This window comes from Pseudoalteromonas sp. APC 3358 (assembly GCF_030408075.1).
Taxonomy (GTDB): Bacteria; Pseudomonadota; Gammaproteobacteria; order Enterobacterales; family Alteromonadaceae; genus Pseudoalteromonas; species Pseudoalteromonas arctica.
On sequence record NZ_JASDCE010000002.1, the window covers coordinates 346,029 to 403,699 of the forward strand.

Below are 57,671 nucleotides of genomic sequence, written 5' to 3' on the forward strand. Positions count from 1 at the left end.
GAAGTGACATAATAACGCAGTTGTTACGTATGGTACAGACAAGCGCTTATTGGTGCGGGTTTATTCTTTAATGAGAGATTAATAGCTGCTAAATAGGCTTGTGTTTGTTAAACTCGAGTCAATTAAGTATGAGGTTTAAAATGGTTGAAATTCATAGTAAAGCACGTATTCGTTGGGCTTGCCGTCGTGGCATGTTAGAGCTTGATGTTTTGTTTATGCCGTTTGTTGAAGAAGCATACGACTCTTTAAGCGCAGAGCAACAGGCTATTTTTCAGCGTTTGCTAACAGAAGAAGACCCTGACTTATTTGCATGGTTTATGGGTCATCAAGAATGTAAAGATGAGCAGTTAAACGGTATGGTTTCGCTGATCTTAGACCGAGTTCGTGTATAGGTTTACAGTTACTAATAATAACGCTGACCACAAACCTATTGTGGTCTTTTTTTGCATGCTCAGTTTAATATTATGTTTATTTTTAGATTCGCTACTAGCTATGCTTTTTTGTCTGATAATTAATATATTAGCTGGCTTTTTAGTGTGGCAAAAAGTGTTGGCAATTCATCCAAACCATGGCGTTATAATTCTAGAACCCAAGCTATTTAGGTTTGAGGGCGAGGGTTTAAAAATTCAGGGTGAAATTAGTAAAAAAAGCCGTTTTTATGGCAATAATATATGGCTACATATTAAAGGTTTTAGTAACAACCATTGGCTTATAATTTCAGCCAATGGTGTTAATGAACAAAGCTATGCGCGTCTAAAACGTGCTACTTTAAGCGCGATTAATTGCGTTTTGGAGTCAAAATAGTCGGTGTTGGATTTTCATTTTGTTCAGGGTAATCAATAGTATAATGCAGGCCTCTGCTTTCTTTTCGTTCCATTGCACTTCTAATAATGAGTTCTGACACCTGTACTAAGTTACGAAGCTCAAGCAAGTTATTACTTACTCTAAAGTTTGCATAATAATCGTGTATTTCTTGCTGCAGCAACTCAACCCTATGCAGTGCACGTTCTAAGCGTTTAGTAGAGCGTACAATACCTACATAATCCCACATAAATAAACGTAGTTCATGCCAATTATGGGTAATAACAATTTCTTCATCAGAGTTACTAACACGGCTTTCATCCCAATGAGGTAGAGCCATTGGCTCTGGTGCATGTTCAATTTTACTTAAAATATCTTTAGCTGCAGCGTGGGCAAATACAATACATTCCAATAATGAATTACTTGCCATACGGTTTGCACCATGTAGGCCTGTGTAAGCGACTTCGCCAACAGCATACAAGTTATCGAGATCTGTTTTACCGTTAAAGTCGGTCATTACGCCACCACAAGTGTAATGCGCAGCAGGTACAACTGGGATTGCTTCTTTTGTTATATCAAGCCCTACACTTAGGCATTTTGCGTAAATAGTAGGAAAGTGCTCAATAATAAAGTCTTTATCTTTGTGGCTAATATCTAAATAAACACAATTAGCACCTAAACGCTTCATTTCAAAATCGATTGCGCGTGCCACTATATCGCGTGGAGCAAGTTCTTCACGGCTGTCAAAGTCTTTCATAAAACGAGTTCCATCAGGTCGTTTTAAATAAGCCCCTTCACCGCGCATAGCTTCTGTAATTAAAAAGTTTTGTAGCTCTGGATGATAAAGGCTCGTTGGATGAAATTGATTAAATTCCATATTGGCAACTTTACAGCCTGCGCGCCATGCCATTGCAATGCCATCACCACTTGATACATCTGGATTAGATGTATACAAATACACTTTGCTTGCGCCACCAGTGGCAAGAGCAACAAATTTAGCTGAAATGGTTTCTACCTTTTTAGCTTTTTTGTTCCACACATACATACCTTCAATGTGTGAGCCTGTTTTTCCGGCGCTTTTATCTGTAATTAAATCAATAGCATTGTATTGCTCTAAGAGAGTTATATTCTTATGAATTTTAACTTGGCTAATAAGCGTGGTTTGCACAGCTTTGCCAGTAGCATCGGCTGCATGCAAAATACGACGATGGCTGTGACCGCCTTCACGTGTTAAATGAAAACGCTCTTTTCCTTTGCTATCAAACTCCATATCAAAGGGAACACCTTGGTCGATTAACCACTGTAGGCAATCGTGAGCATTGCTGGCAGTATAATGAACAGCGTCTCTATCGCATAAACCGCCGCCCGCATCGAGTGTATCTTCAACATGAGATTCTATGCTGTCGTTTTGTTTATCAAATACAGCTGCTATACCACCTTGAGCATATAAAGTAGAACCTTCTGTAAGCGCTCCTTTACTGATCACGGTAACGTTACAATAATTAGCTAGAGATAATGCAAGTGATAAGCCTGCTGCGCCGCTACCTATAATAGCGACATCTGCAATGTGATGTTTATTTTGGTTCATGTCAGAGGTACTTTGCGGTTACAATGCTCATATAGAGCAATATTTGTTTTTAATATCTGTAGTTGTACCATATTTGTCATACTACTACGTAGTGATTTTAAAGGCTTAGCGCCGTTATTTATCATCTATTTTATAAAAAAATAATATTAAGCAGAACTTTTTATTCATAAAGAGGTCAGAGTATTTGTGAACAATGACGACAATATGAATAACAAGCAAAAATCAGACATAGGAGTACCGGCTCGAATGAGCGAGCAGGAATTAGATTTAGTGCTAGTAAAAAGGGTCCAGCAAGGAGATAAAAACGCCTTCAACCTATTAGTAAAGAAGTATCAAAACAAAATTGCAGGTTTGATCTCACGTTATGTATCAAACCAAGGCGATATTGCTGATGTAGCACAAGAGGCTTTTATTAAAGCTTACCGTGCACTTCCAAACTTTAGAGGTGACAGCGCCTTTTACACGTGGTTATACCGTATTGCCGTTAATTGTGCTAAAAATTACTTAGTAGCCCAGGGGCGTAAGCCGCCAGCAAATGATATAGACGCTGAAGATGCCGAGTTTTATGATTGTGCAGATTCAATGCGATCTAATGCATCTCCTGAAAACCTACTTTTAAGCGAAGAAGTACGCGCTGTTATTTTTAATACGATTGATAGTTTGCCTGAAGATCTTAAAACCGCAATCACCCTTAGAGAAATCGAAGGGATGAGCTATGAAGAAATAGCAGTGGTAATGGATTGCCCGGTCGGGACTGTGCGTTCGCGTATATTTCGTGCCCGTGAAGCAATAGATAACAAATTAAACCCATTAATAGGCGAGTCTTAGTATGACAAAAGCACACCTTAACAAGTTAGATAACGAAGCGTTATCGGCATTACTTGATGGCGAGCAACATCTGACTGATGCAAAAATTGCAGAGCAAGATGTAACTACGTTTGGCCGTTATGCGTTAATTGGTGATGCGATGCGTGCTCAAAAAAATAATAACGACATACATATTGATATTAGCGATCGCGTTGCATTAGCACTTGAAAGCGAGCCTGTTTATGCTAACTTTAGTCAGTCAAAAACACAGCCTCAAGCAATCACTGAGACGGTACAAGATAATAAAGTAGTGGCTTTTAATTGGCGCAAGCCAGTTGCTCAACTAGCAATTGCAGCCAGTGTGGCAATGTTTGCTATTGTGGGAGTTAATACGCTTCCTCAAAGTAACAACGAGCAACAAAGCGAAATTCCATTACTACAAACCACACCGCTGACAGGTATGGCGTCGCCAGTAAGTTACTCATCTGAGCCTGCGCTTGAAAATGCAGAGCAAGGTTTACGTGAATTACAGCAACAACGTATTGGCGCATTAGTTCTTGAGCATCAACGCCAAGCACGAGTTGCGAATTCTTTAGAAACAGCGCAAACTAATACCAAAGCGTCTGAGGAAAAAAACTAATTAAATGAAAGTAATCACTTTTGTTCTGTCGTTGGTAGTAAGCTTTAATGCATTTGCCAACGACACAAATCCTGCCAAAGATTTATTACTAAAAATGGCTAATGCCGTTCACACCCGTAATTTTGACGCTTCGTTTGTGGTTGTCAAAGGTAAAACAATGGAGCCCTACCGATGGGTGCATGCTTTACAAGGTGACACAGAACTTGAGCATTTAAGTTTACTTAACGGTGCTGGGCTTGAAATGGTCCGTATTGACAACCAAGTTACTTATTTTGAACCTCAGTCTGAACCATACTCCCTAAAAACAGATTCAATAGCGGGTCCAATCCCTGAAGTGCTTTTTAAAGATATAGATCGCTTAAGCGCGCACTATGATTTTGTATTAGGCGGGAAAGGTCGTATTGCAGGGCGTGCTGCACAACTAGTTCGCATAGAATCTAAAGACGAGTATAAATATAATTATTGGATTTGGCTGGATATGGAATCGTCGTTGTTACTAAAAGCCGCGTACGTTAACCATGAAGGTGAGGCCTTAGAGCAGTTACAGCTTACTCACATTAGTGTGACAGAGCAGCCAGCAGGTATGTTACTTGAAGTGCTCAATCGAAACTTTCCAACGCCTTTACCAAACGATGCACTTATAAACGAAGACAGTACAGCGACTAACTGGCAAATTAGTTGGTTACCGGATGGCTTTGAATTACTAAAATCAGACAGACATAAGCTCGATTTAAATAACGAATTAACAGACTATTACTTGTTCTCTGATGGTTTTGTTGAAATTTCGGTATTTATTCAGCGTCCATTACCAGGTAAGCGTTTAAGTGGTGCACTAACCTCTGGTGCAACGACAGTATATGTGCATAATGGCGGTAATTTTGATGTATCGGTTGTTGGTAATGTACCGAGTATGACCGCAAAAGCGATTGCTGAGTCAGTTACCCGCGCATTATAAACGATTCGTAAGGATTGTTATGATTGAACAAACCCTCACTGTTGTGGCCCTCGATGGCCACATTGCTCATTTAGAAGCACAACAAAAACAAGCTTGTGAAGGCTGCAATGGTCGTTGCGGCTCACAAGTGTTTGGTAAGCTGTTTGGCACTGCAAAAAAAACCTTCCCTTATAAATTTGAATCCTCTGTTGAAGTAGGACAAAAGGTAACCTTGTCACTTGATGATAGTCACGTCGTTAAGCATGCATTTGCGGTATACATGCTACCACTGCTTTTAAGTCTGGTTTTTGCACTGATTGCAGCGCAATTATTTATGGCTTGTGAAGGTTGGCAAATTTTAGCTGCAGCTTTAGGTGGTGTTGCTGGTTTCTTTATAGCTAAAACTCGCGTGAAATCGCTAAAGCACGATATAAAAGTTATAAAAATTCACCCAATTAGTATCCCTTTAACTCAAATAGATGGTGATTGACGCCAATTAAATGTAAAATTGCCGTTTTATACCAAAGTAACTTGGAAATACAGGGAATAGTGGTTTTTTAAATTATTTTATCTAGCTGAATTATGTAAGTTAAATAAATTTAACTTATTGTTATTCAATAAATAAAATGGTTTTAATCAATATTAAAAAGCATTCGTGATGTTTGTAATTTACAAACTGAGCTTATGGCATCCTACAGCAAGTATTTTCAAGTCACTTAGGTATTCATATTTAGTCCATTAAAATAGAAGTATAGAATCCAGTTTATGAAGCATATCCGTAATTTTTCGATCATCGCCCATATTGACCATGGTAAATCGACCCTTTCAGATCGTTTGATCCAAGTTTGTGGCGGTTTAACCGACCGTGAAATGCAAAAACAAGTTTTGGATTCAATGGATATTGAGCGCGAACGTGGTATTACCATTAAAGCGCAAAGTGTAACGTTGAATTACAAAGCGAACGATGGCGAAACTTATCAACTTAATTTCATTGATACTCCAGGACACGTTGATTTTACATATGAAGTATCGCGTTCTTTAGCTGCATGTGAAGGTGCACTACTCGTTGTCGATGCAGGCCAAGGCGTTGAAGCACAAACATTAGCTAACTGTTACACCGCTATTGAAATGGAATTAGAAGTAATTCCAGTACTTAATAAAATCGATTTACCGCAAGCGGATCCTTTGCGCGTTGCAGAAGAAATTGAAGAAATTATTGGTATTGATGCCCTTGATGCAGTGCAATGTAGCGCTAAAACGGGTGTAGGTATTGCCGAAGTTCTTGAAGTGATTGTTAGAGATGTTCCGCCGCCAGTAGGCGATACAGATGGACCTCTACAAGCACTTATTATCGATTCTTGGTTTGACCCATACCAAGGCGTTGTATCATTAGTGCGTATTAAGCACGGTGAATTACGCACTGGCGACAAAATAAAAATAATGTCGAATGAGCATATACATACAGCCGACCAAGTGGGTGTGTTTACACCTAAGCAAACTAACACCGGTATTTTAAGAACAGGTGAAGTAGGGTTTGTTATTGCTGGCATCAAAGAGATACATGGTGCACCAGTAGGCGATACTATAACTCATCAAAAAAATGCGGCTCCACTTCGTTTACCTGGTTTTCAAAAAATTAAGCCTCAGGTTTATGCAGGTATGTTCCCAATTGCATCTGATGAGTATGAATCATTCCGTGATGCGCTTAATAAATTAAGCTTAAACGATGCGTCGTTATTCTTTGAACCAGAGAATTCAACTGCATTAGGTTTTGGTTTCCGCTGTGGCTTTTTAGGTATGCTACACATGGAAATCATTCAAGAGCGTTTAGAGCGTGAATACGATATTGATTTAATTACAACGGCACCTACGGTAATCTATGAGATAGTTACTAAAGAAGGTACATTCCAGATTGATAACCCGTCTGATTTACCTGCAGTAAACGATATTTTAGAAATTCGTGAGCCGATTGTTGAAGCTAATATTTTGGTACCACAAGAATACTTAGGTAATGTTATTACTTTGTGTATTGAAAAACGCGGTAGCCAAACAAAAATGACCTATCACGGAAAGCAAGTAGCTGTTACGTATGAGCTACCTATGGCTGAAGTGGTAATGGACTTTTTTGATAAATTAAAATCAACAAGCCGTGGTTTTGCATCGCTTGATTATAACTTTAAACACTTTCAAACATCAGATATGGTGCGTGTTGATATTTTAATCAATAGTGAGCGTGTTGACGCACTTGCGATAATTGTTCACAGAGATGGTGCGCAGTCTCGTGGTCGTCAATTAGCTGATGCATTAAAAGAGCTTATTCCTCGTCAAATGTTTGATATTGCGATTCAAGCAGCGATTGGACAACACGTTATTGCACGTACTACGGTAAAACAGTTACGTAAAAACGTAATTGCTAAGTGTTACGGTGGCGATGTGAGTCGTAAGAAAAAGCTACTTAAAAAGCAAAAAGATGGTAAAAAACGTATGAAGCAAGTAGGTAATGTTGAAGTGCCTCAAGAAGCGTTTTTAGCTATTTTAAAAGTTGGTAAATAAAAACAAAGGATTATAAATGGCTGGTTATTTTTCAGTTTTATTGGTGCTATTAACCTTAGGCTCAGGCTTAATATGGTTAATAGATCACTTAATGTATGCACCTAAAAGACAGGAGCGCTTAGCGATAGCGCAAACGTCTGCTGGAGCTCCGTTAGATGAAGAAACTGCGGCATTAATTGCACCAGAACCAGTACTAACAGAAACAGCAAAGTCGATTTTCCCGATGATTGCAGCAATTACTATTTTTAGATCATTTATTTTTGAACCGTTTCAAATTCCATCTGGTTCAATGATGCCTACACTGTTAGTGGGTGACTTTATTTTAGTACAAAAGTATTCATATGGAATAAAAGACCCAGTTTGGCGCACTCAGTTAGTTGATGTCGGTGAGCCTGAACGTGGTGATATTGTTGTTTTTAAATACCCTTTAGATGAAAGTGTTGACTATATTAAACGTACGATTGGTTTACCTGGCGATAAAATTGTTTATCGTGATAAACGTTTATATATTCAGCCAAACTGTAAAGAAGGCGAAACCCAACAGGGTGAGCTTTTATGTAATGAATTCAATAAAATTGATTTTAAACTAATTAATGATAACGAATTTAAACAAGGCCCAATGCCTCTAGCTCGTGTGAATGAAAATTTAACAACAGTTACGCATGATATATTAATCAACCCACAAGCGCCTGAAAGAAAAGGGCGTTACTATCAGCAACCGGGCACGCCTTCTGATGAATGGACTGTTCCTGCTGATCATTATTTTATGATGGGTGATAACCGCGACAACAGCCAAGATGGTCGCTTTTGGGGCTTTGTACCAAAAGAAAACTTGGTGGGTAAAGCTGTCTTTATATGGATGAGTTTTGAATTTGAGAATGGCCCTGATGATATTTTACCAGGATGGGTTCCAACTGGTGTTCGCTTTGAACGCCTAGGTAATATTCAGTAACGATGAAAAAAAATGTAACAGAATTATATAAAAAAATTGGCTATGAATTCGCTGATCAAGGTTTACTTGAACAAGCAATGACGCACCGCAGCCACAAAGGCCAACATAATGAGCGACTAGAATTTTTAGGCGACTCGATTTTAAGCTTTGTGATTGCCAATGCACTTTATGCCAAATTCCCTAAAGCGCGTGAAGGCGATTTAAGTCGCATGCGCTCAACACTTGTGCGTGGTCAAACACTTGCTGAGTTTGGTCTTGAATTTGGTCTAGGCGATTATTTACGCTTAGGGCCGGGCGAGCTTAAAAGTGGCGGCTTTCGTCGCGAGTCAACGCTTGCTGATGCAGTAGAAGCTATTATAGGCGCTGCATTTCTAGATTCAGGTATCGACAGTTGTGGCGATCTTATATTGGCGTGGTACCAATCACGTTTGGATGCTATTTCACCAGGGCTTAACCAGAAAGATCCTAAAACCCTGCTGCAAGAGTATTTACAAGCCCGTAAATTATCGTTACCGGGCTACACAGTGGTTGATACACAAGGCCAAGCACACAATCAAACATTCACGGTTGAATGTATTGTTGATGGAATGGATAGCATAATTTCTGTTGGTAGCTCGCGCCGTAAGGCCGAACAAAAAGCTGCTGAAAAAGCATTGAAGATACTTAAAAATGAACCTTGATACCTTAATACAGCCTCATGAACGTGATGTAGATACATTTTGTGGAATGGTGGCGATTGTCGGTCGACCAAACGTAGGTAAATCGACTTTGCTTAATGAAATCATTGAGCAAAAAGTGAGTATTACCTCACGTAAACCACAAACTACACGTCATCGTATTATGGGTATTCATACCGTAGATAAACACCAAGCGGTATACATAGATACACCGGGTCTACACGTTGAAGAAAAGCGTGCTATTAACCGTTTAATGAATCGAGCAGCGTCTAGTTCTATCGGCGATGTAGAGCTTATTATTTTTGTCGTTGAAGGCACTCATTGGAATGCAGATGACGATATGGTACTTAATAAAGTATCGCAAAGTGGTAAGCCTGTATTATTGGTTATTAATAAAATTGACCAAGTTAAAGACCGTGATCTTGTATTGCCTCATATGAAGTGGTTAAGTGACAAGTTTGATTTTGTTGGAATTATGCCAGTATCAGCAACGCAAGGTAAAAACGTTGATTTAATCAAAGCAGAAGTAACTAAACGCTTACCTCCTTGCGAATTTTACTTTCCTGAAGATTATGTAACTGACCGTTCGATGCGCTTTATGGCAGCTGAAGTTATCCGTGAAAAGCTAATGCGTTTTATGGGTGAAGAACTACCATATTCTGTGACTGTTGAAATTGAGCAGTTTAAATGGCAAGACAACGGTATTTGGCACATCAATGGGTTAATTCTTGTTGAGCGCGAAACACAAAAACGCATGGTTATTGGTAATAAAGGCGAAAAGCTAAAAACCATTGGCCGTGAAGCTCGTAAAGACATAGAAGAAATGCTTGATAACAAAGTCTTTTTAGAGCTTTGGGTTAAAGTTAAGTCGGGTTGGGCTGATGATGAACGTGCACTAAGAAGCTTAGGTTACAGTGAAGACTAAACCAAGCAGTAGCTTAGTGAATGGATAGCGACTTCTACACCGCGTATTTATTACATCGGCGTCCTTATAGTGACTCCCAAGTAATGTTAGATATGCTTGTAGAAGGCGTTGGCCAGTTACGAATGCTGGCTCGAATTAGTGGTCGCCAGGCCACTAAACATAAAGCACAACTTCAGCCGTTCCAGGCACTCCTTGTTAATTACAGTGGCAAGTACGATTTAAAATATATCAATAAGTTTGAACTGCATGGCAACTCGCACTTTTTAAAAGGTGATGAGCTTTATTGTGGTTTTTATTTGAATGAGCTAACTAATCGCATCGTTCCTGTTAATGAGCCAATTGAGCAAGTATTTGAGCTATATAAATCCCACCTAGGAAACCTAAACAGCGGAGCCAATTTACAAGAAGTGCTTCGCTCGTACGAATTTCAATTATTGGAATTACTCGGTTATGGCGTTGATTTTAGTTTTGATGCCAGTGGTGAACCAATAGATGAAAAGCAGACGTATAGTTATTTCCCCGAACTTGGTTTTTTAATACAAGAAGATACGCGTTCTGGATTTAGTGGCAAACAACTCAACGCCATAGCAAATCATGACTTTAGCCAAAGTGATGTGCTATATATGGCAAAGCAATTAAGTCGCTATTTATTAAAACCCTTATTAGGTAGTAAACCATTAAAAAGCCGTGAGCTATTTATGGCCTCTCAATAAACGTAATTTTACAGGTAAGAAAATGAAAGATATTCTTTTGGGTGTAAACGTAGATCATATTGGAACACTTCGTCAAGCGCGTGGAACAAGTTACCCAGATCCAGCCCATGCAGCCAGTGTAGCAGAGCATGCAGGCGCAGACGGTATTACGATTCACTTACGTGAAGACAGACGCCATATTCAAGATCGCGACGTTTATGTGATGGCTAAAACTATCCAAACTCGCATGAATCTTGAAACCGCTGTTACCGATGAAATGATACAAATAGCGCTTGAAGTAAAACCCGAGTACGTGTGTTTAGTACCTGAAAAGCGCGAAGAGTTAACCACCGAGGGCGGCTTAGATGTAGCGGGTAATATAGATAAAATTAAAGCCGCAACAAAAACGCTTACCGACGCGGGTATTAAAGTATCGCTATTTATTGATGCAGATAAAGCACAACTAGATGCAGCCAAAGAATGTGGTGCTCCTTATGTAGAAATACACACAGGCGCGTATGCTGATGCAACAAATGATACTGATTTACACAAAGAGTTAGAGCATATTCGTGAAGGTGTTAAATACGCAGCAAGCTTAGGTTTGATTGTTAACGCTGGCCATGGTCTTCATTACCATAACGTTAAACCCATTGCCGCGATGCCTGAGATTTATGAGCTAAATATTGGCCACGCTATTATTGCTCGTGCAGCGATAGATGGACTCGATAAAGCCGTACGCGATATGAAACGATTAATGATTGAAGCAAGAATGTAATACGAATCTACATAAGTATTTAAAAAGCTTAATTAAAAAAACGCGGTTAATGCCGCGTTTTTTTGTATCTAAAATTCAAAGCTTATCTTTGTAACTCAGTTACGCTTGCATCAGCAAGTAAGTTTTCAAGCTCGTCCTGTAACTCAAATAATTCAGGTTCAATATTCTCTAATAAGCATTTATTTTTAAGTGATGTTTCAATTGTTTCTGCGAGTAATTTAAGTTTAGGTACACCAGTGTAGCAACATGCGCCATGAAACTTGTGGACAATACTTAAGACTTGCTGACAATCATTGCTCTCTATCGCTTTTGCAAGCAATGTAAGAGTTTCAGGGACGCTTAGAAGTAGCATATTAAGCATCTCTAGCGCTAACTCGCTCTTTCCGCCAGCACGCTGCAGGGCTTGTGCCCAATCAATTCGACTACTTTGAAATGGAGCCGGGCTTTGTGGTGTATCTGTTTTAGCTTTATCGCGATTAACCGGGGTCTGTGGACTATGATCGCTAATAATTTGTTTAAGCATATCTTCATCAATAGGCTTAGTTAAATAGCCTTTAAAGCCATCTTTTAGTAGTTGCTCTTTTTCGCTTTGAAGGGCGTGTGCCGTTACAGCTATAATTGGTGTATCTTCATTAAGTGATGATTCTTGTATAAGCTTGCATGCGGTTATACCGTCCATAATTGGCATCTGAATATCCATAAAAATTATGTCGTATTTATGACTTTTACTTAAGCTGTATGCTTGTGAACCATTATGTGCCGTTTCTATTACTTCAATCTGTTCACTTAATAAAGTATGGAGAAGTTTTAAGTTGGCATCGTTATCATCAACAACTAATACTTTTAACGGCAGCAAAGCTTGATCGTTTTGTTCAATATTATGAGTAGGGTGGTCAAGCCTGTAAGGTGCAGCAAGTACTTCACATAACTTACGGTGATTAAGTGGTTTACTTAAACACGCATCAGCACCGCTGCCTATAAAGGCTTCTCGCATATTGTGCGATACAGTATTAAGCATTAAATATAAGTAATCAGTAGATTCACGCACGGCTTTTACATAGCTTTTTAGTTGCTGCATATCATCAACTGATGCCATATGGCCAATTAAGCAAACATCATATTTATGTTCAGTATTTTTTATAGCGTCTAAAAAGCTAGTCTCATTAAAACATGCCGTTACGCTTGATTCCCACTGAGTCAATAACGAAAGTACAGCGTGATGTGTATGCTCGTGTGGCTCTAAATACAAAATACGTTTACCAATGAGCGATTTAGTCGGTAAGTCGTTAGTAAATACATGATTGGGCAAACTAAACACACTATTGAATGTAAAACAGGTACCGTTACCTGGTGCAGAGTTTAATGTTATGCGGCCATTCATCGCTTCAACAATATGCTTAGTAATAATGAGGCCAAGACCTGTACCACCAAACTTACGTGTAATGCTTGAGTCTGCTTGCCCAAATGGAGTAAATAAAGAGTCTTGCTTATCCATAGGTATACCCACGCCAGTATCTGTTACTGACACAAGTAAAGAGGTGCGTTCGTCGTCGAGTAACCGATGGCTTATGTCGACCTTAATGGAGCCTTTTTCAGTAAATTTAATCGCATTACTTAATAGGTTTATCAGCACTTGTTTAAAGCGAGTGGGATCGCCCGTTAAGTCATCTGGTACTTGTTGGTTAATGTAAATGGATAGCTCTAATTGCTTATCGTGTGCGCTAGGAGCGAGTAGTGTCATCACTTCATTTACAGCATCACGAAGTTGAAACTGAATCGACTCAAGTTCCATTGCACCCGCTTCTAGTTTGGAGAAATCTAGAATGTCGCTAATAATAGTCATTAAACTATTTGCTGATAGCATAATAGTGTCGAGATAGTCTTTTTGATGCTTGTTTAGTGGTGTTTTATAAAGCTGGCGTGTAAATCCAATAACACCATTTAACGGAGTACGAAGTTCGTGGCTCATTTTAGCTAAAAAGTCTGATTTTACGCGGTTAGCATCTTGAGCTTCTTTTTTTGCAAATGAGAGCTCTATATTTGACGTTTCGTATTGCTCTAGTGTTTCGCGGTAGTCGCTAGTTGCTTGGTCAATATTTTTTTGCATTTCATCTTTTTGCATCACCATAGTGTGAGCAATGGTATTTAAGCCTTCTCGCAATAGCTCAAATTCACCTATCATGTTGTCGTTAAGGCCAGTACTTCTTTTACCTTCGACTAACTTGTCGGTTGCAAGTACTAACTTATTAAGCGGCGTCATAAACATGCGGCTTAACCTTAAAGCTAAAATTGCTGCAAATACCAATGATAAAATAATTACAATACCGCTAATTAATAAAGCACGTTGCTGCCCTATAACAGCTTGGTCTTTGTTTAGCTGTATAATAACGGTGCCCAAAGATGACTGAAAAGCAGATGGATCCCATTTAGAGTCGTGACTTGTATGGTTAATAATGGGCGTGAAGAATGTAACAAGCTCATCTGACTTTTGCACGTGGGTCGTTTTTAAATTTATGAGCGTCTTTTGATTAATTAACTTTTCAAATGAGCGGTGATAATTACTCGTCATTAATAGCGCATTATTTTTATCAAAAATTGCAATCGACTTAATTGTAGGGGAGTGCTTGTTATGTGTGTAGCTTATAAGGCGATTCAATAGCTGTTTGTTTTTTTCGAGCATGGGTTGCTCAAGCGCAATAGCAAGGGGCTCAGAAATAGTAGTACCTTGCTGATATAAAATTTCATCAAGCTCAATGTAACGATTTATTGTAAAATAGCCACCAAGTAGTAATCCTATGATCACCGTTGGGATCAGGGTCAGTGTTAAAACAGAATCGCGTAAGCCTAATTTGGTCATAATGGGAGCGTTTTATCGTTATTAGTATGATTTGAGTATATACGGTTCAACACGCATTCTAAAGCATCTAAATATAGGTGCTTCATAAATAAACTGAAGGTAATGCCTAATGGCGCAAATTTTTAAAGCGAAAAAAAAACCGCTTAAGCAACAAACATTAGAATTAAATATAACGGGAATGGATCATCAAGGGCGTGGCATTGCTAAGCATAATAATAAAGTATGCTTTGTAAGCGGTGCATTACCAAATGAAACAGTTAAAGCAATGCTCGTCGAAGATAAAGCTAAATACAGCAGTGCAAAAGTAATTAAAGTTATTAAAGCGAGTGAATCAAGAGTAGACGCTTTTTGTGAGCACTATAATCAGTGTGGTGGCTGCCAATTACAGCATTTAGAAGTAAGCCAACAAGTTGTAGAAAAACAAACTGCAGTTACTCAGCTATTTAGTAAGTTTGCTAAATTAAACAGCTTAAACTGGCAAGCTCCATTATTAAGTAAGTCTGTGCATTACAGGCGCAGCGCTCGCATAGCCGTTATGTTTGATAAAGCAGCAAAAAAAATGCGTGTGGGTTACAGAGCCAGTGGTTCAAAAAATATTGTCAGTATTAATAAATGTGCAGTACTTGATGAAGTATTTGCAGATGTTTTTACACTTTTTGATGGTTTAATTAATCAACACAAAGCGCTGCACAGTATAAGCCATTTACAGTTATGCCAAAGTGATGAGAAAAACTTTGTTGTTATTCGTCACACTAAAGCAATTAACGATGATACAAAGGCTTTGGTTGAGCACATAACAAAAAGCCAACAGTTTGAAGTTGTATGGCAAAGCGAGAGCGATGTAATTGAGCATTCACACTTAGCCATGCCGTTTTATTATCTTAAAGAGTTTGATCTAAAATTTGAATTTGGTTTAGGTAATTTTATTCAGGTAAATGCGCAAGTTAACGAAGCTATGTTAAAGCAAGCCGCAAATTGGCTTGATTTAAAAGGTGATGAAAATTTATTGGATTTATTTTGTGGCATTGGTAATTTCTCATTAGTGTTGGCAAAACAAGCAAAATCTGTAATTGGCGTAGAAGGTGTGACTTCAGCGGTTGCAATGGCTGCTCAAAATGCGCAAACTAACTCTATTACCAATGCGCAGTTTCATTGCTTTGATTTAACGCAAAGCATACAGAGCGCCCCATGGTTTAGTAAAAACTTAGATGTGCTTGTACTCGATCCTTCTAGGACTGGTGCAATGGCTGTATTAGAGCAATTATCTTTAAAGCAGTTTAAAACTATTTTATATGTCTCTTGTGACCCTGTTACTTTAGCCCGTGACAGCGCAATTATTTCACAAGCTGGCTTTGATCTTAATAAAATTGGGCTAATGAATATGTTCCCTCATACAGGGCATATTGAAACTATGGCGTTATTTCAACGGAGGTAGAACGCATTATGGTAGCTACACGACAATCACATCAACAAGATGAGACAACAGATTTTAGCACTCGGCTTTCATTTCTTGCCTTGTCTGAAGAAAAAACAGAGCTACTTACTAAAGCGCAAGCGCTCTGCGTAAAATGTGATAATGAAAGCAGGCAAACTACTGCAATCGAAATGGTTGAAATTTTAGCTGAGCTAAATCTCGACCCCGAATCGTTAGCTACTGCGTATTTAACCCCGTATTTTTTAAACGATTTAATATCACTGGAAACCATAGAAGAGCAGCTTGGTAGTAATATAGCCATGCTGTTAACTGGGGTTGCACAAATGGCCACTATTAGTACTTTATCGCATCAAGGTAAAGGAACTATGCAAGTTGATAATATTCGAAAAATGTTATTAACCATGGTTGAAGATGTGCGCGCCGTGGTCATTAAGCTTGCCGAGCAGGTATGTCATTTACGTAATGTAAAAAATGCGGATGAAGAAGACCGCGTCATTGCCGCTAAAGAAACGGCTGATATTTTTGCACCATTGGCAAACAGATTAGGAATAGGGCAATTAAAGTGGGAACTGGAAGATTTATCGTTTAGATATTTGCACCCAGGCACCTATAAAAGCATAGCCAAACAACTTGACGACAAACGTCTTACGCGCGAAGCCTATATGGAAGATATGGTTGAGCAAGTAAAAAACCGTTTAAGTGAAGCGGGCATAGAGGCCCAAGTTTATGGCCGCCCCAAGCACATTTACAGCATTTATAAAAAAATGCAGCAAAAAAACTACGAGTTTGATCAGCTTTTTGATATTCGTGCAATGCGTATCGTTGTTGAACGCCTACAAGATTGTTATGGAGCGCTGGGTATTGTGCACACCAATTGGCGTCATCTTAATAAAGAGTTTGACGACTATGTAGCAACCCCAAAACAAAACGGCTATCAGTCAATTCATACCGTGGTATTTGGGCCTGAAGGTAAAACAGTAGAAATACAAATTCGTACCAGCGATATGCATCAAGATGCTGAGTTGGGTGTGGCTGCACACTGGATGTACAAAGAAGGTGCATTACCAGGACGCGGCTCGGGTTATGAGCAAAAAATTAGCTGGTTGCGTAAGTTACTTCAATGGCAAGAAGAAGTGGTTGATGGTGGCGATTTAGCAGAAGAGCTTAAAAACCAAGTAGTAGAAGACCGCGTATACATATTTACCCCAAGCGGCGATATTATTGATTTACCACTTGGCGCTACACCGCTTGATTTTGCTTACTACATTCACTCAAATGTAGGGCATCGTTGTATTGGCGCAAAAATTTTCGGCAAAATAGTGCCGTTCACGCATCAACTTACAACCGGGGATCAGGTAGAAATACTGACCCAAAAACAACCAAATCCAAGTCGTGATTGGTTAAACCCGTCATTAGGATACATTAAGTCATCGCGCGCTAGAGCCAAAATTCATCACTGGTTTAAACAGCTCGACCGCGACAAAAACTTAAGTGCGGGGAAAGAAATTCTCGACAGTGAATTACAAAAGCTTAATTTAACATACAAAGAATTAGAGCCTGCCATTAAGCGTTTTAACTTTAAAGAACTTGATGACTTGATGGTTGCAATTGGTGCGGGCGATGTACGCCTCAATCAAATGCTTAACTTTGTAAGTGATCGGACAGAAGATGAGCCGGTTATTCGTATTAAAGCGCCTAGCAAAGTAACCGGTGACAAAAACGGCATAGTGGTTGATGGCGTTGGTAGCTTAATGAGCCATGTAGCAAAATGCTGTCGTCCTGTACCTGGCGATGAGATAATAGGTTATATAACGCAAGGTCGAGGAATAGGTGTTCATAAGGAAGACTGTGATTCGTTTAATAACTTAAAAAATCAGCATCCAGAGCGTGTTATTTCGGTAAGTTGGTCTGATGATATCAACGGCTCGTACGCACTAAGTATTAAAATAGAAGCCACCGATCGTTCAGGGCTAATACGCGATATAAGCTCAGTACTTGCTAACGAAAAAGTAAATGTTTTAAACATGAACGTAAATACGGTTGAAGATAATCAGTTAGCTATATTTACGATGCAAATAGAAGTACACGACTTATCGGGTACTAACCGTGTTCTTTCTAAGTTACACCAAATTGAAGGTGTACACGATGCCAAGCGTGGTCATTAATCATGAATGATAATGCAGCGCTTACACAACTTTTTAGCATAATGAAAACACTGCGAGATCCCAAGGGCGGTTGCCCGTGGGATCTTAAACAAGATTTTAAATCTATTGTGCCGCATACACTAGAAGAAGCATACGAAGTTGCCGACTGTATTGAGTCAGGCAACTTAGATGAGCTTAAAGGTGAATTGGGTGATTTGTTATTTCAAATTATTTTTTATGCGCAGCTTGCACAAGAGCAAAATCTATTTGATTTTAATGATGTAGTGGAGCAATTAAACGATAAGCTTACCCGTCGCCACCCGCATGTATTTGGCGATAAAAAAGAGCTAACAGATAAGCAGCTATCGCAGCAGTGGCAAGCAATCAAAGCACAAGAACGCAGTGCTAGAGCGCAAACCGAATCACCTTCTTTTTGGCAAGATATTCCTGCCAATATGCCAAGCTTAAGTAAAGCAAAAAAAATTCAACAACGGGTTGCCGCACTTGGTTTCGATTGGCCAACGTATCATGGTGCACTTGATAAAGTGAGCGAAGAAGTGCTTGAAGTAAAAGAAGCTATTGAGCGAGACCCGTTATCTGATCATACAGCGGAAGAACTCGGCGACTTACTTTTTGCCACTGTTAATGTTGTACGCCATGTTAAACGAGACCCCGAACAGCTGCTTCGTAGCGCTAATGATAAGTTTTCAGCGCGTTTTGAAAAGGTAAACGCCTATTTGCATGCGCAAGGTAAAAGCTTAGATACAGCCACCTTTGAAGAAATGGACAGTGCGTGGGATGCAATTAAAAAAGTAAAATAGGCTTAATGTTAAATAGTGCACATTTTTTGTGCGCGCATTAGCTAATTTTAGCTGGATTGATAAGCAGTGTTTTGGTACAATTTCGCCCCGTCTTGATGATATACCCTTAGGCTCTTCTTTGGGTGTTATATTCCTTTTAATTCCTGATATTCTAGGGTTCGCATGAGTACAAAATTTATCTTCGTTACTGGCGGAGTTGTTTCTTCGTTGGGTAAAGGTATTGCCGCAGCTTCACTGGCCGCTATTTTAGAAGCCCGTGGTTTAAATGTTACCATTTTAAAGCTGGATCCTTACATCAACGTTGACCCAGGCACAATGAGCCCAATTCAACACGGTGAAGTTTACGTTACAGAAGACGGCGCAGAAACTGACCTTGATTTAGGTCACTACGAGCGTTTTATTCGTACCAAAATGACTAGTCGTAATAACTTCACACAAGGCCGTGTATATGAAGACGTATTACGTCGTGAGCGCCGTGGTGAATACCTAGGCGCTACTATTCAGGTTATTCCACATATCACTAACGATATTAAGCAACGTGTATACGACGGTGCTGAAGGTTATGATATTGCTATTGTAGAAATTGGCGGCACTGTAGGTGATATAGAATCACAACCGTTTATTGAAGCAATTCGTCAGATGGGAACTGAAATTGGCCGCGAACGCGCGCTATTTATTCACTTAACGTTAGTGCCATTTTTAGGCCCTGCAGGTGAAGTTAAAACAAAACCAACTCAGCACTCTGTTAAAGAGTTACGCTCAGTAGGTATTCAGCCAGATATTCTTATTTGTCGTTCAGACCGTAAACTACCTAATAATGAGCGTGCAAAAATCTCATTATTCACAAACGTAGAAGAAAAAGCGGTTATTTCATTACCTGACGTAGACAGCATTTATAAAATTCCAGCGCTATTAAAAACGCAAGAATTAGATAACTTCGTATGTCGTCGTTTTCACTTAGATCCACCAGAAGCTGATTTAGCTGAGTGGGAACAAGTACTTTATCAAGAGTCTAACCCAACGGGTGAAGTGACAATTGGTATGGTTGGTAAATACACTGAATTACCAGATGCGTACAAATCGGTTAACGAAGCATTAAAGCATGCGGGCCTTAAAAACCGTTTAACAATTAATATTCAATACGTAGATTCACAAGATTTAGAAAACAAAGGTGTTGAATTACTTTCACACTTAGATGCTATTTTAGTACCAGGTGGATTTGGCGGACGTGGTGTTGAGGGTAAAATCTTAGCGGCTAAATACGCACGTGAAAATAAAGTACCATACCTAGGTATTTGTTTAGGTATGCAAGTAGCATTAATTGAATATGCACGTAATGTTGCAGGTTTAACGGATGCAAACTCTACAGAATTTAATGCAAATTCAGAAGCACCAGTAGTTGGCTTAATTACTGAATGGCTAGATGCTGAAGGTAATGTTGAAACACGTAGCGAGAAATCTGATTTAGGTGGCACTATGCGTTTAGGCGCACAAAAATGTCATTTAACGCCAGGTTCTAAAGTACGCGAAGTATATGGCAGCGACGAAATAGTTGAACGCCATCGTCATCGCTACGAAGTAAATAATAACTTTGTAGAAATACTTGAAAAAGCAGGCTTAAGCTTTACTGGTTTATCAGAAGATAAAAAACTGGTAGAAATTATCGAAAATAAAGATCACCCATGGTTTATTGCCGCGCAGTTCCACCCGGAATTCACGTCAACTCCACGTGATGGTCATCCGTTATTTGAAGGGTTTGTAGCAGCCGCGCATATCCACCAAAAAGCGAATTCGTAATTTTAAAAGCCGTGCATATTGCACGGCTTTTTTGTTTTAAGGGCTGACTAAGCTATATAAAACGTAGTAAAGTTAGCTGAACTCACCATTTTGGGAATATAGAGGAATCAAGATGTCAGAAATCGTAAAAGTAATCGGTCGCGAAATTATGGACTCGCGTGGTAACCCAACTGTTGAAGCAGACGTACATTTAGCAGATGGCTCTTGGGGTCGTGCAGCAGCACCTTCAGGCGCATCTACTGGTACTCGTGAAGCATTAGAGTTACGCGACGGTGATAAATCACGTTACTTAGGTAAAGGTGTATTAAAAGCAGTTGGTTATATCAATAATGAAATTGCTGATGCTTTAAAAGGCCAAAGTGCATTAGATCAAAGCGCTGTAGATAAAGTGATGCTAGATTTAGACGGTACCGAAAATAAAGAAAAATTAGGTGCAAACGCAATCTTAGCTGTATCACTAGCAACTGCGAAAGCAGCTGCACAGTCTAAAAAAGTTGAGCTTTATGAACATATCGCTGACTTAAACGGCACACCAGGTGTTTACTCTATGCCACTTCCAATGATGAACATCATCAATGGTGGTGAGCATGCAGATAACTCTGTAGATATTCAAGAATTCATGATCCAACCTGTTGGCGCTAAAAACTTCCGCGAAGGCCTACGTATGGGTGCTGAAGTATTCCATAGCCTTGCTAAAGTACTTAAAGCTGATGGTCATTCAACAGCGGTTGGCGATGAAGGTGGTTTTGCACCTAACCTTGCATCTAACGAAGCGGCTCTTGCAGCAATTAAAGTCGCTGTTGCAAACGCAGGTTACGAGCTAGGTAAAGATATTACTTTAGCGATGGATTGTGCTGCATCTGAGTTCTACGACAAAAAAGCAAATATCTACGACCTTAAGGGTGAAGGCAAAAAATTCACTTCTGAAGAATTTAACTTCTTCTTACAAGATCTTACTAATCAGTACCCAATCGTTTCTATTGAAGATGGTCTTGATGAGTCTGATTGGGATGGATTTGCACATCAAACTAAACTAATGGGTGATAAAATCCAATTAGTAGGTGATGATTTATTTGTAACAAATACTAAGATTTTAAAACGTGGTATCGACAACGGTATTGCTAACTCAATCTTAATTAAGTTTAACCAAATCGGTTCTTTAACTGAAACTTTAGCTGCAATAAAAATGGCTAAAGACGCTGGTTTTACTGTTGTTATTTCTCACCGTTCTGGTGAAACTGAAGATTCAACAATTGCTGATTTAGCTGTTGGTACTGCTGCAGGTCAAATTAAAACAGGTTCATTGAGCCGTTCTGACCGTGTTGCAAAGTACAACCAATTGCTACGTATTGAAGAGCAATTAGGTGATAAAGCACCGTACAACGGTCTTAAAGAAGTTAAAGGTCAGTAATTCTATTTTATATAGAATCTAATTTTTAATTTTAGATGATAAAATCCTCGCACAAGCGGGGATTTTTTATGCCTGATACTTTTATTCAAAGAGATGAGAATAAGTTGTAGCGTTAAGCTGCTGGCGCGCGCACGTAGTGCGAAAAGAGGGTACCCACAAAAATGGCTCAACAATTAATATTTTATAACACAGTTAAAGCTGAAACTGCTGCTTTAAAATATCACCTGTAAAACTGGTTTTTAAGTAAAAGCCACGGGGTAGGGTTTTAATTATTTGCCCATTTGGACCAATAGCATCAGTTACTATTTTACTATGAGCAGCTTTAGGGCGTATTTGCATCGCATCGCCTAAATGGCCTGATATTTCGTCAACTCTACCTAGCGCAATTAGCTCCATTTGCTCTTCCCAGTCGCGCTGTAATAAAGCGTCTTGTTCAGGTGAGGGTTGCCACAAAAAGCCGCTGCCGATGGTTCTATCAAACGGGGCAATATCACGTTCGCTTAAAATTGGCAGCCATAAAACATGATTTAGTTTTTTACGTACAGAGCTGGTATGCCAAATCATTCCTGTAACGTTCATTAAAGGTGTAACCGATACAAACGTAGTTTCAAGTGGCCTACCTTTATAGGAAATAGGGAGTGTTTTTAGCTCAATTCCTAAATCTTCAAAATCCGGAAGTGGTTTTGAGCCCGCAGTAGCACCTAGTACGTATTCAATTAACTGACCAGTCCAACCTTTTTCGCGCAGTAAATCATCCGGCGTTTTAAAATTATACTTGTTAGCAAGCTGCCCTAGAGTTAATCCGGCAATATTATTAACGCGTTGCATTAAATCGTTAATTGAGTGTGGTTTTGTAGGTCGCATGTCATGCCAATTTTATTAAAATATAAATATTATAGAGGTTTAATAACTCACTAACTACGTTGAAACTACTTATGCGGAGAAACTGCATATGATAGTTTTTTGTTATTGAGCTACTTTTTATTGCGATTATAAATATCAATGCAACGTAATTAGTATTCTTAATTTCGGTTGTATAAATATCATAGCCATGATAGCAAATAGGCTAAGCCGTGGATATCACTAGGGTTGTGTGTTTTTTGCTCGCTTGTTGTTTGGGTTAATTTTGAACATATTGAAATTAAGCTGCTTTACTTTAAGTTACTGACTCAGTTGGTTTTTTTAATGTTGTACATTCAGTTTTGATTAAGCAATTTAAAAGTTGTAAGGATAAATACAACTATATGAACATGTTTATCCACAGAATCTGTGGAGAAGCCAAGTTTTTAGATCTAATATTGTGGATTTGTTTGCAAAATGAGCGTGTTTTACAAAAGTTATGCACAAACTGTGAGTAACTAGAGGAAAACAAGAACCGCAATAGCCTTGTTAAGTTATTTTCCAAATATTTACCCACTCTCCATAATTTATCAATGTACTAAAAGCTCAAACTTAGCTTACTAATCGGGTTGGGTATAATAGTATTTGCCGTATTGCGGCTAATGTGGAACAATCATTAAAAATCGACTTACAAATGAGGCACTAAGGTGATTGATGCCGAAGGTTTTCGTGCCAATGTCGGAATTGTGATTTGCAATAATCAGGGACAGGTTTTTTGGGCCAGACGTTATGGTCAACACTCTTGGCAATTTCCCCAAGGTGGTGTTGATGATGGCGAAACTGCAGAACAAACCATGTACCGTGAATTACACGAAGAAGTAGGGTTGCGACCAGAAGATGTAGAAATAGTCGCAAGCTCAAAACATTGGTTACGCTATAAATTACCCAAACGATTAATCCGCCGAGACTCTAGTCCGGTGTGTATTGGGCAAAAACAAAAATGGTTTTTACTAAAATTACGCTGTAAAGACGAAGATGTAAATTTACTTAAAACCCATCATCCTGAATTTGATGATTGGCGCTGGGTAAGTTATTGGTATCCTGTAAGACAGGTTGTATCGTTTAAACGGGATGTTTATCGACGTGTAATGAAAGAGTTTGCTCCTTTCGCCATGCCTTTTAATAAGAGAGAACAACATAAAGATCATTGGCGAAGTAAAAGGTAGTTAATTCAGAATAAAATAAAGGAGCAGGACATGCTGGCTACACTGAGATCTATTGCGGAGTCTGTATCGCGACAAGCGAATTTAGACAGCGCATTAGTGTGCTTTGTGCAAATGGTTAAAGATGCCATGAAAACCCAGTGCTGCTCCATTTATTTTGCAGATTACAGCCAAGACAATTTTGTACTTATGGCAACCGAAGGGCTAAACCCCGATGCGGTAGGTAAGTTTAGAATTGGTTTTACCGAAGGTTTAGTTGGCCTAGTAGCGCAACGCGAAGAACCTATTAATATTGCATTTGCTAAATCGCATCCTCGTTTTAAGCTCTCCCCCGAAGTAAACGAAGAAGGCTACAACGCTTTTTTATCTGTACCCGTTGTTCATCAAAAAAAAGTACTGGGCGTTATTGTTGTCCAACAAAAAATGGCACGTGTATTTAGCCAAGACGAAGAGTCGTTTTTAATAACACTTTCTGCTCAACTTGCTTCACAGTTAGCGCATGCTGAAATTAAAGAAATACTACGCCAAGATGAATCATCTCATCAAACGTCTGTTTTAAAAGGTGTATCGAGCGCGCCAGGAATAGGTATAGGACAAGCATTTGTTGTATTACCAAAACTTGATTTTAAATCTATTGAGCTTTTAAAAGACAGTGACGTCACTGAGCAGCGTCGTTTGTTTACTCAAGCTGTAGCTGCAACGCGCAAAGAATTTAATACCCTATCGATGACGCTAAGCGATTCTATTCCGCACGAAGCTCTTGCGGTATTTGATGTGTATCAACAACTGCTTGATGCTAAAAGTTTAGGGCATAATGTTGAAATGCAATTACAAGAAGGGTGGTGTGCTAAAAGCGCCCTAAAAATTGTAATAGAGCGTTTAATATCTCAATTTAATGCCATGCAAGACCCTTATATAAAAGAGCGTGCTGTTGACGTTAAAGACATTGGTCTTCGCGTATTACACCACCTTGTAAATACCGAGCACGCTGTTAAAAATTATCCGGCCAACACTATTTTAATTGCTAATACCTTAACACCCGCCATGCTTGCTGAAGTGCCAAAAGGTCATTTAACAGGCGTTGTAAGCGTAAATGGCTCTGCAAATAGCCATGCTTCTATATTAACGCGTGCGATGGGCATTCCTGCTATTTGGGGTATAGAGGATTTACCTCTACTGCAGTTTAATGGCAAACCGATGATTTTAGATGCATTTGCTGGGCGTTTATATATATCGCCTTCACAAATGCTGATGGACGAATACACAGAGTTACAGCATCAAGATAACCTACTTAATAACCGCTTTTTAGCTGAGCAAGACTCAGAATCAATTACGCTTGACGGTGAACATGTTAGCTTATTATTAAACGCAGGCCTTGAGCTTAATACTGAGCAAAGTAGCGCGCATATTTGTGACGGTGTGGGGCTTTATCGAACCGAAGCGTGGTTTATGCAAAAGGGTCAGTTTCCTTCGCAATCAGAGCAAGAAAATTGGTACCGAGAAGTACTAACTAGCTATCATCCTAATCCTGTGGTTATGCGTACATTGGATATTGGGGGCGATAAGGTACTTGATTACTTTAATATTACCGAAGAAAACCCATTTTTAGGTTGGCGTGGTATTCGTATTAGCCTTGATCATCCAGAGTTATTTTTAGATCAACTAAAAGCGATGCTTAAAGCAAATATTGGTTTGGGTAATTTAAAAATAATGCTCCCTATGATCAGTGGCACTGAAGAAGTTGATGAGTCACTTGCGTTATTTGAACAGGCTTATTTTGAGTTAAGTGAAAAATACCCAGAGCAAACCATAGAAAGACCCGACATAGGTATAATGCTAGAGGTACCTTCAAGTGTATTTATGCTTCCAGAGTGGTCAAAAAAAGTCGATTTTTGCTCAGTAGGTAGTAACGATTTAACACAGTATTTATTAGCAGTAGACAGAGCTAACGCACGTGTAGCCGAGCTTTTTAACCCTTATCATCCAGGTGTACTAAGAGTACTAAATAAAGTGGCGCACGAATGTGAGCAATATGAACTGCCATTTAGTTTGTGTGGTGAACTAGGCGGCGATCCTGAAGGTGCTATTTTGCTTATTGCCATGGGTTACAGACGCCTGAGTATGAATTTATCATCGCTTAATAAAGTGAAGTGGGTACTTAGGCGTTTAAATGTCAGTGACATGGAACAACTACTAAGTGAATGTTTAGCGCAATCCACTGCCAAACAAGTACTACGTTTAACGCGAAGCTTTATGCTAGAGCATAAATTAGGTGATTTGTTTTACACCCCCAAATAAGCTTGTACACCTAATTAATTGCAATACACAGATGCTATTAGTTTTATAATCCTTTAATATATAAACCTTAAAAGGGTATTTGAGATTACTATGTATGACTTAGGTTTGTTAGTCGCAAGCTGCGCACTACTAGGCTGTATTGTTGGGTTTTTAGCTGGGTTACTAGGCATTGGCGGCGGTTTAATTATCGTTCCAGTACTAACCACTCTGCTACTCTCATTTAATGTAACGTCGGCTGATCATGTATTAGTAATTGCTATTGCAACCTCACTCGCTTCTATTTTATTTACTTCAACGTCTTCAGCGCTGGCTCATCATAAAAATGATAATGTGCCTTGGGCAATCGCCCCGTGGGTTATGTCGGGTGTGGCTTTAGGTGCACTTATTAGTGGCTTTGCAGCAAGTTTAATCCCTGAACAAATATTACGTACAGTGTTTGCTATAAGTGTTGTATTTATTGCAGCAAGAATGGTGCTCTCCGCGCGTAATAAACCGATGTCAGAAAAACCGTTGCCGGCTGGTCCTATTTTAGGGGGCGTTTCTGCAATAATGGGCGGGTTATCAGGTTTAATAGGGATTGGCGGCGGAGCTTTAATAGTACCGATGCTTAATTATTTTTCGGTTGATATAAAAAAAGCAATTGGCTGCGCGGCAGCGTGCGGAATTGTTATTGCATTATTTGGCTCGATTGGTTACATCAGCGCAGGCTGGCATGTTACCGATTTAGAGCGTGGTTTTGCCGGGTTTGTTTATTTACCTGCATTATTTGGGATTGTTATTACCTCGTGGTTTGTTGCGCCCATTGGCGCCAAAGCAACTCACTATTTACCTGTTAATACAATTAAGAAAGTTTTCGCGGTGCTGCTTGTAGTTATCGCAATTAAAATGGTTTTTAGCTAAAGGTTTATTTTTTATGGCACTTGAGTTTCCTCAAATTGATCCAATTATTTTTTCTGTTGGACCGCTAAGCGTACGTTGGTATGGCTTAATGTACTTAATAGGTTTTGCATTTGCGATGTGGTTTGCTAATCGTCAAGCGTCAAAGCCAAATTCGGGTTGGACTAAAGACCAAGTAAGCGATTTACTGTTTTACGGCATGTTAGGGGTAATACTAGGTGGGCGTATTGGCTACGTATTGTTTTACCAGTTTAGTTATTTTATAGAAAACCCACTGTATTTATTTAGAATAGATCAGGGCGGTATGTCGTTCCATGGTGGAACACTTGGCGTTATAACCGCCGTCGCAATTTTTTCGTGGACGCGTAAAAAGTCACTGCTTCAAGTAGGCGACTTTGTTGCACCACTTGTTCCTGTAGGGCTTTTAGCAGGGCGTATTGGTAACTTTATAAACGGTGAGTTATGGGGCCGAGTTACTGACGTGCCATGGGCAATGGTATTTCCAACGGGCGGTCCGCTTGCGCGTCACCCATCGCAATTATATGAAGCATTTTTTGAAGGCTTAGTACTGTTTTTAATCCTGCAATGGTTTATTAAAAAACCACGTCCAGCAGGCAGCGTAGCTGGTGTATTTTTATTAGGTTACGGCGTGTTTAGATTCTGTATTGAATATTTCCGCCAACCCGATGCACAACTCGGTTTATTTGCCGACTTTATTTCAATGGGACAAATACTTTCACTTCCTATGATAGTGGGTGGTTTAGGTTTATTAATTTGGGCATATAAGCAACCACAACACGTTAAAACAGCTAAGGCATAATAAGAAAAGCATGAAACAATATTTAAAATTATGTCAGCGTATTGTTGACGAAGGTCAGTGGGTCGAAAACAAACGTACCGGTACGCGTTGTTTAACCGTTATTAATGCCGATTTAGAATACGATGTGGCTAATAATAAGTTTCCAATGATCACGACGCGAAAAAGTTACTACAAAGCAGCGATTGCTGAGTTACTAGGATATTTACGTGGTTACGACAGCGCTGAACAGTTTCGTGAAATTGGCTGTAAAACATGGGATGCCAACGCGAACGATAACAACGCATGGCTCAATAACCCTAACCGTAAAGGTGAGGATGACATGGGGCGAGTTTATGGCGTACAAGGCCGTGGTTGGCAACGTCCAGATGGCTCAACGCTTGATCAGCTTTCCAAAGTTATTAATAACTTAAAAAATGGCATTGATGACCGTGGTGAAATAATCACGTTTTATAATCCAGGTGAGTTTGAGCTTGGTTGTTTGCGCCCGTGTATGCATACGCACACTTTTTCACTACTTGGCGATACGCTATACTTAACGTCATACCAGCGAAGCTGTGATGTACCGCTCGGCCTTAATTTCAATCAAATTCAGTGTTTTGTGTTGCTTGCGTTAGTGGCTCAAATTACCGGCCACAAAGCGGGTAAGGCGTATCATAAAATTGCTAATGCACATATTTACGAAAACCAACTTGAACTGATGCGAGACGTGCAGTTAACGCGTGAGCCATTTGAATCACCTCAGTTAAAAATTAATCCAAAAATTAAATCATTAGAAGACATAGAAACGTGGGTAACACGAGACGACTTTGAAGTAACAGGCTATCAATGCCATGAAGTGATTCAATATCCATTTTCAGTATAATAAAAGATTAAGGAAAACATAAAATGAAAGCAGTGATCCCAGTAGCGGGCCTTGGTACTCGTATGTTACCAGCCACTAAAGCAATTCCTAAAGAAATGCTTCCAGTGGTAGACCGTCCTTTAATTCAATATGTAGTAAACGAAGCCGTTGCTGCAGGAATTAAAGAAATAGTGTTAGTAACGCACTCAAGTAAAAATTCAATCGAAAATCACTTCGATACAAGTTTTGAACTAGAAGCTACTTTAGAAAAGCGTGTTAAGCGGCAACTACTTGCCGAAGTGCAAGCAATCTGCCCTAAAGACGTAACCATTATTCACGTACGCCAAGGTGAAGCAAAAGGCTTAGGCCATGCTATTAGTTGTGCAGCGCCTATTATTGGTAACGAACCGTTTGTAGTTATTTTGCCAGATGTAATTATTGATGATGTAGAGAGCGATCTTAAAAAAGATAACTTAGCAGAAATGATCGCTAATTTTGGGAAAACTAAGCACAGCCAAATTATGGTAGAACCAGTACCAATGGCACAAGTGAACCAGTTTGGTGTGGTTGATTTAGGTGATGTTGACTTAAAGCAAGGTGAAAGCTCGCCAATTCTTAATATGGTAGAAAAGCCGCCAGTAGATGAAGCTCCATCAAACTTAGCTGTAGTGGGTCGATACGTATTAAGCGAAAATATCTGGCCGTTACTTGCAAAAACTCCGCAAGGTGCAGGCGACGAAATTCAATTAACTGACGCAATTGCGATGTTAATGGAACACGAAAAAGTAGATGCATACGCTATAAAAGGCCGTAGCCACGATTGTGGAAGTAAAATTGGTTACTTAAAAGCAACGATTGAGTTTGCACTTCGTCGCGATGAATTTGCCGATGAATTAAAATCATTTATTAAAAAACTGATTTAACAGTTAACGTAAAACATGAAAGGCGCCTATATCGGCGCCTTTTTTTATGAGTTTTATCAGGATAGAAGTAAGGAAAGGAATAGCTCTAAAATAAAATTTTTTAAGTCATTACAGACATATTGTTATTTATGTTGTAAAGTTTGTGTTAATTGGCATTGAATTTGTATTAAATAATGCTCTCAAGGAAGGGGTGGAGTATGCAACGTTGTGTTTTACGAAATACTGACAAGCATGCGAAGAGCTAAGTTTTATAGCTCACAGCTTAAATAAAGTTAAACGCTTTCTTGTGAGAATGTTTAACTGAAATGTAGTGTAAAAACACTGCTTTCAGGACAACTAATACATGTTTATATATAAAAAAAATAACATTGGGCTTTTACTTAGCTTGCTAATGCTTTTATTTGGTACAGCATGCAGCGTCTCGCCTGAAATAAAAACCATTGATGAACAACCTCAAAGTAACTCGCCTGACTACGTATCAATTACAGCCCTTGAACTTGCACAGCTAAAAGATGCCGCAATGCAGTGGCAACAAGCTCGTGAAGGTATAGAGCGAATTTTAAGATTAGAAAAAGAAATAACTTACCTCGTAAATCATATCGATATTATAAACAGCAAAGCTATTGCGCAGTCTAATCAAGGGTATAGCAGCAAGTCTGTACGCTCACCACGAAACACACGCAATGTTAAGTCACGCCAACAAGTTAAACAAAATTACAGTAATAAAAAACAAACTGTAAAATTAAATAAACCTAAACATGTATTTGCTTTACAGGTAGCTTCGGTTGACTCAGAGCAAGGTGTGGCTAAAGCATGGCAAGAGCTAAATACTAAAGCAGCGCCGTTGTTTAGAGACAAAATATTGACTAACGTAGAAACCGCCAAAATAAACGACAAAATGTTTTACAGGCTAAAACTTGGCTCTTACCAAAACTTTAAAAATGCAAAAGCAGACTGTGACGTATTCAAGTTATATAAACTCGATTGCATAGTAAGTAACTACACCGATAAGCCAGTAAAGCTGTAGCTCACAGTATGTAATATCAATCTGCAATAATACCTAATCAATTTGAAGGATTAGACCTGACGCTAACTTTGCTAATAATTTTTGATATACGACTGCATGAATGCAGGAGGTAGAGCAATGCAGCAGCAATTAGTGATACCAACTAAATGATGAAATTTTGCCTTGTTATCGATATGGCTTTTCTTACCTCAAAATAGACTACTTAATTAAAAAGTTGCTATAAAGTGGCGCAAAATTTGCTTTGATTTATTATCTTGGTTAGTAGAGTGCATTTTGCAATGCGGTATTTTAAGTCTTGTCATTTAATATCAGTTTTATTCTTATCTTTTTATTTATATGGATGTAGCAGCGCAACTGTAAATAACGAGAGCGTGCAGCATTCTTTAATTACTGATAAACAAGTAAAAGAGTATGTTTCGCAGTGGCACTTACAGCAAGAAAGCATTGGTCGTTTAACTGCTATGGAAGATGATTTACAGCTATTAATTATGGCGTTATCGTCTCAAAGTGAATTAACTGAAAACCCGCCTTTACTCATGCAAAGTAAAACCGATATCACCTATGGTAATCAGCCTTCACAGAATTTGGAACCGACGGCACTAAATAACACTCCCGAAGTAAAAACACCAAACTTACAAAATTCAGAACTCGCCTTAACAGATGAAACTAAAATTGGAGCACAGCTTGGTTGGTATTTAAAGCCAGAGCTTGTTAAAGCAAGAGTCGAAAGGCTTAAGCAATTATACCCCAGTGCATTTACTCAATTTAATTTTACTATGTTTGAACGTAAAAATAATAATATGACTTTGTATGGATTACGTGTAGGTCCATTTAAAAGCGATGCTCAAGTAAGTGCGTTTTGTTATTTAGCTAATCAGCTTGATCAAGCATGTAATATTGCTGCTTTTGTCGGAAAACCAATATAATTAATAAATTAGGCCTTTTAAACTTATATAGTATTAAAGTATTTGTACTAATAGTCGATACTAACTATAGTTGGGCAAATATTTGATAAAGCCCATTTTCTTATAAGGATTTAGCATGAAGTTTTATTTATCTGCATTAGCTGTAGCCACCGTGGTCAGCTCGTTTAGCACTTATGCTGCTACAGAATCATTTGAAGCGAAAGTAACGGTACAAAATGCTGTAGTACTCACAAAAGATAACGATTTAAATTTTGGTACTATTCGTGCTATTTCAGATCCTACAGGCAATCTGCAAGCTACGCTTACAATTAATCCTGATCCTGATGCAACTAATGTTACCTCGCAAGACGACGCTGCTGGTAATGTGGCAACTATATCAATAATTGAAGGTGGTGAAGCGGGTGCTTTTAGTGTGTCAGATGTAGTACCAAATTCTATTTTAACCATTAGCGACCCAGTAAACACTTTAGTACAACCTTTAGCTGGTCAAGGGTTAAATGAACCTGATTTTACTGTAGGTACTTGGACTTACTTTATAACGAGCGGTACTAATGCTGGTGGATTATATACAAGTGCTACGCCCAACCTACAAGCTGGCGTTGATGGCGCTGTATCATTTAATATAGGCGCGACTCTTTCTACTTCATCAAACGCATCAAGTGTGGATTACCCTGATGGTGAGTATTCTGGTAGCTTTAATATTGAAGTGTCATATTAATTAGTGTTTAAACAAACAATGCGCTTTTTGTATGTTTCTGCTTGGCTTTCGTTAATGTTTAGCGAGCAAGCCTATAGCGCAAGCATACAACAAGAAGCGCTTAATTTTGGCACTTTAGTTATCCCTCAAAATAATACTTTAAGCTCTATAACCATTAGCCATGAAGGTGAAACAACCACATTTGGTAATATTTACGTATTAACTGAGGGGAATCCCGCAGAACTTTTATTTACCGATTTACCTCCCCTTACTCAAATATCGTTTAACAAAACGAGTGACTCTACATTGCAAAGTGAAGTACTTGGAGCTAATAGTGCCAAGTTTTCGGTTGTATTAGTGGATTTACCAAGAACGCAAACTAGCGATGAATTTGGAGAGCTTTTACTCAAAGTAGGTGGCCGTTTAATAACGACAGGGACTAGCCAAAGTTACTTAGATGGTAGTTTTATTACTGACACCCAATTAGAAATTACGATTGATTACTAAAGGAAAAACATGCTTTATAAAGTTGTAGTGCTGCTCGCACTGAGTGTATGTATTTTAGGAAAAAATGCATACGCAAATTTACTTATCTCTCCAACCCGTATTAGTTTTGATGAACGTCAACGAACCGCTAAAGTTACCGTAATTAATACGGGTGATGAATATCAAACATATCGTGTTTTATGGAGTGAGAAGCAAGCGCAACCTAGCGGTGGCTACATACAGTTGGCAGAGGCTACAAGCGAAAGTTTAAGTTCAATGGCACGTTTGTCACCAAAACAAATGCGTTTAGCACCTGGTGAAAAACAAACAGTAAAAATAGCAATACGTAAACCTAAAGGCCTAGCTTCTGGTGAGTACCGCTCTCATCTTCTATTTCAAGCATTGCCTGGTGAAAATACTAATAAAACAAGCTCAATAAAAGTTAATATGATTATGAGCTACAGTATTCCTATTTTGTTACGTAAAGACATGAAACAGCCAGAAGTTGCCATAGAGCAAGCTCAACTAGTGCTAAATGAAAGCAATCAACGTCCTCAGTTTTTATTGAATATAAAACGAGAAGGTAAGTTTAGTAGCTACGGTAAATTAAGTGCTTACTTTGTTGATAGTAATAACGAGCAAGTTAAAATTGCAGAAATTGGTAATTTAAGTATTTATCCAGAAGTGGATAATGCGTTTGTAACCCTTAGTTTATTTAGTGACAAAAATTTAGATAAAGCAGGAAAAGTCATTTTTAAATATGAAGGCAGTCAAGAATATAAAGATCTTACATTTGCACAATACACTCTGCCTTTAACTTCACAATCACTTAATGTTTTAACAGTGAATGACGCTAAATAATTTATTGTATACACTATTACTAAGCATAAGTAGTTTGCTTAGTAATAGTGTAATAGCTAATCCTAATTCTTCCGTAGGGGATGCTTTAACAACACTACGCGCAATTGAACTAAAGCTAACTAAGCCCGTTGAAGTAATTGATTATAAAAACAAAGAAAATCAGCAACAGCGAATCGCCACAGGCGAGTTATTAATACTTTCGCTTTATTTAAACTCATACTACTTAGGTGAAGTTGCAGCAATTAAAAGCGAGCAAAGTGTACAAGTTAGTTTAAGCGACTTATTTGATATTCTACAATTTGCAATGAATGTTGATGCTAGCAATCGAATTGCTCAAGGTGTTGGAGCAAATCAACAACCTCTTTTTCTAAATGCAGCGGTTACACCCGCTGTATTTACTAGTCCTACACAGAGCTACTTATTAGCAAAAAATCAAATTACCATTGAAGATGATATTTATGTAGATATTCAAAGTTTACATAATGCTTTAAATCTAGAGTTTAATATTGATTACCCAGATTTAGAATTACTTATAAGCTCAGAGAGCCCCTTACCGGTTGAACAACAAAGATACAGACAGTCGCGCAACCTTAAATCACCTAACAAAAGATCGCCACCTACGCTGCCATGGAAAGCTAGCCCATATAAAGCGCTATCTTCTCCGGTTGCCGACTTACAACTAAATTTTACCGCGAGCGATGATAGACATTCTACGAACTATTCACTTTTAGGCACTCAAGACTTTGCGTATTTATCTGCAGAGTATTTTTTGTCTGGACGAAGTACTGACTTACTTACCAACTCTAGGTTAACGTTTACAAAGCAAAACTTAGACAAAGAAATAAAAAACAGCTTCATGCCTACTGAAATATCTTTTGGTGATGTTATCGCCACGCAAGTGGGTAATAGCTACAGTAGTCAGTATGCCCGAGGTGTTAAAGTTTCTAATAATGTAACCAATAGAAAAATAGTCAATAATCAAGTTAACTTAAGCGGTGCTATACAGCCAGGTTGGGATGTAGAGCTGTATCGTAATGAAATATTAATAGACCAGCAGCTTAGCCTCGCAGATGGGCGTTATATTTTTGATAATATAAACCTATTATTTGGAGCTAATAATTTTGAGCTTATTTTTTATGGGCCTCAAGGTCAAGTTGAGCGTAAAAGTGATTATTACTTTGTGGACGGAAATCAACTTAAGCAGGGACAAGGTCACTATGAATTGTCGGTTACTGAACAAGGCAAGCAGTTACTAAATAACAATGTTTCAAGCTCGCAGGGTCAGGGTTGGCAAGTTGCGGGTAGATATGAGCAAGGGCTTACAGATAATATATCTGTATACACTGCTACATCAGGTCAAAAAAACACGGATGACGATCTACTTAAGTATGCATTTGGTACCAACATAAGCTTGTTTGACCGATTATTATTAAATGCGAATGTTGAAAAAAATAATAACAATGAACAAGAATTTGAATTTACAGCCCGAACTCAAATTGCCGAACAATCACTACTTTTTAGCGCTACAAATCGTACCGACGAACAGCAGCAAGATTTTAACAGCTACCAAATAAATTTAGCTGGTGGGCTAATGAATAATACCTATGGACGCCTTTCTTATCAAAATAACGTCCTATATGACGATAGTGATACTAGAGGGCGTTTTAAACAAGTACGCAACCAGTTCAACTACTCATACTCAGGATTTGCACTAAGTAACCAATTGCTGTGGCAACAAGACGATAGCTCTGAGAGTACTTTTGGAACAACACGTTTTCAAAAGCGCTTTGGGAGAACCTACACAAGGTTTGGTATAGATTATAGTATATCGCCAGTAAGTGAGCTTGTTAGTTACGAGGCTGAGTTTAGCCGTAACTTGGGCCGAGATTTACAAGCGGAACTTACTTTAACTGATTCACTTCGTAATAATATTCAATCGGCCGAATTAGGGCTCAATTGGCAAAGCGACAAGTTTAGTTTAACGAGTAACTTAAACTACAACAGTAACGATGATTGGCGGCTCGGTATTTATAGCCGTTTTAGCTTAGGTTTTGATGTTGAACACAATACATATTTTGTCTCTAAGCGCAGCTTAACTAACACGGGTAGCTTAATGTTACGCGTATTCTTAGATCAAAATAATAACGGTATTATGGATGATGATGAGCACGGCGTTGCCGGCGTAAAAGTAAAAGGCGTTCACAATTATCGTCAAGCAATTACAGACGAACACGGCGTTGCGCTATTAACTTCAATGCCAGCAAATCGTACAACAGATATAATACTTGATAGAAATAGTTTTGAAGATCCGTTTTTAATACCAGCCAATGAGGGTTTTTCTATTACCCCAAGGGCTGGTTTTGTAGAGTATATGGACTTCGCATTAAATAATGCAAGTGAAGTGGAGGGAGTTGTTTATCAACAAAAAGGTGATACAACACAGATCCAACCCTTTGCAAATATAGCGCTGTTGAATGAGAAAGGGGATCAAGTTGCACAAACTCAAGCAGCATATGATGGCTATTATTTATTTACAGACCTTAAACCGGGGCAGTATAAAGCAGTAATTGATGATGAATATAAACAACGCAAGCAGCTAAAAAACACTCAAAATATAACAGTTAATTTATCGCCTCAAGGAGATGTAGTAATGGGCGTTGATTTAATATTAAAGGCGCTCAGTGCAACAACTGGAAGCATTGCCAATGCAGGAAGTTTTAGTTCGTTAAATATCTTAAAAATTTATTACCGTTTAATAGCACCACGAATAGAGCAGCAAGAAGCTTTTTATATGCATGATAAAGCTAAAAATAAATTTATTTTAGCCTTAGCGTACGCAACAAACAGTTCGCCAGAGCTTATTTCTGTATGCGACTCAGTAAAAGCGCAAGGATTAAAGTGTGTTGTTGAAACACATAAAATACTCCACTAAAGGAATTAGGATGAAAAGAGTTCAATGTATATTTTTAATCAGTGCAATGTTGCTAAGTTATGGTTGTGCGAATAATAAAGCAATTGATGGTAGTGCTACTCAGACCAACGTAACTGACGAAAAAAGCTACGTAAAAATAACAAAGCAAGAACTTGAAACTTTAAAAATAAGCTCCCAGCAGTGGCAAAATATGAAGCCAGAACTTGCGCGTTTATTACTTATTGAAGAAGACTTAAGCTTACTAATATTGCAACTCAATACAATTGCAAAAGAAAATGAGCAGAAAAACGCACCAGTAATAAAAGCAGAAATCGTTAATACCAACACAATTAATCGATCCAATTTACAAGTAACAAAACCAGTTGATCCTAAATTTGCTTTACAAGTGCTTTCAATAACGCAAAAAGAACAACTCTCTTTAGCTTTTAGGCAACTTCAAAAAAAGCTTCCTAGCTTACTAGGCGATAATTTTGTGATGAATGTTGAAACAATAAATGTAAAAGGAGTTATGTATAACCGCTTAAAGCTAGGCGCATACATAGACAAAAAAAACGCTATGGGTGACTGTCAAAAATTAAAGAGCCAAAATATAAATTGTTTAGTTAGTTATTACGTAGATCAGCCCTTTACCGCACAATAGCTAAGTCGGCATACAAATTGCTTCATCCTCAGTATGTTTTGAAGAGGATGGCAATTATGCGCCTTTTACTGCCTTTATTATTTTTAAATTTAGCTGCTTGTAACTTGGTGCCGCCGCCAGAACCAAGTGTGCCTACAGATGCACCTAAAGCAGCCATGGCTCCTTTTACGGTTAATGACTATGTAGTTAATTTAACGTCGCAACTTAACCACCTAAACGGAGCATTAAATGCTAATGCACGTGTTGGCGTTAGTAGCTTCTTTTATGCAGATGCACTAGATACAAAATTAGTGACAGGGCAAGCCTCAGGCTTAAGTCAGCAGATCCAAGAAAGTCTGCTTACACAATTTACTCAACTGGGTTATCACACCGTTGAGTACAGACTTGGGAATAACCTCTCTTTATCAGAAAACTCAGACAGTATTTTAAGTCGCGATTTAAGTAAATTACGTAATCGCCAAAATATTGACTTAGTTATCACAGGAACAGTGACTCGCCAGCAGCATGCATACATAGTTAATGCACGGCTTGTGAATATAGAAAATAAACAGGTGCTCTCTGCGGGAAGTACCGAGATCCCAATTAATGTAATGTGGGGCAATGAGAAAATTCAGCAGCGTGACGGATTTTTATACCGAAGCGAATACTAATTTGGAGCACAAAATGAAAAACCTATTAATTACATTATGCTTACCACTGGGCTTTGGTTGCTCTCAAATACTAGGCACAATGAATACAGACACCGCAACACCACAAAGTGAGCAAAGCAACCAACTGGTGAGTAACCAACGCGACGTTGCAGCGCCTGTTTCTGACGATAACTTATTTCAGTCAGGAATGGCTCCACAAGATAACTACACAAAAGCAACACCGCCAATGCGCAAAAATATTAACCATTATGTGCGCGGCATAATGCAAGACATGGTTGAAAACTTACAGTACGTAAGTGAACAAACACCGTTAGCTGTTTCGAGTTTTATTTTTTTAGATGAAGACTACAACGATGGTAGCTTACTAGGAAACCAAATTGCAGAAAGCTTCATGCATGAATTACACAGCTTTGGTGTACCCGTTATTGATTTTAAAACAACTGATTATATGCGTGTTACCTCAACAGGCGACTTTGTATTTAGTCGCGACTATTTAGAGCTAAATCAAGATCAAAACTTTAAATATGTACTAGCCGGTACGCTTGTAAACCATCAAGGTGGTGTACTTGTCAATGCACGTATTGTTGGGCTAGAAAGTAAGGCCGTGGTAGGTTCTGCACAAGGGTTTATTCCACAGTCGGTTGTTGATGCGCTTAATAGTAGCTATCGCACTGATGGCATAATGTTAAAACAAGCAAGCAAGTGAGATAATTATGTATAGTAAATTATTTAACCGCTTTATCATTTTTTTTGCTTTAGCTAACTTAGCAGGTTGTGCCTTTACTCAAAATAATGAAAGTGCTGAAATGAATGCATCTTCAACCACACAAGTAAATTATGACTTAGCAAGCATGCTTAAAACAGCCGAGCAAAAATCAACTCAAGATAATATTAACGGCAATCAATTTACACCACTTAAACACCATAAAACACTTGCTAACTATGTAGAGCAAATGGCGCTTGATTTGGTTGATACGCTTGAGTTTGAAAGTGATACCAACGCCAATATTAATATTGCCGTTACTACCTTGGTCGATCTTGATTCATCGCTTACTAAAAGTAATCAATTGGGTAATCAAATATCTGAGACGTTAATTCATCAGTTACAAAAGTTTGGTTATGGCGTGGTTGATTTTAAAACAACCCAAACAATAGATGTAAATAGCCGTGGTGATTTTGCTTTTTCGCGTGATATTGAAAAGCTCAGCGAAGAGCAAATGGCGAGCCATGTATTAGCGGGTACATTAATTTATCGCCATGATGCTGTTGTTGTAAATACACGTGTAATTAACGCGCATACAAAAAAAATCGTCGCGAGTAGTCGAAAACTAATCCCAATTTATGTACTAAATAAAGAAGATATATACTTATCAAGCAATTAAGTTCAGTTGTCGCTTGATATAAAAAACCAGATGCCGTTATAATTCACACTCCTAAGCACACAGCTTATTTGTGGCCTCTTAGTTAAATGGATATAACGGCCCCCTCCTAAGGGGCAGTTGCAAGTTCGATTCTTGCAGGGGCTACCAAAAACACATTTCATACCACTTCACGTTGTACCAAAAAACTCTTGAAACCCATTAAAATAAAGGTCTTTAGCTTTCACTCTGTTTTAAGAGGTATCGCCATAGTGCAAGTTTTTAGTTACACTGGATGTTACACCGATCATATTTTGTACTTTCGGTGTAACATTAAACCGTAACCAAATGAAAATTATAGAAAGAATTAAGATTTTTATATTTTCTTGCTTTATAAGCGTTGGTTGCCCGTTCGACAGTGGAGCGTTAAATGCCTAAATTAGTTACCCCATTAAATGACACGCAAATCAAAAAAGCTAAACCAAAAGATAAAGAATATCTTTTGGCTGATGGCAAAGGCCTAGCTCTACGAGTTAAGCCCAATGGTTCAAAAATGTGGTTGTTCACATACTCCAAACCTTATACAAAAAAAAGAGCCCAGATTAGTTTTGGTATGTATCCAGATGTAACTTTATTTGATGCTCGAAAAAGCCGAGGTGAGGCTAGGGCTCTATTAGCAAAAGATATAGATCCCAAAGAGCATAAAGAGGCATTTAATAATGATAAGGCTGCTGAAGCTAAAAATACATTTGAAGCAGTCGTTAGAGAGTGGATAGCCCTTAAAGAGCCAAAGGTAACTGCGAAGTATGCTTTTAATTTACGCAGGGGTTTTGAGCTTCATCTTTTTCCTTATTTGGGCAAGGTACCTATAAGTAAGCTATCGGCGCAACAAACTATTGAGACATTAAAGCCTTTAGCCGCAGCTGATAAGCTAGATATACTTGGGCGTATATGCCGTCGGATTAACGAGGTGATGGAATTTGCTATAAATACTGGGCGAATACAATCAAATAATTTAAGTGGCATCAGTAAAGCATTCGACTCAGCTACCCATGAAAGTATGGCTAGCTTCACTCCTCAAGAGCTTCCTAAACTTATTAGTACAGTGAATAACGCGAGTATTAAGTTAATGACGCGATGCTTATTTGAATGGCAACTACATACTATGGTTCGTCCAGGAGAAGCAGCTGGCGCAGCCTGGCATGAAATAGACTTTGAAAATAAGCTATGGAATATTTCAGCCGAACGAATGAAAAAGCGCAAACCCCACGCGGTACCACTCACCCCGCAAGCATTAGCCATACTCGAATATCTTAAGCCTATTAGTGGTCATCGAGAGTTTATATTCCCTGCGGATAAAGATCCTAGAACACATGCTAGTCGTGAAACATTGGGCGCAGCATTCAGACGTATGGGGTTAATAGGTAAACAAACTGCGCATGGTTTAAGAGCGTTAGCCAGCACTACATTGAACGAACGAGGGTTTGATTCTGATGTTATAGAAGCTGCTTTGGCGCATGTAGACAGTAATAAAGTGCGCGGTGCTTATAATCGAACTGATTATTTAGAACGCAGACGTAAAATGATGTGCTGGTGGTCTGAACATATTGAAGAAGCTAGTAAAGGTAATTATTCTGTTACTGGTAGTCAGCATTTAAAAGTAATTTAAGGAAGTCTAATGAAAGGATTTATAACTTTCAATGTCGCTTTATCGATGTTCTCATTTGATAAAGAGGTAGATATAAACAGTAAGACTATTAAATTAATCGACCTTTATTTAAGTGGCGATATTGATTTATATATTGAGCTAAACGGGAAGCATGGAAAGAAGAGCTTTCCCTATAGCCGGATAGGAGAACCCTATAATGCGATCAACGATTTAGCTCTCCTTATGAAAGATGGAAAAATTGGAGATATTATAGGCGATATTTTAGCCTTGGCTGAGGACGGGGAAAAAGAAAATTTACCTAAGAAACTGAATGATATAGTTTCTTCAGCGGTAAAAAAACCCTATTACTCAGAGAATATTAATGATGGAGTAACTTCGTATACTCCTATTAATACAGAAAAAAAAGTATTTACTAGCGGTCATGATTCATTTGTTCACAAGCGAGATATTTATGGTTCCAGTTCCAGTGCAGAACTTTTTGATGAGGACGATCTATACAGTTTAGAAGGTGTTTATAAAGTTCCTTTAGAATATGGGCAATATTGTTTTCACCGTTTTAGAACAATGATTACTTATGGTGAAGGTGAGATGGAATTAAAGGAAAGAGGGATTAATTTAGCCTTAGGTGGGATTGATCGAGTTGAGTCATTGGATGGACAATTGTGGACTTTATATAGCAATAACTTAGATAAGGCGATTGAAGGAGTATCTAAGGAAAACCTTTTATATCCAGATATAGTGTTTCCTGATTTAAATTCTTTTTTATTATCAAATCAGCAAGCTTTAGCTATTAATCAAGAAGGGAGTAAGACTAAAAAACGCCCTATGTCTACAAATAGGCATGAAGATACCAGAAGATCTATTCTTGATGCTGCTTTTTATGAACTTGCAAATAATTATGAAAATTGTTTAAAAAATGGAGAAGTAAGAGCTGCTCAAATAGCTGAATCTATATATGAAAACTCTAAAACGCATTGGCCCGATGGTTGTAAAGTTAATCAAAGAAGTACAAAAATATCGCCTACACCATTAGAGGTAAATACAATGGCTGATCATATTAGAAAAATTATAACTATTAAAAAAAGTTAAATACTTACAATGAGTTGTGTTAGCTTCGACGAAGCTAACGTTAGCTTCCGAGATTTTTATTTCTGAATCTCTAATATTCGACTTGAACTATAACGGAACAAGGCGAATTACAATGAGCAATAAAATATTACGTATTCAAGAAGTAACAGAACTTACAGGCTTAAGTCGCGCAACTATCTGGCGTAAAGAAAGGGCTGGGTTATTTCCTATTAGAAAGCAGTTAGGTTTAAATTCAGTGGGTTGGCTTGAAAGCGACGTTCAGCAATGGCTTACAAATCTACCTAATTTTAAACACCACAAAGAGGCACTATAATGAGTGCTTTCAGCGGAATTAAAGCCGCTAATCCAGCCCCTAAAAAGCCGGAATCTAAAACAGAGCGGGCTAATTTATACATTCTAGCTCACCCAGCTGGCGCAACTGAATTAGATATTTTGAATAACGCAGGTTTAATAAGCGGAAGAAATTATTTCACAAATCTTGAACGCGAATATTTCTTTAAATTTAACCGTGAAAAAATACCCAACAGAGACGGTATTGGTGTTCACTCCAAATATAGTTATTCTTCTTTAGAAATAGCTGAAATTATCATTAAAGCTGTAAACAAAAGCCGTATACGTCGCAAAATAGCTGAATTGACGGCAGATCAAAAAGCTGAGCTTTTAAAACCAATAAAGCACCTCCTGGGGAATTAGGAGGTTATATGGTTAAGCTTAATGATTTAATTAACCGTGGTGACGTTATTAGCATCACTAACGGTCAATTAAATATTATTCCTAAAAGCGGTAGGCCGGTGCCAGACAGTTGGTTGTATAGTAATCAAGGCTATTTGCTTAAGCAGATTTGTGATGTGGTTCAGCAACCAATATATCAGTTCTTAAATTTTACAGTGGGACGATACTCAAATAGGTTTGATGGCCTAACTATGAGTTTTATTGATCTACACACCCATGAAGATTACTTCACAATATTTAATGTATCGCTGAACCGCAAAACAAGGCACGGACGCTTAACTGGTAAGCGTTTTAATCCAGCAGCTAAAGGAGCACTATTAAAGTTTTGGAATCTATCTAATCTACCAAAACCTAGAAGGCCCAGCGAGCTTTATAAAAAGATAAACATAATGAAAAACTATGTTTGGCAAGCTGAAGTTAGTGAAGGTAGTAAGCTATATACTCAAACACTTTGCTTAGCAAATATTACACATGAGCAAATACTTGAGGCATTTAGCTGTGGCATATCAGTGGCAAATAGGGGGCTAGGCGGTGGCATTCTAGCGGCCTCCACATGTGGCAGTTCAAGGGAGCAAAGTGAAGTGGCATCCCGTAGTGGCAAGGAATCATTCAATAACCATACATGGCAAGGCGTAGCGGAAGATCAAACTACGTGTATTGATAGCTACGGGCATAATAAACCACGAGCATTAACTACTACGGGTTCTAATAACTACGATATAAGTAATCAAGGTGATGCGGTAAGAGGTAATACCTTCCCCCCTATAGCATCACTAAAAGAGGGTAAGAAAGCAAAGCCCCAGGACCAAACTAATGCTGAGTGGTTAGCTGATTACGGAGAGCTAGATACCTAAACATTTAGTGTAGCTAAGACTCCATGAAGTAGTACCTAGGCAAACTTAAATTTACTTTGGTTTGCCGGTTCTTCAAAAAACTTTCTAAAATCAAAACATTTCAAAACATTTGATGGTATATAAAATGTCATCACCAGCTATAAACTGCTAACTAAAAGCGACCAAATATTAAATTGTAGGTAGCTGCGAATTAATAAGCGAATTTGGTTAGAGTTAAGCGGAACAGTGCGGAACAAATATGGAACACATTTTTTCCTTAAGGCTATGTAAGTATAGTGGTTTGTTTACATAGAAGAACAAAGTTAGCACCAAATAAACGGTTTGTTCTACCTTTTATTTTTGCTTATTAACCGTATTTTATATAGCATCACTAAATAGCATGAAACGCGTTGAATCAACGAGTTGTGCGCACTCATAGCGTAGTATTTAGGGATGGTTTAAGTTATGGATAAAAGAAAGCTCAGCGAAACCGATATAATCAGTAAGTTTATTCTACCCGCAGTTAAAACCGCAGGATGGGACGACATAACTCAAATACGGCAAGAGGTTAAACTACGTGACGGTAAAGTAATCGTACGTGGGCAACTTGGTGTACGTAAAACGGTTAAATCGGCTGACATAGTGCTTTACCATAAACCCAGTATGCCGCTTGCTGTCATTGAAGCTAAAGCGAATAAGCATGAAGTAGGCAAAGGCCTACAACAAGGCTTAGATTACGCTAGGCTACTCGATGTGCCGTTTATATTCGCCTCTAATGGTGATGGCTTTATTTTCCATGATAAAACCAAGCTAGGCACGCCTGATGCGCATAACCTCGAATCTGAAATACGCTTAGAAGACTTCCCGTCACCGCAAGAGCTTTGGGCTAAATATTGTGCCTTCAAGGGCTATACAGAATCGCAACTCCCTATAATAAACCAAGCCTATTATGATGATGGCAGCGGCAAACACCCGCGTTACTATCAGCTTCAAGCGATTAATAAAACAGTAGAGGCTATATCGTCAGGTAAAGACCGCGTACTTCTTGTTATGGCAACAGGAACCGGTAAAACCTATACCGCGTTTCAAATCATTTGGCGCTTATGGAAGTCACGCGCTAAGAAGCGCATTTTATTCCTAGCCGACCGTACAGCTTTGATAGATCAAACTCAAAGTGGTGATTTTGCGCCGTTCGATACAGCTATGACCAAAATTACAGGCAGAACAATTGATCCCGCTTACGAAATACATCTAGCACTTTATCAAGGTTTGACAGGGCCTGAAGAACATCAAAAAGCCTTTAAAAACGTAGACCCTGACTTTTTCGACCTTATTATTATTGACGAGTGCCACCGAGGAAGCGCAAGCGAAGAAAGTGCTTGGCGTGAAATACTTACTTATTTTAAAAGCGCGGCTCAAATTGGCTTAACTGCTACACCAAAAGAAACTAACGAAGTATCAAACTCTGACTATTTTGGCGACCCCGCCTATACATATTCACTTAAAGAAGGCATAGAGGATGGCTTTTTATCCCCATACAAAGTGGTACGTGTCGATCTTGATGTAGACCTACAAGGCTGGCGACCCACTAAGGGCCAGGTTGATAATAACGGTGAAGTAATACAAGACCGAATATACAACCAAAAAGACTTTGATCGCACAATGGTGATTGATGAGCGGACCATGCTGGTGGCAGAAACTATTACTAACTATTTAAAGCGTACAGATCCTATGGCTAAAACCATTGTATTTTGTAACGACATAGATCACGCCGAGCGTATGCGTCGTGCCATTGCCAATCTAAATCCAGAGCAAATGGCTAAAAACGATAAATATGTGATGAAGATCACTGGCGATGATGAATTAGGTAAAGCTCAACTTTATAATTTTTGTAGTCCTAAGCGTGCTTACCCTGTAATTGCTACCACCTCAGAACTTATGACAACAGGGGTAGACGCTAAAACCTGTAAGTTAGTAGTGCTTGATCAAAACATACAATCAATGACCAAGTTTAAACAAATTATTGGTCGTGGTACCCGTATTGACGACCGCTACGGTAAGCTTTGGTTTACGATACTCGACTTTAAAAAAGCCACCGAATTATTTGCCGATGAACGCTTTGATGGCACACCAGAAAAAATAATAAAAGTAACGCCCACTGATATTGAAGACGAAGACGTTGATCTTGAATCACAAGATGATACAACCAGCGCAGAAACACCAGACAACGTATTTGGCGACCAAACCACTGACGATACAACCGATGCCAACAACGACACTATTAACGACCCCAAAGGCGATGGCAGCCTTGATGGCGAATGGGACGACGAAACTAACAAAATGGTTAAGTACCGCGTATCAGGTGTTACCGTTAATAAAGTGGCAGAGCGAGTCCAGTATTACGATACCGACGGTAAACTTGTTACCGAGTCATTTATAGATTACACCCGTAAAACCATGAGTAAGCAGTTCAGTTCACTTGACGACTTTGTAAAGCGTTGGAACGAGTCAGATCGCAAACAAGCAATCATCGACGAGCTTTCCGAAGAAGGGATTATTTGGTCAGCGCTTGAGGAAGAAGTAGGCAAAGACATGGACCCCTTTGATATGATTTGCCATGTAGTTTATGACCAACCTCCACTAACCCGTAAAGAGCGCGCAGATAACGTACAAAAGCGTAACTATTTCACTAAATATTCGGGTACCGCACACACTGTACTTGAGAACCTTCTGTTAAAATACGCCGATGTAGGCGTGCAAGAAATAGAATCTATGCAAGCACTCAAAGTTGCGCCGTTTAACGAAATTGGCAGCCTAAGTGAAATAGTAAAAAAAGGCTTTGGTGGCAAACCACAATACGAGCAAGCACTCAAAGAGCTCGAAGCCGAAATTTACCAAATGCCAGCGCCTAAAACAGCCTAAATTTATGTTTGCTGTCGCTATGTATTAGCCACAGCAAAGCATTAAACCATTTAAATTAAACAGCTTTCATATTTGCCTTTAGCCGCTGTTTATAAAAATAATCAAACAAGAGAATACTATGTCTATCAGTTCAGCTATTAAATCCATTCAAGATATCATGCGTAAAGACGCCGGTGTCGATGGCGACGCACAACGCCTTGGTCAAATGTCGTGGTTACTATTTTTAAAAGTATTCGACGCGCAAGAAGAAGAGCTGGAACTAGAATTAGATGACTATCGCGAGCCAATCCCAGAGCAATTTTTATGGCGTAACTGGGCGGCTGACAACGAAGGCATAACAGGCGATGAGCTGTTAGAATTTGTAAACGATAAGCTATTCCCTGAGCTTAAAAACCTAACCGCACCTATAGATAAAAACCCACGCGGCTATGTAGTCACCCAAGCTTTTAGCGATGCCTTTAACTACATGAAAAACGGCACGCTGCTGCGCCAGGTTATTAATAAACTAAACGAAATAGACTTTACCGACTCAAAAGAGCGCCACTTATTTGGCGACCTGTACGAGCAAATATTAAAAGACTTACAAAGCGCAGGCAACGCGGGCGAATTTTACACCCCGCGCGCCATCACTAAATTTATAGTGGCAGTAACAGACCCAAAACTAGGCGAGTCAATCATGGACCCTGCTTGTGGTACTGGCGGCTTTTTAACGTGTGCGTTCGATCATGTAAAAGCAAACTATGTTAAGTCGGGCGACGACCACCAAATACTTCAAAAGCAAATACACGGTGTAGAGAAAAAACAACTTCCGCACTTACTGTGTACTACCAATATGATGCTTCACGGCATTGAAGTACCGGTACAAGTTAAACACGGCAATACGTTAAATAAACAGCTTTCAAGCTGGGACGACCAAGTAGATGTCATCATCACCAACCCACCATTTGGCGGCACTGAAGAAGACGGCATCGAAAAAAACTTCCCAAGCGACATGCAAACTCGCGAAACAGCAGACTTGTTCTTACAGCTCATTATAGAAGTGCTCAACACCAAAGGGCGCGCAGCAGTAGTATTGCCAGATGGCACCTTATTTGGTGAAGGCGTTAAAACCAAAATTAAAAAGCTATTGGTAGAGGAATGTAACTTACACACCATAGTACGCTTACCCAATGGTGTATTTGCCCCGTACACAAGTATTAAAACTAACATTCTGTTTTTTACCAAAGGCACGCCAACAAAAGACGTGTGGTTTTACGAGCACCCATACCCAGCAGGTGTTAAAAACTACAACAAAACCAAACCCATGAAGTTTGAAGAGTTTAAAACTGAACTTGAATGGTGGGGCAATGAGGCAGACGGCTTTGCCAGCCGTACGGAGACCGAACAAGCATGGAAAGTATCAATCGACGATATTATTGCCCGTAACTATAACCTCGACATTAAAAACCCGCATGTAGGCGAGGTAATCAGCCATAACCCAGAAGAGCTATTAGCTGATTATTCAAAGCAGCAAGCAGACATACAAGCACTGCGTGACCAGCTTAAAGGCATATTGTCAGCAGCCCTTTCAAAAGATACTGAGGGCAAGTAATGACTGATAGTAAAACAAACATAAACGCAGAAAGCCTTAGCTCTGAGCAGTTAATCACCGAACATCTTGATATTTGGACGACGGCCATTGAGCAAAAATCATCCTCAGGGCGTGGCTCATCTAAAAAGTTTTCACTTCACGGTATTAAAAAGCTGCGTGAACTTATTTTAGAGCTCGCAGTACGTGGCAAGTTAGTGCCGCAAGATCCAAATGACGAACCCGCCTCAGTGTTGCTTGAGCGAATAGCCGCTGAAAAAACGCAGTTAGTTAAAGATAAGAAAATTAAAAAGCCTAAAGCACTACCAGAAATTAGTGAGGATGAAAAACCGTTTGAATTGCCGAAAGGGTGGGAGTGGGTGAGGCTTCAATCTCTAGTGACATTACTGGGCGATGGGCTACATGGAACCCCAGTTTATGACGAAAAAGGAATGTACTTTTTTGTAAATGGTAATAACCTCCTTGATGGAGTTTTAACTATCAAGCCTGAAACTAAAAGGGTTAGCGATAGTGAATATAAAAAATATAAGAAAGACCTAGGTGATAGAACTGTCTTGGTTTCAATCAATGGGACATTGGGGAATGTTGCTTTTTATAATAATGAACCGGTTATGCTCGGTAAAAGTGCTTGCTATTTTAACTTGTGTTCTGGTTTAGAAAAATTATTTTTTAAACGTCTTATTGAGTCCCCCTATTTTCGTGAATATGCGTTTTCTAAGGCTTCGGGAAGCACAATTAAAAACTTAGGTTTGAAGGCTATGAACCTATTCCCAATAGCTATTCCCTCCGAATTAGAACAACGCCGTATCGTTGCTAAAGTCGATGAGTTAATGAGCTTGTGTGATGAGCTTGAGGCGCAAACTGAAAACAGTATTACGGCACATCAAACATTAGTTGAAGTGCTGTTAGAGGCCTTGCTGAAAGCACCAGACCAAGGAGCAACACCGGAACAATCCACAGCACAGTTTCAACAAAACTGGCAGCGTTTAAGCGAGCACTTCGACACGCTATTCACCACCACCGCCAGCATTGACACGCTAAAGAAAACCATTTTACAACTAGCAGTAATGGGCAAACTCGTCCCACAAAACCCGAACGACGAACCCGCCGCCAAACTCCTAGAGCGCATAGCAGCAGAAAAAGCCCAACTAATTAAAGATAAAAAAATCAAGAAGCAAAAGCCACTGCCAGAAATTACCGACGAAGAAAAACCGTTTGAATTACCAGAGGGGTGGGAGTGGGTAACATTGTCACATATTGGTTTGTTCACTGGAGGTAAAACACCTAGTAAGGCGAATTCACAGTATTGGAATGGCGATATACCTTGGGTTACGCCAAAAGATATGAAAGTTGAGGAAATTTTTGATAGCGAAGATCATGTTACTAGACTCGCAATCACTAATGGGTTAGCTGAAATAGCTCCGGAGTCGCTATTGTTTGTTGCTAGAAGTGGAATATTAAGGAGAAAGTTCCCTGTAGCGATAACTAAATCTATATGTACTGTTAATCAAGATTTAAAGGTTTTAAGTTTGATTGATAAGTCAATTGTTGATTATATCTTGTTGATGATGAAAGGCTTTGAAGCATATATATTAAAAAACTTAACAAAAATGGGAACGACAGTTGAGAGTTTACGGTTTGACGACTTTTCTAAACATTATTTTATTATACCACCACTAGAAGAACAGCACCGCATTGTCGCTAAAGTCGATGAATTAATGGCACTGTGCGAACAACTCAAAGCCCGTTTAACCGACGCACAAACCACTAAACTTCACCTAACCGACGGCATAGTCGAACAGGCGTTGTAAGTACAATATTTAAAAGTGAGTTTACATAGACTCACTTACATTATTACGCATTAAATAATGGAAGTTAAAAAGTAATGAATACAAACGTAATTAAAAAAATAGAAACATTAATGACTGAGCACATGCAAAGTGCGACTCGAAAACAGCTCGAAAACCACGCCGAATTGTATGAGCGTAGTGAAAGCTACTTAGACGATAAAAATCATAAAATAGCGTTTATCGGTAATGTTGGTGCTGGTAAAACAACATCAATTTGTCATTTACTTGGATTAGTGAGTAATGGCACGCCTGTATTAAGTACTGGCTCAGGTAGAACTACATTATGTGAAGTTCACTTAAAGCATAGCAAACAAGCTATGGTTGATGTTGAACCTTATACAAACGATGAGGTGCAAAGTTTTTTACTGGATTTTGCTTTATATTTAAAATCAGATAACAGTGATGCTGATCAGGAAGGCTTTAAATTAAGCGCTGAGGTTGAGCGCGCTATACGTAATATGCTTGATCTGAAAATAGAGCGTAAAAAAGTTGATGGAAAACGGATTGCCACTGATTTTGCGAAAGTGTTTGCAAAAGACTTTAGCCGTGATGAGTTAATTAATGAGTTTAATAAAATTATTAAGCTAGAAAAACGTACTCAAACGAGCTTTGAAAATGACGGCTCAGTGCCAAACTTAGAGTGGTTAAACAATACATTTAAACAAATAAATAGTGCGACTCAACCTAATGTTAGTCTGGCTAAAAAAATCACCCTTTACGTACCTGAGCTCAATATTAATAGCGGCGATTTTACACTTACTTTTGTTGATACAAAGGGAGTTGACCAAACAGTTAACAGAGTTGATTTAGACCAATGTTTAACAGATGACCGCGTGCTAAGTGTTTTCTGTACTCGCTTTAATGATGCGCCAGATCAAACCTGTTCACGAATGATCGATAGCGCAATTCAAGCGGGTTTAAAATCTCGTATAAATTCAGAATCAGCATTACTTGTTTTAGACCGCGCAGGTGAAGCTGAAGATGTTATGGATTATGAAGAAGCTGTCGGTGATAAAGAAGATGGTCGTGATATCAAAGCAGATCAAATTAGTAGTGAGCTTTCACAAAAGTTTGCTGTAAATAAATTAGATATTGAATTTTTTGATGCGAAACAGGATGAGCCGACTGACTTACTTAAGCTGCTAATTGATAAAGTATCAGCGTTACGTGAGGACCATCAAGCACGTTTAGCCGAAATTAGTAATTCAGTTAATGAGATTGAACTAGAGTTGAAATCAGAGTCAGCAGAGCTTGCAAAACGACAAGTAAAAATGACTTTGGAGCCTTGGTTAAAAAAGTCTCGAGGCTCTACACCTACGCTAAACGAATTTTTCTTACCTTTAGTAAAAACAATTAGCGCAAAAGGGACCTATGCCGCCAGTGTTAGGGCTAGTGTGAATAGAAGTGGTGATTGGCATAACCTAGATTATTATCAAGAAATAGCGTCGGGAGCACGTGCCCAATGCGTAAATAAAATTTACCCAGTCAAAAGCGATTTAAACACTTTGATCGAGAATATGCTTGCTCAAAATGAATTACAACCAGCACACTCTTTACTTAAGCAACTTAGAAATACAACAGATATACGTATAGATGAAATAGCACAGCTAGCTTTGTCAAAAGGTCGTTCTGCTTACGAAAGCACTATGAAAACAGATAAGGTGCTTTGGAATGTTTTATACAGAGAGTGGGGGCAGGGAGCTGGCTATAAAGACAGAGTATCTCAAAAAACTCATGATTGGTTTAAAGGGAATGATTATTCTCGCTATGAGTTCGAAGTTACGCGGGCCTTAGTAACCAAGTGGGAAAAGTATTTAGAAGAGATTGAACATTTAATAGGTTCTAATTTAGCTAGTTAATGTGATTTAAAACGATAGATATACTGATAAAGCATTTTAATATAAAAACTCTTCGTAATTGTTACTTAGAGATTGAACTACAAATAAAGGAATATAATGAAACATATAACCGCTTCAATTTTACTATTAGCATTAGCCGGTTGTGGAGGCAGTAGTGAAGGCGAGTCAGTAAATGGTTCAGTACCCGATAACAGCAGTGGTACTGTTGACTCAGGAAGTGAATTTAATCCTGGAGGGACGCCAAGTAATCCGAGTGAAGTTTCATTTGCTAAGAAAAATGAAATTAACGTTGATGCTTTCGATAATTATTTTACTATTAATTTAGAAAAAGACTCGAAGGTTTACATATCAGCATTGCTTGAACTTGGGATGAAGACACTTGATAAAACTAGATGTCGAAGTAGTACGGTTGAAGATAGTGGATTTATAAGAGTTGATAGCATCGGTGTTGCTTGTGAACACCGAGTTGTACTTGATTTAAAAGCTGGGCAGCACTCTATTAACTTTGAATATCCAAGATCTAATTATGGTTATTTTACAATAGATACTGTTGCGAATAAGCAAAGGACTATTTTAACTGAAAATGGATCTGGTGGTTTACCAAGTACGCCTAGAAAAATAAGCTTTACTGAGAATAATGAAATCAATAAAGACCTTAATAATAATTACTTTGTATATGAAGGGAAGACAGGCGATAAGTTGTTCTTAAACTCGTATTTGCAAGAGTCTATACCTGCTTTGATGCTGACTAGGTGTAGAAGCGGCGCAGGTGAAGATACCAGCGCTATTGGTTTTAGCATAAACGAAGGAGCTTATAGCTGTACAGAAAACCTTGAATATGAATTACCTGAAGATGGTACCTACTTTTTCCATGTGTTTTATATGGCGCCATCCGATGTAACTTACCCTGTTCCAGGATACTTTAGAGCTGATATTCAATACGCGCAATAAACTATTTCTGTATAAAGTGAGTTTTAATTTAATTATTTTAATTCAGATTTATTTAGAGTGTTTCAAAAAGTTTAAGAATGTTTTTTTGTTACACTCTATGTTACACCTTCAGTCCTTTTTTGCTCTTAAATCATTTAAAATCAAACTATTAACTGGTCTGTTTGGTGGTTGCAGGGGCTACCAATTAAATCAATGAGTTATATTTTTATTTTCTATGAGGTACACTGCTGTGTAGCATGGTTAAAAATATTTTCTTTCGATTCCTATGTTTGGATTTTCTAGTGACTGAAGTATTTCATCTACGGTCATTTCACCATTATTTTCTTGTAATTTCTGTATCGCATACAAAATATCCTCTCTGAAATGGTCATACCCAGCGTACTTTGCAACAAACCTTTTAAAATTACAGCAACGAAATGTGAATTCTGCTTTTTCTTTTCTCTCTTCAGGTAAATTATCTAGAGGCTCAATTATTTTGCTATCATTTTTAGAGATAATTTTAAAGTAGTCAGCATAGCTTTCATAAATAGGATGTATTAGCTTAAAGTCATTAGCTTCTTCTGGATAAAATTCGGGATTGTCACCTCTAGAAAGAAGTTCTGCTTTGTAGTTTTCCTTTGCTAAATTACATGACTTGCATGAGATAACTAAGTTTTTTGGTTCAAACATGAACTTGGGATAGCCTTTCTTAGGAAGAAAGTGCTCGCAATCCCATACTAGTCCATGAGACTCAAGGTTTTGATTGTTACAATAAGCACACCTGTGCTCCTGTATAGGTAAATAGTGGTCTCTTATTTCTTTTCTAACCTTATCAATTGATTCAGCTTCGCTCCAGAAATTATGGTCTTGCAAATCGTAGCGAGCAATTATTGCTAAAGCTTTTTCACTGAAATTAATTGGCTCAAATGGCATATAAATTCAAAGCCTTCTCAGCGATATATTTTACAGGGTCATCAGAATCAAGTCCCTGATAATATTTTTTCGCTATTCTTAGAGAGTCTAAATCATCTTTATTGAGCTCAATTTTATCTACCAATTTTGAATAAGTCGTCAATAATAACCTTAAAAGGTACTCATTTTTATGACCCGGAGTTTTAAAAAGCTGAGTTAGAAGTAAATCTGTAGATTTTTTTGATACATCTTCACCATCGATTGTACTAATATCATTATCTTCAATTAGTACTACAAATGAGCTATTAGGTTTAACATTAGAAATTATATGCGGAGAGTGAGTTGCAATTATGAAGTGGCAGTTACTATATTTTTTAAATTGCTCACCAATAAATGGCATAAAGGTTGATTGCCACTCAGGATGTAGACTAATTTCAGGTTCATCAATGAATACTACTGAGTTGTCTTCTAATAATGAATCGATGCCTACAACAGTGTTCAATATACTCAATTGGCCTGAGCTCAAGCTCATAGCATTAACCCACTCATCAGATGATTTAAACTCAGTTTCAACCAAATTAACAAACCCAAACTCAATCAATCTTTCTAGGCTTTTAGGACAATATTGAGGTGGGGTATCTTTCGTAAAGCGTACCTTAACAATATCAGAGGAAAACCTTTGACTTAATGTGTTTTCTTTACCCTGAGTATTATTGAATAAATCAATTATTGACTTTGCTTTTGAAATTTCATCTCTTAAATTGAAGTGCTCGGTGCTTTTTTTAAGCTCTTTTTCGTATAAAGATAATAAGTTTTCACTATTTCTTGAGTGTTGAGAGCTAAGTTTCAATTTAATATTTATATTGCTGGTCAACCCTACGAATTCAAGAATTGTATATGGGGCTTTCGGGAATTTTTTTGAAAGTAATTTCAACAATGATAATGTGAGAGTTTGAACTTTGTTATCTGCTTTTTCATCATCATTCCAAAAGTTCATTGAAGAGTCATTTACTTTTTTATGGTGTAAGTAATGGTAATTTAGAGTTCCATTCTCTTTCATCTCAGGAAATTTTATATAAGGGCTTTCAGAAACAGAGATTAATTTAGCGTCCATGAATAGTTTTTTTTCATTCTCTGTTGTATCAGAAAATAATATGCTCGAATCATAACGAAAGCTTTCATCGTTGAGATAAGTTACATCACCTTTGAAGTTTTTTATTTTCCTAGGTTCGTTAGTTTTAGATGTTTTTACAATAATCGAATTGCAATTTTTTGATGTAATTGTAAGCTTTATTTTCGCTGTTTTTTGAGGAGAAAGGGATTTATATTTCTCGTTTAAATACGGGTCTAATAAATCATTATATGGAGAGAATTTTTCGTCCTCAACTTTCACTCGAAGAATAGAAGAAATGCATTCACGTAATAACTCACTTTTACCTGAAGCATTTTTACCAAGAATTATTGTATAAACGTTTTCACTCTGTGATTTATTCGAATTTATTAATTTGTAACATTTGTCATTAAATACTACTTCCTGTATTAACACAGCTATATCCCTATAAATGCTCTAGAGTTGGAAATTGAACCTCTGGAGAACGAGTTGTTAACTATTTTTAATTCAGTGTGATCGCCAAATATGTTTAAACTAACAGGCCTTAGATCTAGTTTTATTACTTCAATACTCGTAGGCTTATGATCAGCTAGCTCCAATATAGTCTCATCACTGGCTTTTAATGAGATCCTAACCCCATGAACAGAATTTTCTACAATTATTTCAGGGTGGACAGAGTTTGACTCAATAACTAAATCAATGAAATTGTCTTCTCCATCTTGGTTTTTTACAAGAGTTGAAAGCCATACTTTCGGGATATCACCTTTTCTTATAATTAAAGGTCTCCAAGAATAAATATCATCATTTTTTTTAATCTCTCTTTCAATTAAGAAGGGTGTGCTTTTCACGATATTGCTACAGAAAATAACAGTATTATATTGTTCTTGATCTTCGTAAGATGTGCTTAAGCCTTTCAAACTGTTTAATTCATTATCACTCACACTATATTCCTATTTTCGTATGCTTTCACTGAAGTTGATATTTTGCTGGCGAACCTGTTTAGTTTCGAAAGCTAGCATCAAAGTTTATAAAGTAAAAGAACTAATTCTATTATGTATATAGTCATAGTACAGTTATTTACAGAACTCCAAGTAAGATCCTTTTTGCCATCCTGGCAAATAGTAAGTTAAAGGTGATTTTGGCTTTGTGCTGTTGTTTGGTATGAGCTAAAGCTTAGTTTAGAGCTTTAGCTATTTGAAATTTTGTATTTAACTGCAATTTTATTTAAAAGGAATAGCTTTAGCTCTTTTTAGATAATAAGGAGCTTTAGCTAATGCGTTCTAGCTTTAGGTTATGCCTTTTCTACCTTCCATGGATAATGCCTTGTGCTATTACCTTTTTACAAGCGGTTTTACCCGCGAACCATAAGCCTTTTACTTTAAGTATCAGTTCACCATTGCAATGGCTTTGTAGGGATTAGTATTTGTCTATGCCTGCTTAATTTTTAATTTGTTTATATTCTTGGTAGGTAATATAAAACAACTCTTTTAGCGTGCTTTGTGCTGCCTGGTTTAGCGGGTCTGATTGATTACTAGCTATGTTTAATAACAGTTCTTTGATCTGATTTGAGCGCGGTACAATGCCAGTGTGAAGCCCACTTAAAATCTCATGGCGTGTTTCAATATCATAGTTTGAATCTATAAATTGGCTTGCCATATGCTCTCGTTCTTCGTTGTTGCTAAATTTTAATGCGTTATTAATAAGTTGGCTGCGGTTAGTAGTATTGCTAGTCGCTAATAGGTTATTTATTCGCGTTAACATTTGCTCTTTTTCGTAGTTATCCATATGAAAAGGTTTTAATAAAGTTAATGCATCTAAAACAATGTGCTCAGAGTCTTCAGCGTAAATTGCGATATCAGCAAGGGCAGTTTGAATACGTGGATTTTCAATATTATTATTTAGGTTTGCGGCAAGTAATAAGAACTGTTCTTGTGATTTAATATCATCATTTTGACTAAGCTCAAGCGCAACACTCGTTAAGGCAAGGCTACCTTGGTGTTCAGGTAGTTCTTGTAAAATAGATACAATATGATGAAATTCTTTTGATTCAAAACTGAGTGTCCTCATATGATCAATTAAGTTAGCTTGTTCATCGGCAGAGGTGACGAGTAAGTTTTTAAAGGAATCAAGTGCTTCTGCTATTTCACCTTGGTCAGCATAATTCCCCATTTCAGATAATATAATCACTTTGTTTAACATTGATATGGCATCGTAGCTGTCACTGCTTTGAAAGTGAGCCTCAACAGGGTTAACAAAACTTTCGTTGGTATGGTTTGGAATAACCTTTACTTTGCTTTCTGGCGGCTCGTTTAGGTTTTTGTTAGCTAGGCGAGTATCTAATTTTTCGTGGTTAGTGGATGTGAGTGGTTGAATTTTTTTTACTTCATACGATTCAACTTCTCCCGTGAATGAGTCAAATACATCTAATAAAGCAGTAGAATAACCACATAGAAACGCGAGAGCCATCAACGTTAATGTAGTCGATTTACTTTGCCATTTTGTTGCTTTGTTTTTGCTTTTTGTCATGATTGTGCTTATTCATAATTTATTTATGTTAGCGCTAAGTAAAGCTCGTCGTATATTTGACGAGCTATACATATAACTAACGCTTAATAAAACTTTAAGTTTTTAGTTGCTACTTTTGCGCTACCATCTGTGTTTATGTAAACACCTGTTTTGAGGTAGAGTTTTTTATTTTTCCAGTCAGCGTTATTTCTTAAATCGATAGAGCTTCCAGTTTTTACTTCTGATTTATTGCCATCACCGTCTTCATCGTAAATATCTTTACGTGGCAAGTTAATATATGAGTTGTTGACCTTTAATCTCAGCTTTCCGTTAAATAAACCAAGTCTATAAGTTTTAAATGTTTCGTCGTAATTACCTACGTAAATATGTGTGAAACAATCAGTTCCTGAGCAGTTCATGGTTCTGCGAAGTGAAAGGTAGAT

At 38.3% G+C, this 57,671-nt stretch carries 51 protein-coding genes and 1 tRNA gene (1 of these 52 only partly in view); 44 read left to right on the top strand and 8 right to left on the bottom strand.

The window, feature by feature from the left end; genetic code table 11:
* The first annotated feature begins 140 nt into the window (after positions 1 to 140).
* A complete protein-coding gene (locus QL995_RS04255) occupies positions 141 to 392 on the top strand; it encodes a succinate dehydrogenase assembly factor 2 (RefSeq protein ID WP_007581709.1) in 252 nt (83 codons plus the stop codon).
* A 55-nt stretch (positions 393 to 447) separates the two neighbouring features.
* Positions 448 to 804, top strand: coding sequence for a hypothetical protein (locus tag QL995_RS04260; protein WP_007581712.1), 357 nt, complete (start codon positions 448 to 450; stop codon positions 802 to 804).
* On the opposite strand, the gene nadB is transcribed toward QL995_RS04260, so the two are convergent.
* The gene (nadB, locus tag QL995_RS04265) at positions 779 to 2,389 is read right to left on the bottom strand and encodes an L-aspartate oxidase (protein ID WP_007581714.1); all 1,611 of its coding nucleotides are present in this window, start codon (positions 2,387 to 2,389) and stop codon (positions 779 to 781) included. The genes QL995_RS04260 and nadB overlap by 26 nt on opposite strands.
* A gap of 246 nt (positions 2,390 to 2,635) precedes the next feature.
* Here nadB and rpoE point away from each other — a divergent pair, with 246 nt between their 5' ends.
* From rpoE to pdxJ, 10 genes are all read left to right on the top strand, one after another.
* Positions 2,636 to 3,217 carry an RNA polymerase sigma factor RpoE gene (rpoE, locus tag QL995_RS04270; RefSeq protein ID WP_002958721.1) on the top strand — a complete coding sequence of 194 codons (582 nt, stop codon included), beginning with the start codon at positions 2,636 to 2,638 and terminating at the stop codon, positions 3,215 to 3,217.
* 1 nt (position 3,218) lies between these two features.
* Entirely contained in the window at positions 3,219 to 3,836 is a 618-nt protein-coding gene (locus tag QL995_RS04275; RefSeq protein ID WP_290293125.1) for an RseA family anti-sigma factor, read from the top strand.
* Between the two features lie 4 nt (positions 3,837 to 3,840).
* A complete protein-coding gene (locus tag QL995_RS04280) occupies positions 3,841 to 4,791 on the top strand; it encodes a MucB/RseB C-terminal domain-containing protein (protein ID WP_007581719.1) in 951 nt (316 codons plus the stop codon).
* A 19-nt stretch (positions 4,792 to 4,810) separates the two neighbouring features.
* Positions 4,811 to 5,260, top strand: coding sequence for a SoxR reducing system RseC family protein (locus tag QL995_RS04285; protein WP_290293129.1), 450 nt, complete (start codon positions 4,811 to 4,813; stop codon positions 5,258 to 5,260).
* Positions 5,261 to 5,535: 275 nt separating this feature from the next.
* Positions 5,536 to 7,323 (top strand): translation elongation factor 4, encoded by a 1,788-nt coding sequence (gene lepA / locus QL995_RS04290; RefSeq protein ID WP_290293131.1) that lies wholly within the window; start codon positions 5,536 to 5,538, stop codon positions 7,321 to 7,323.
* A 16-nt stretch (positions 7,324 to 7,339) separates the two neighbouring features.
* Positions 7,340 to 8,275, top strand: coding sequence for a signal peptidase I (gene lepB / locus QL995_RS04295; RefSeq protein WP_024589998.1), 936 nt, complete (start codon positions 7,340 to 7,342; stop codon positions 8,273 to 8,275).
* 2 nt (positions 8,276 to 8,277) lie between these two features.
* Entirely contained in the window at positions 8,278 to 8,955 is a 678-nt protein-coding gene (gene rnc / locus QL995_RS04300) for a ribonuclease III (protein ID WP_007581728.1), read from the top strand.
* Positions 8,945 to 9,877: a GTPase Era gene (gene era, locus QL995_RS04305; protein WP_007581730.1), complete on the top strand. Its 933-nt coding sequence runs from the start codon at positions 8,945 to 8,947 to the stop codon at positions 9,875 to 9,877. Before rnc ends, era begins: the two co-directional genes overlap by 11 nt.
* A gap of 20 nt (positions 9,878 to 9,897) precedes the next feature.
* Complete coding sequence (gene recO, locus QL995_RS04310; protein ID WP_197151980.1) at positions 9,898 to 10,590, top strand: DNA repair protein RecO; 693 nt, start codon at positions 9,898 to 9,900, stop codon at positions 10,588 to 10,590.
* Positions 10,591 to 10,612: 22 nt separating this feature from the next.
* A complete protein-coding gene (pdxJ, locus tag QL995_RS04315) occupies positions 10,613 to 11,344 on the top strand; it encodes a pyridoxine 5'-phosphate synthase (RefSeq protein ID WP_290293138.1) in 732 nt (243 codons plus the stop codon).
* An 82-nt stretch (positions 11,345 to 11,426) separates the two neighbouring features.
* Here the strand turns inward: pdxJ and barA are convergent, their stop codons facing one another.
* A complete protein-coding gene (barA, locus tag QL995_RS04320; protein WP_290293140.1) occupies positions 11,427 to 14,201 on the bottom strand; it encodes a two-component sensor histidine kinase BarA in 2,775 nt (924 codons plus the stop codon).
* Between the two features lie 109 nt (positions 14,202 to 14,310).
* Between barA and rlmD the strand changes: the two genes are divergently transcribed.
* The 5 genes from rlmD (at position 14,311) to eno (ending at position 21,809) form a co-directional block, all read left to right on the top strand.
* The gene (gene rlmD, locus QL995_RS04325; protein ID WP_121953493.1) at positions 14,311 to 15,636 is read left to right on the top strand and encodes a 23S rRNA (uracil(1939)-C(5))-methyltransferase RlmD; all 1,326 of its coding nucleotides are present in this window, start codon (positions 14,311 to 14,313) and stop codon (positions 15,634 to 15,636) included.
* An 8-nt stretch (positions 15,637 to 15,644) separates the two neighbouring features.
* Positions 15,645 to 17,801, top strand: a complete 2,157-nt coding sequence (gene relA, locus QL995_RS04330; RefSeq protein WP_290293144.1) for a GTP diphosphokinase — start codon at positions 15,645 to 15,647, stop codon at positions 17,799 to 17,801.
* A 2-nt stretch (positions 17,802 to 17,803) separates the two neighbouring features.
* Entirely contained in the window at positions 17,804 to 18,601 is a 798-nt protein-coding gene (gene mazG, locus QL995_RS04335) for a nucleoside triphosphate pyrophosphohydrolase (RefSeq protein ID WP_290293146.1), read from the top strand.
* Positions 18,602 to 18,763: 162 nt separating this feature from the next.
* The gene (locus tag QL995_RS04340; RefSeq protein ID WP_010553216.1) at positions 18,764 to 20,398 is read left to right on the top strand and encodes a CTP synthase; all 1,635 of its coding nucleotides are present in this window, start codon (positions 18,764 to 18,766) and stop codon (positions 20,396 to 20,398) included.
* 112 nt (positions 20,399 to 20,510) lie between these two features.
* A complete protein-coding gene (gene eno / locus QL995_RS04345; RefSeq protein WP_290293150.1) occupies positions 20,511 to 21,809 on the top strand; it encodes a phosphopyruvate hydratase in 1,299 nt (432 codons plus the stop codon).
* Positions 21,810 to 22,001: 192 nt separating this feature from the next.
* On the opposite strand, the gene mutH is transcribed toward eno, so the two are convergent.
* The gene (gene mutH, locus QL995_RS04350; RefSeq protein ID WP_282114577.1) at positions 22,002 to 22,673 is read right to left on the bottom strand and encodes a DNA mismatch repair endonuclease MutH; all 672 of its coding nucleotides are present in this window, start codon (positions 22,671 to 22,673) and stop codon (positions 22,002 to 22,004) included.
* 683 nt (positions 22,674 to 23,356) lie between these two features.
* Between mutH and rppH the strand changes: the two genes are divergently transcribed.
* The 27 genes from rppH (at position 23,357) to QL995_RS04485 (ending at position 52,721) form a co-directional block, all read left to right on the top strand.
* The gene (gene rppH / locus QL995_RS04355; RefSeq protein WP_002958704.1) at positions 23,357 to 23,875 is read left to right on the top strand and encodes an RNA pyrophosphohydrolase; all 519 of its coding nucleotides are present in this window, start codon (positions 23,357 to 23,359) and stop codon (positions 23,873 to 23,875) included.
* Positions 23,876 to 23,905: 30 nt separating this feature from the next.
* Positions 23,906 to 26,170: a phosphoenolpyruvate--protein phosphotransferase gene (gene ptsP / locus QL995_RS04360; RefSeq protein WP_007583118.1), complete on the top strand. Its 2,265-nt coding sequence runs from the start codon at positions 23,906 to 23,908 to the stop codon at positions 26,168 to 26,170.
* 90 nt (positions 26,171 to 26,260) lie between these two features.
* The gene (locus QL995_RS04365; RefSeq protein WP_290293156.1) at positions 26,261 to 27,070 is read left to right on the top strand and encodes a sulfite exporter TauE/SafE family protein; all 810 of its coding nucleotides are present in this window, start codon (positions 26,261 to 26,263) and stop codon (positions 27,068 to 27,070) included.
* A gap of 13 nt (positions 27,071 to 27,083) precedes the next feature.
* Complete coding sequence (gene lgt, locus QL995_RS04370) at positions 27,084 to 27,887, top strand: prolipoprotein diacylglyceryl transferase (protein ID WP_007583122.1); 804 nt, start codon at positions 27,084 to 27,086, stop codon at positions 27,885 to 27,887.
* A gap of 10 nt (positions 27,888 to 27,897) precedes the next feature.
* Positions 27,898 to 28,749 carry a thymidylate synthase gene (locus tag QL995_RS04375; RefSeq protein WP_290293159.1) on the top strand — a complete coding sequence of 284 codons (852 nt, stop codon included), beginning with the start codon at positions 27,898 to 27,900 and terminating at the stop codon, positions 28,747 to 28,749.
* A 23-nt stretch (positions 28,750 to 28,772) separates the two neighbouring features.
* Positions 28,773 to 29,651 carry a UTP--glucose-1-phosphate uridylyltransferase GalU gene (gene galU / locus QL995_RS04380; RefSeq protein ID WP_290293161.1) on the top strand — a complete coding sequence of 293 codons (879 nt, stop codon included), beginning with the start codon at positions 28,773 to 28,775 and terminating at the stop codon, positions 29,649 to 29,651.
* Positions 29,652 to 29,994: 343 nt separating this feature from the next.
* The gene (locus QL995_RS04385; protein ID WP_024592961.1) at positions 29,995 to 30,678 is read left to right on the top strand and encodes an SPOR domain-containing protein; all 684 of its coding nucleotides are present in this window, start codon (positions 29,995 to 29,997) and stop codon (positions 30,676 to 30,678) included.
* A 371-nt stretch (positions 30,679 to 31,049) separates the two neighbouring features.
* Positions 31,050 to 31,604: an SPOR domain-containing protein gene (locus QL995_RS04390; protein ID WP_290293166.1), complete on the top strand. Its 555-nt coding sequence runs from the start codon at positions 31,050 to 31,052 to the stop codon at positions 31,602 to 31,604.
* 115 nt (positions 31,605 to 31,719) lie between these two features.
* Positions 31,720 to 32,322 carry a DUF4402 domain-containing protein gene (locus tag QL995_RS04395; protein WP_024589986.1) on the top strand — a complete coding sequence of 201 codons (603 nt, stop codon included), beginning with the start codon at positions 31,720 to 31,722 and terminating at the stop codon, positions 32,320 to 32,322.
* Between the two features lie 3 nt (positions 32,323 to 32,325).
* Positions 32,326 to 32,808, top strand: a complete 483-nt coding sequence (locus tag QL995_RS04400) for a DUF4402 domain-containing protein (RefSeq protein WP_007583135.1) — start codon at positions 32,326 to 32,328, stop codon at positions 32,806 to 32,808.
* A gap of 9 nt (positions 32,809 to 32,817) precedes the next feature.
* Positions 32,818 to 33,648 carry a fimbria/pilus periplasmic chaperone gene (locus QL995_RS04405; RefSeq protein ID WP_169059730.1) on the top strand — a complete coding sequence of 277 codons (831 nt, stop codon included), beginning with the start codon at positions 32,818 to 32,820 and terminating at the stop codon, positions 33,646 to 33,648.
* A gap of 34 nt (positions 33,649 to 33,682) precedes the next feature.
* On the top strand, positions 33,683 to 36,580 hold the full coding sequence (locus QL995_RS04410) for a hypothetical protein (RefSeq protein WP_290293172.1): 2,898 nt from the start codon (positions 33,683 to 33,685) through the stop codon (positions 36,578 to 36,580).
* Between the two features lie 10 nt (positions 36,581 to 36,590).
* Positions 36,591 to 37,220: an SPOR domain-containing protein gene (locus tag QL995_RS04415; protein WP_290293174.1), complete on the top strand. Its 630-nt coding sequence runs from the start codon at positions 36,591 to 36,593 to the stop codon at positions 37,218 to 37,220.
* Positions 37,221 to 37,276: 56 nt separating this feature from the next.
* The gene (locus QL995_RS04420) at positions 37,277 to 37,870 is read left to right on the top strand and encodes a FlgO family outer membrane protein (protein WP_290293176.1); all 594 of its coding nucleotides are present in this window, start codon (positions 37,277 to 37,279) and stop codon (positions 37,868 to 37,870) included.
* Between the two features lie 13 nt (positions 37,871 to 37,883).
* Positions 37,884 to 38,576 carry a FlgO family outer membrane protein gene (locus QL995_RS04425; protein ID WP_024589981.1) on the top strand — a complete coding sequence of 231 codons (693 nt, stop codon included), beginning with the start codon at positions 37,884 to 37,886 and terminating at the stop codon, positions 38,574 to 38,576.
* Between the two features lie 7 nt (positions 38,577 to 38,583).
* A complete protein-coding gene (locus QL995_RS04430) occupies positions 38,584 to 39,252 on the top strand; it encodes a FlgO family outer membrane protein (RefSeq protein ID WP_007583142.1) in 669 nt (222 codons plus the stop codon).
* A gap of 72 nt (positions 39,253 to 39,324) precedes the next feature.
* A tRNA-Arg gene (locus tag QL995_RS04435) sits at positions 39,325 to 39,399 on the top strand.
* A gap of 259 nt (positions 39,400 to 39,658) precedes the next feature.
* Positions 39,659 to 40,897, top strand: a complete 1,239-nt coding sequence (locus tag QL995_RS04440) for an integrase domain-containing protein (protein ID WP_290293179.1) — start codon at positions 39,659 to 39,661, stop codon at positions 40,895 to 40,897.
* A gap of 9 nt (positions 40,898 to 40,906) precedes the next feature.
* On the top strand, positions 40,907 to 41,986 hold the full coding sequence (locus tag QL995_RS04445; RefSeq protein ID WP_290293183.1) for a hypothetical protein: 1,080 nt from the start codon (positions 40,907 to 40,909) through the stop codon (positions 41,984 to 41,986).
* 112 nt (positions 41,987 to 42,098) lie between these two features.
* Positions 42,099 to 42,299 (top strand): AlpA family phage regulatory protein, encoded by a 201-nt coding sequence (locus QL995_RS04450; RefSeq protein WP_290173808.1) that lies wholly within the window; start codon positions 42,099 to 42,101, stop codon positions 42,297 to 42,299.
* Positions 42,299 to 42,679, top strand: coding sequence for a hypothetical protein (locus QL995_RS04455; protein WP_290293186.1), 381 nt, complete (start codon positions 42,299 to 42,301; stop codon positions 42,677 to 42,679). Before QL995_RS04450 ends, QL995_RS04455 begins: the two co-directional genes overlap by 1 nt.
* Before the next feature lie 8 nt (positions 42,680 to 42,687).
* On the top strand, positions 42,688 to 43,572 hold the full coding sequence (locus QL995_RS04460; RefSeq protein ID WP_290293187.1) for a hypothetical protein: 885 nt from the start codon (positions 42,688 to 42,690) through the stop codon (positions 43,570 to 43,572).
* 444 nt (positions 43,573 to 44,016) lie between these two features.
* Positions 44,017 to 46,473 carry an EcoAI/FtnUII family type I restriction enzme subunit R gene (hsdR, locus tag QL995_RS04465; protein ID WP_290293190.1) on the top strand — a complete coding sequence of 819 codons (2,457 nt, stop codon included), beginning with the start codon at positions 44,017 to 44,019 and terminating at the stop codon, positions 46,471 to 46,473.
* Between the two features lie 118 nt (positions 46,474 to 46,591).
* Entirely contained in the window at positions 46,592 to 48,064 is a 1,473-nt protein-coding gene (locus QL995_RS04470; protein WP_290293193.1) for an N-6 DNA methylase, read from the top strand.
* Positions 48,064 to 49,872 carry a restriction endonuclease subunit S gene (locus QL995_RS04475; RefSeq protein ID WP_290293196.1) on the top strand — a complete coding sequence of 603 codons (1,809 nt, stop codon included), beginning with the start codon at positions 48,064 to 48,066 and terminating at the stop codon, positions 49,870 to 49,872. The genes QL995_RS04470 and QL995_RS04475 overlap by 1 nt, the downstream gene beginning before the upstream one ends.
* Before the next feature lie 74 nt (positions 49,873 to 49,946).
* Positions 49,947 to 51,770, top strand: a complete 1,824-nt coding sequence (locus tag QL995_RS04480) for a hypothetical protein (RefSeq protein WP_290293198.1) — start codon at positions 49,947 to 49,949, stop codon at positions 51,768 to 51,770.
* A gap of 96 nt (positions 51,771 to 51,866) precedes the next feature.
* Positions 51,867 to 52,721, top strand: coding sequence for a hypothetical protein (locus QL995_RS04485; protein ID WP_290293200.1), 855 nt, complete (start codon positions 51,867 to 51,869; stop codon positions 52,719 to 52,721).
* A gap of 240 nt (positions 52,722 to 52,961) precedes the next feature.
* Here the strand turns inward: QL995_RS04485 and QL995_RS04490 are convergent, their stop codons facing one another.
* The 5 genes from QL995_RS04490 to QL995_RS04510 form a co-directional block, all read right to left on the bottom strand.
* Complete coding sequence (locus QL995_RS04490) at positions 52,962 to 53,633, bottom strand: hypothetical protein (RefSeq protein WP_290293202.1); 672 nt, start codon at positions 53,631 to 53,633, stop codon at positions 52,962 to 52,964.
* The gene (locus QL995_RS04495) at positions 53,623 to 55,158 is read right to left on the bottom strand and encodes an AAA family ATPase (RefSeq protein ID WP_290293203.1); all 1,536 of its coding nucleotides are present in this window, start codon (positions 55,156 to 55,158) and stop codon (positions 53,623 to 53,625) included. Before QL995_RS04495 ends, QL995_RS04490 begins: the two co-directional genes overlap by 11 nt.
* Before the next feature lie 2 nt (positions 55,159 to 55,160).
* Positions 55,161 to 55,664, bottom strand: coding sequence for a hypothetical protein (locus QL995_RS04500; protein ID WP_290293205.1), 504 nt, complete (start codon positions 55,662 to 55,664; stop codon positions 55,161 to 55,163).
* A gap of 496 nt (positions 55,665 to 56,160) precedes the next feature.
* Complete coding sequence (locus QL995_RS04505) at positions 56,161 to 57,249, bottom strand: hypothetical protein (RefSeq protein WP_290293207.1); 1,089 nt, start codon at positions 57,247 to 57,249, stop codon at positions 56,161 to 56,163.
* An 83-nt stretch (positions 57,250 to 57,332) separates the two neighbouring features.
* Positions 57,333 to 57,671, bottom strand: partial view of a polysaccharide lyase family 7 protein gene (locus QL995_RS04510; protein ID WP_182672508.1) — the 3' end only. Its footprint extends 534 nt past the window's final position; the window shows 339 of its 873 coding nt (coding positions 535-873); its start codon lies off the right edge, out of view; it ends in the stop codon at positions 57,333 to 57,335.

Coding starts and splice junctions, on each gene's coding strand:
- QL995_RS04505 (WP_290293207.1), bottom strand. CDS start 57,249: ATGACAAAAAGCAAAAACAAAGCAACAAAATGGCAAAGTAAATCGACT.
- QL995_RS04445 (WP_290293183.1), top strand. CDS start 40,907: ATGAAAGGATTTATAACTTTCAATGTCGCTTTATCGATGTTCTCATTT.
- QL995_RS04440 (WP_290293179.1), top strand. CDS start 39,659: ATGCCTAAATTAGTTACCCCATTAAATGACACGCAAATCAAAAAAGCT.
- QL995_RS04480 (WP_290293198.1), top strand. CDS start 49,947: ATGAATACAAACGTAATTAAAAAAATAGAAACATTAATGACTGAGCAC.
- mazG (WP_290293146.1), top strand. CDS start 17,804: ATGAATGATAATGCAGCGCTTACACAACTTTTTAGCATAATGAAAACA.
- QL995_RS04420 (WP_290293176.1), top strand. CDS start 37,277: ATGCGCCTTTTACTGCCTTTATTATTTTTAAATTTAGCTGCTTGTAAC.
- QL995_RS04470 (WP_290293193.1), top strand. CDS start 46,592: ATGTCTATCAGTTCAGCTATTAAATCCATTCAAGATATCATGCGTAAA.
- pdxJ (WP_290293138.1), top strand. CDS start 10,613: ATGAAAGATATTCTTTTGGGTGTAAACGTAGATCATATTGGAACACTT.
- QL995_RS04285 (WP_290293129.1), top strand. CDS start 4,811: ATGATTGAACAAACCCTCACTGTTGTGGCCCTCGATGGCCACATTGCT.
- QL995_RS04425 (WP_024589981.1), top strand. CDS start 37,884: ATGAAAAACCTATTAATTACATTATGCTTACCACTGGGCTTTGGTTGC.
- QL995_RS04450 (WP_290173808.1), top strand. CDS start 42,099: ATGAGCAATAAAATATTACGTATTCAAGAAGTAACAGAACTTACAGGC.
- era (WP_007581730.1), top strand. CDS start 8,945: ATGAACCTTGATACCTTAATACAGCCTCATGAACGTGATGTAGATACA.
- rlmD (WP_121953493.1), top strand. CDS start 14,311: ATGGCGCAAATTTTTAAAGCGAAAAAAAAACCGCTTAAGCAACAAACA.
- QL995_RS04430 (WP_007583142.1), top strand. CDS start 38,584: ATGTATAGTAAATTATTTAACCGCTTTATCATTTTTTTTGCTTTAGCT.
- QL995_RS04405 (WP_169059730.1), top strand. CDS start 32,818: ATGCTTTATAAAGTTGTAGTGCTGCTCGCACTGAGTGTATGTATTTTA.
- ptsP (WP_007583118.1), top strand. CDS start 23,906: ATGCTGGCTACACTGAGATCTATTGCGGAGTCTGTATCGCGACAAGCG.
- QL995_RS04485 (WP_290293200.1), top strand. CDS start 51,867: ATGAAACATATAACCGCTTCAATTTTACTATTAGCATTAGCCGGTTGT.
- QL995_RS04490 (WP_290293202.1), bottom strand. CDS start 53,633: ATGCCATTTGAGCCAATTAATTTCAGTGAAAAAGCTTTAGCAATAATT.
- galU (WP_290293161.1), top strand. CDS start 28,773: ATGAAAGCAGTGATCCCAGTAGCGGGCCTTGGTACTCGTATGTTACCA.
- QL995_RS04260 (WP_007581712.1), top strand. CDS start 448: ATGCTCAGTTTAATATTATGTTTATTTTTAGATTCGCTACTAGCTATG.
- recO (WP_197151980.1), top strand. CDS start 9,898: ATGGATAGCGACTTCTACACCGCGTATTTATTACATCGGCGTCCTTAT.
- QL995_RS04375 (WP_290293159.1), top strand. CDS start 27,898: ATGAAACAATATTTAAAATTATGTCAGCGTATTGTTGACGAAGGTCAG.
- nadB (WP_007581714.1), bottom strand. CDS start 2,389: ATGAACCAAAATAAACATCACATTGCAGATGTCGCTATTATAGGTAGC.
- lgt (WP_007583122.1), top strand. CDS start 27,084: ATGGCACTTGAGTTTCCTCAAATTGATCCAATTATTTTTTCTGTTGGA.
- lepA (WP_290293131.1), top strand. CDS start 5,536: ATGAAGCATATCCGTAATTTTTCGATCATCGCCCATATTGACCATGGT.
- QL995_RS04365 (WP_290293156.1), top strand. CDS start 26,261: ATGTATGACTTAGGTTTGTTAGTCGCAAGCTGCGCACTACTAGGCTGT.
- QL995_RS04275 (WP_290293125.1), top strand. CDS start 3,219: ATGACAAAAGCACACCTTAACAAGTTAGATAACGAAGCGTTATCGGCA.
- hsdR (WP_290293190.1), top strand. CDS start 44,017: ATGGATAAAAGAAAGCTCAGCGAAACCGATATAATCAGTAAGTTTATT.
- mutH (WP_282114577.1), bottom strand. CDS start 22,673: ATGCGACCTACAAAACCACACTCAATTAACGATTTAATGCAACGCGTT.
- relA (WP_290293144.1), top strand. CDS start 15,645: ATGGTAGCTACACGACAATCACATCAACAAGATGAGACAACAGATTTT.
- lepB (WP_024589998.1), top strand. CDS start 7,340: ATGGCTGGTTATTTTTCAGTTTTATTGGTGCTATTAACCTTAGGCTCA.
- QL995_RS04280 (WP_007581719.1), top strand. CDS start 3,841: ATGAAAGTAATCACTTTTGTTCTGTCGTTGGTAGTAAGCTTTAATGCA.
- QL995_RS04340 (WP_010553216.1), top strand. CDS start 18,764: ATGAGTACAAAATTTATCTTCGTTACTGGCGGAGTTGTTTCTTCGTTG.
- barA (WP_290293140.1), bottom strand. CDS start 14,201: ATGACCAAATTAGGCTTACGCGATTCTGTTTTAACACTGACCCTGATC.
- eno (WP_290293150.1), top strand. CDS start 20,511: ATGTCAGAAATCGTAAAAGTAATCGGTCGCGAAATTATGGACTCGCGT.
- QL995_RS04475 (WP_290293196.1), top strand. CDS start 48,064: ATGACTGATAGTAAAACAAACATAAACGCAGAAAGCCTTAGCTCTGAG.
- QL995_RS04385 (WP_024592961.1), top strand. CDS start 29,995: ATGTTTATATATAAAAAAAATAACATTGGGCTTTTACTTAGCTTGCTA.
- rpoE (WP_002958721.1), top strand. CDS start 2,636: ATGAGCGAGCAGGAATTAGATTTAGTGCTAGTAAAAAGGGTCCAGCAA.
- QL995_RS04455 (WP_290293186.1), top strand. CDS start 42,299: ATGAGTGCTTTCAGCGGAATTAAAGCCGCTAATCCAGCCCCTAAAAAG.
- QL995_RS04415 (WP_290293174.1), top strand. CDS start 36,591: ATGAAAAGAGTTCAATGTATATTTTTAATCAGTGCAATGTTGCTAAGT.
- QL995_RS04460 (WP_290293187.1), top strand. CDS start 42,688: ATGGTTAAGCTTAATGATTTAATTAACCGTGGTGACGTTATTAGCATC.
- QL995_RS04255 (WP_007581709.1), top strand. CDS start 141: ATGGTTGAAATTCATAGTAAAGCACGTATTCGTTGGGCTTGCCGTCGT.
- rnc (WP_007581728.1), top strand. CDS start 8,278: ATGAAAAAAAATGTAACAGAATTATATAAAAAAATTGGCTATGAATTC.
- QL995_RS04395 (WP_024589986.1), top strand. CDS start 31,720: ATGAAGTTTTATTTATCTGCATTAGCTGTAGCCACCGTGGTCAGCTCG.